The organism is Planktosalinus lacus (genome assembly GCF_014640155.1).
GTDB lineage: Bacteria > Bacteroidota > Bacteroidia > Flavobacteriales > Flavobacteriaceae > Planktosalinus > Planktosalinus lacus.
On record NZ_BMGK01000002.1, the window covers coordinates 57,672 to 115,342 of the forward strand.

The 57,671-nt window shown below is 36.8% G+C and carries 52 protein-coding genes; 29 read left to right on the plus strand and 23 right to left on the minus strand.

Translation table 11 applies throughout. From position 1 onward, the window contains the following. Positions 1–20: 20 nt before the first annotated feature. A complete protein-coding gene (locus tag IEV69_RS02430; RefSeq protein ID WP_188439126.1) occupies positions 21–1,199 on the plus strand; it encodes a hypothetical protein in 1,179 nt (392 codons plus the stop codon). A gap of 106 nt (positions 1,200–1,305) precedes the next feature. Here the strand turns inward: IEV69_RS02430 and ytxJ are convergent, their stop codons facing one another. Further along, positions 1,306–1,689, minus strand: coding sequence for a bacillithiol system redox-active protein YtxJ (gene ytxJ, locus IEV69_RS02435; protein ID WP_188439128.1), 384 nt, complete (start codon positions 1,687–1,689; stop codon positions 1,306–1,308). A 550-nt stretch (positions 1,690–2,239) separates the two neighbouring features. Here ytxJ and clpB point away from each other — a divergent pair. The 3 genes from clpB to deoD all read left to right on the plus strand — a co-directional run bounded on the left by clpB (position 2,240) and on the right by deoD (position 6,314). After that, complete coding sequence (gene clpB, locus IEV69_RS02440) at positions 2,240–4,843, plus strand: ATP-dependent chaperone ClpB (protein WP_188439130.1); 2,604 nt, start codon at positions 2,240–2,242, stop codon at positions 4,841–4,843. A gap of 117 nt (positions 4,844–4,960) precedes the next feature. Beyond that, positions 4,961–5,632, plus strand: a complete 672-nt coding sequence (gene deoC / locus IEV69_RS02445) for a deoxyribose-phosphate aldolase (RefSeq protein WP_188439132.1) — start codon at positions 4,961–4,963, stop codon at positions 5,630–5,632. Beyond that, positions 5,616–6,314: a purine-nucleoside phosphorylase gene (deoD, locus tag IEV69_RS02450; RefSeq protein ID WP_188439135.1), complete on the plus strand. Its 699-nt coding sequence runs from the start codon at positions 5,616–5,618 to the stop codon at positions 6,312–6,314. Before deoC ends, deoD begins: the two co-directional genes overlap by 17 nt. 59 nt (positions 6,315–6,373) lie before the next feature. On the opposite strand, the gene IEV69_RS02455 is transcribed toward deoD, so the two are convergent. Further along, positions 6,374–6,559, minus strand: a complete 186-nt coding sequence (locus IEV69_RS02455) for a CsbD family protein (protein ID WP_188439137.1) — start codon at positions 6,557–6,559, stop codon at positions 6,374–6,376. A 292-nt stretch (positions 6,560–6,851) separates the two neighbouring features. Here IEV69_RS02455 and IEV69_RS02460 point away from each other — a divergent pair, with 292 nt between their 5' ends. Then, complete coding sequence (locus IEV69_RS02460) at positions 6,852–7,379, plus strand: SixA phosphatase family protein (RefSeq protein ID WP_188439139.1); 528 nt, start codon at positions 6,852–6,854, stop codon at positions 7,377–7,379. Here IEV69_RS02460 and IEV69_RS02465 read toward each other — a convergent pair. Further along, positions 7,360–8,109 (minus strand): DUF6503 family protein, encoded by a 750-nt coding sequence (locus IEV69_RS02465; RefSeq protein ID WP_188439141.1) that lies wholly within the window; start codon positions 8,107–8,109, stop codon positions 7,360–7,362. The genes IEV69_RS02460 and IEV69_RS02465 overlap by 20 nt on opposite strands. 216 nt (positions 8,110–8,325) lie before the next feature. Here IEV69_RS02465 and smpB point away from each other — a divergent pair, with 216 nt between their 5' ends. Then, positions 8,326–8,793 (plus strand): SsrA-binding protein SmpB, encoded by a 468-nt coding sequence (gene smpB, locus IEV69_RS02470; protein WP_188439147.1) that lies wholly within the window; start codon positions 8,326–8,328, stop codon positions 8,791–8,793. After that, positions 8,793–11,270, plus strand: a complete 2,478-nt coding sequence (locus tag IEV69_RS02475) for a DUF5686 and carboxypeptidase regulatory-like domain-containing protein (protein ID WP_188439149.1) — start codon at positions 8,793–8,795, stop codon at positions 11,268–11,270. The genes smpB and IEV69_RS02475 overlap by 1 nt, the downstream gene beginning before the upstream one ends. Positions 11,271–11,321: 51 nt before the next feature. On the opposite strand, the gene IEV69_RS02480 is transcribed toward IEV69_RS02475, so the two are convergent. Then, on the minus strand, positions 11,322–11,963 hold the full coding sequence (locus IEV69_RS02480; protein ID WP_188439151.1) for a protein-L-isoaspartate(D-aspartate) O-methyltransferase: 642 nt from the start codon (positions 11,961–11,963) through the stop codon (positions 11,322–11,324). Between the two features lie 188 nt (positions 11,964–12,151). Between IEV69_RS02480 and IEV69_RS02485 the strand changes: the two genes are divergently transcribed. From IEV69_RS02485 to IEV69_RS02510, 6 genes are all read left to right on the plus strand, one after another. After that, on the plus strand, positions 12,152–13,120 hold the full coding sequence (locus IEV69_RS02485) for a Gfo/Idh/MocA family protein (protein ID WP_188439153.1): 969 nt from the start codon (positions 12,152–12,154) through the stop codon (positions 13,118–13,120). A 48-nt stretch (positions 13,121–13,168) separates the two neighbouring features. Beyond that, on the plus strand, positions 13,169–14,056 hold the full coding sequence (locus IEV69_RS02490; protein ID WP_188439155.1) for a 3-hydroxybutyryl-CoA dehydrogenase: 888 nt from the start codon (positions 13,169–13,171) through the stop codon (positions 14,054–14,056). Between the two features lie 118 nt (positions 14,057–14,174). Further along, entirely contained in the window at positions 14,175–15,563 is a 1,389-nt protein-coding gene (gene fumC, locus IEV69_RS02495; RefSeq protein WP_188439156.1) for a class II fumarate hydratase, read from the plus strand. 247 nt (positions 15,564–15,810) lie between these two features. Beyond that, entirely contained in the window at positions 15,811–17,178 is a 1,368-nt protein-coding gene (locus IEV69_RS02500; RefSeq protein ID WP_188439158.1) for a 7TM diverse intracellular signaling domain-containing protein, read from the plus strand. 309 nt (positions 17,179–17,487) lie between these two features. Next, the gene (locus tag IEV69_RS02505; protein WP_188439160.1) at positions 17,488–18,882 is read left to right on the plus strand and encodes a sulfatase-like hydrolase/transferase; all 1,395 of its coding nucleotides are present in this window, start codon (positions 17,488–17,490) and stop codon (positions 18,880–18,882) included. A 13-nt stretch (positions 18,883–18,895) separates the two neighbouring features. Next, complete coding sequence (locus IEV69_RS02510; RefSeq protein ID WP_188439162.1) at positions 18,896–19,627, plus strand: FAM151A/B family protein; 732 nt, start codon at positions 18,896–18,898, stop codon at positions 19,625–19,627. Here the strand turns inward: IEV69_RS02510 and IEV69_RS02515 are convergent, their stop codons facing one another. Continuing rightward, on the minus strand, positions 19,628–22,792 hold the full coding sequence (locus IEV69_RS02515; protein ID WP_188439169.1) for a cytochrome c biogenesis protein CcsA: 3,165 nt from the start codon (positions 22,790–22,792) through the stop codon (positions 19,628–19,630). Positions 22,793–23,012: 220 nt separating this feature from the next. Between IEV69_RS02515 and IEV69_RS02520 the strand changes: the two genes are divergently transcribed. The 4 genes from IEV69_RS02520 to IEV69_RS02535 all read left to right on the plus strand — a co-directional run bounded on the left by IEV69_RS02520 (position 23,013) and on the right by IEV69_RS02535 (position 27,865). Next, positions 23,013–23,783: a Rossmann-like and DUF2520 domain-containing protein gene (locus tag IEV69_RS02520; protein ID WP_188439171.1), complete on the plus strand. Its 771-nt coding sequence runs from the start codon at positions 23,013–23,015 to the stop codon at positions 23,781–23,783. Then, entirely contained in the window at positions 23,764–24,294 is a 531-nt protein-coding gene (locus tag IEV69_RS02525) for a KdsC family phosphatase (RefSeq protein ID WP_188439172.1), read from the plus strand. Before IEV69_RS02520 ends, IEV69_RS02525 begins: the two co-directional genes overlap by 20 nt. A gap of 31 nt (positions 24,295–24,325) precedes the next feature. Beyond that, positions 24,326–25,243, plus strand: coding sequence for a geranylgeranylglycerol-phosphate geranylgeranyltransferase (locus tag IEV69_RS02530; protein WP_229741280.1), 918 nt, complete (start codon positions 24,326–24,328; stop codon positions 25,241–25,243). A 150-nt stretch (positions 25,244–25,393) separates the two neighbouring features. Next, a complete protein-coding gene (locus IEV69_RS02535; protein ID WP_188439174.1) occupies positions 25,394–27,865 on the plus strand; it encodes a TonB-dependent receptor in 2,472 nt (823 codons plus the stop codon). Between the two features lie 83 nt (positions 27,866–27,948). Here IEV69_RS02535 and IEV69_RS02540 read toward each other — a convergent pair whose 3' ends face one another. From IEV69_RS02540 to IEV69_RS02550, 3 genes are all read right to left on the minus strand, one after another. After that, on the minus strand, positions 27,949–28,113 hold the full coding sequence (locus tag IEV69_RS02540; protein WP_188439176.1) for a hypothetical protein: 165 nt from the start codon (positions 28,111–28,113) through the stop codon (positions 27,949–27,951). A 120-nt stretch (positions 28,114–28,233) separates the two neighbouring features. Beyond that, positions 28,234–28,731: a 6,7-dimethyl-8-ribityllumazine synthase gene (gene ribH / locus IEV69_RS02545; protein WP_188439178.1), complete on the minus strand. Its 498-nt coding sequence runs from the start codon at positions 28,729–28,731 to the stop codon at positions 28,234–28,236. Between the two features lie 41 nt (positions 28,732–28,772). Further along, positions 28,773–29,537 (minus strand): tetratricopeptide repeat protein, encoded by a 765-nt coding sequence (locus tag IEV69_RS02550; RefSeq protein WP_188439180.1) that lies wholly within the window; start codon positions 29,535–29,537, stop codon positions 28,773–28,775. A gap of 146 nt (positions 29,538–29,683) precedes the next feature. Here IEV69_RS02550 and recF point away from each other — a divergent pair, with 146 nt between their 5' ends. Genes recF through IEV69_RS02565 form a run of 3 tightly spaced genes read left to right on the plus strand, consistent with a single transcriptional unit; the run spans position 29,684 to position 31,534 of the window. Further along, entirely contained in the window at positions 29,684–30,763 is a 1,080-nt protein-coding gene (gene recF / locus IEV69_RS02555) for a DNA replication/repair protein RecF (RefSeq protein WP_188439182.1), read from the plus strand. 58 nt (positions 30,764–30,821) lie between these two features. Beyond that, complete coding sequence (locus IEV69_RS02560) at positions 30,822–31,241, plus strand: hypothetical protein (RefSeq protein ID WP_188439184.1); 420 nt, start codon at positions 30,822–30,824, stop codon at positions 31,239–31,241. Continuing rightward, positions 31,238–31,534, plus strand: coding sequence for a DciA family protein (locus IEV69_RS02565; RefSeq protein WP_188439185.1), 297 nt, complete (start codon positions 31,238–31,240; stop codon positions 31,532–31,534). Before IEV69_RS02560 ends, IEV69_RS02565 begins: the two co-directional genes overlap by 4 nt. 51 nt (positions 31,535–31,585) lie before the next feature. Here the strand turns inward: IEV69_RS02565 and IEV69_RS02570 are convergent, their stop codons facing one another. From IEV69_RS02570 to IEV69_RS02610, 9 genes are all read right to left on the minus strand, one after another. Further along, positions 31,586–32,005, minus strand: coding sequence for a nucleoside-diphosphate kinase (locus tag IEV69_RS02570; RefSeq protein WP_188439187.1), 420 nt, complete (start codon positions 32,003–32,005; stop codon positions 31,586–31,588). 109 nt (positions 32,006–32,114) lie between these two features. Next, a complete protein-coding gene (locus tag IEV69_RS02575) occupies positions 32,115–33,803 on the minus strand; it encodes a DUF2207 domain-containing protein (protein WP_188439189.1) in 1,689 nt (562 codons plus the stop codon). A gap of 9 nt (positions 33,804–33,812) precedes the next feature. Continuing rightward, positions 33,813–34,361 (minus strand): LemA family protein, encoded by a 549-nt coding sequence (locus IEV69_RS02580; protein WP_188439190.1) that lies wholly within the window; start codon positions 34,359–34,361, stop codon positions 33,813–33,815. 260 nt (positions 34,362–34,621) lie between these two features. Then, positions 34,622–36,889, minus strand: coding sequence for an aconitate hydratase (locus IEV69_RS02585; RefSeq protein ID WP_188439192.1), 2,268 nt, complete (start codon positions 36,887–36,889; stop codon positions 34,622–34,624). A gap of 212 nt (positions 36,890–37,101) precedes the next feature. After that, a complete protein-coding gene (locus IEV69_RS02590) occupies positions 37,102–38,244 on the minus strand; it encodes an acyltransferase family protein (RefSeq protein WP_188439194.1) in 1,143 nt (380 codons plus the stop codon). A 74-nt stretch (positions 38,245–38,318) separates the two neighbouring features. Beyond that, positions 38,319–39,272: an AAA family ATPase gene (locus IEV69_RS02595; RefSeq protein ID WP_188439196.1), complete on the minus strand. Its 954-nt coding sequence runs from the start codon at positions 39,270–39,272 to the stop codon at positions 38,319–38,321. 65 nt (positions 39,273–39,337) lie between these two features. Continuing rightward, positions 39,338–40,777, minus strand: coding sequence for a peptidylprolyl isomerase (locus IEV69_RS02600; protein WP_308420124.1), 1,440 nt, complete (start codon positions 40,775–40,777; stop codon positions 39,338–39,340). Continuing rightward, positions 40,761–41,606, minus strand: a complete 846-nt coding sequence (locus tag IEV69_RS02605) for a peptidyl-prolyl cis-trans isomerase (RefSeq protein ID WP_188439200.1) — start codon at positions 41,604–41,606, stop codon at positions 40,761–40,763. Before IEV69_RS02605 ends, IEV69_RS02600 begins: the two co-directional genes overlap by 17 nt. Continuing rightward, the gene (locus IEV69_RS02610) at positions 41,599–43,569 is read right to left on the minus strand and encodes a peptidylprolyl isomerase (RefSeq protein ID WP_188439202.1); all 1,971 of its coding nucleotides are present in this window, start codon (positions 43,567–43,569) and stop codon (positions 41,599–41,601) included. Before IEV69_RS02610 ends, IEV69_RS02605 begins: the two co-directional genes overlap by 8 nt. A 130-nt stretch (positions 43,570–43,699) precedes the next feature. On the opposite strand from IEV69_RS02610, the gene IEV69_RS02615 reads away from it, so the two are divergent. Genes IEV69_RS02615 through IEV69_RS02625 form a run of 3 tightly spaced genes read left to right on the plus strand, consistent with a single transcriptional unit; the run spans position 43,700 to position 44,971 of the window. After that, positions 43,700–44,158, plus strand: coding sequence for an SRPBCC family protein (locus tag IEV69_RS02615; protein ID WP_188439204.1), 459 nt, complete (start codon positions 43,700–43,702; stop codon positions 44,156–44,158). 45 nt (positions 44,159–44,203) lie between these two features. Next, positions 44,204–44,716: an OmpH/Skp family outer membrane protein gene (locus tag IEV69_RS02620; RefSeq protein ID WP_188439206.1), complete on the plus strand. Its 513-nt coding sequence runs from the start codon at positions 44,204–44,206 to the stop codon at positions 44,714–44,716. 6 nt (positions 44,717–44,722) lie between these two features. Beyond that, positions 44,723–44,971 (plus strand): hypothetical protein, encoded by a 249-nt coding sequence (locus tag IEV69_RS02625; protein ID WP_188439207.1) that lies wholly within the window; start codon positions 44,723–44,725, stop codon positions 44,969–44,971. Here IEV69_RS02625 and IEV69_RS02630 read toward each other — a convergent pair whose 3' ends face one another. Next, complete coding sequence (locus IEV69_RS02630) at positions 44,972–46,039, minus strand: putative type IX sorting system protein PorV2 (RefSeq protein WP_373283645.1); 1,068 nt, start codon at positions 46,037–46,039, stop codon at positions 44,972–44,974. A gap of 129 nt (positions 46,040–46,168) precedes the next feature. Here IEV69_RS02630 and IEV69_RS02635 point away from each other — a divergent pair, with 129 nt between their 5' ends. Continuing rightward, positions 46,169–46,912 (plus strand): CDP-alcohol phosphatidyltransferase family protein, encoded by a 744-nt coding sequence (locus tag IEV69_RS02635; RefSeq protein ID WP_188439209.1) that lies wholly within the window; start codon positions 46,169–46,171, stop codon positions 46,910–46,912. Here the strand turns inward: IEV69_RS02635 and lptB are convergent. Genes lptB through IEV69_RS02655 form a run of 4 tightly spaced genes read right to left on the minus strand, consistent with a single transcriptional unit; the run spans position 46,909 to position 49,837 of the window. Next, the gene (lptB, locus tag IEV69_RS02640) at positions 46,909–47,652 is read right to left on the minus strand and encodes an LPS export ABC transporter ATP-binding protein (protein WP_188439211.1); all 744 of its coding nucleotides are present in this window, start codon (positions 47,650–47,652) and stop codon (positions 46,909–46,911) included. The two genes, IEV69_RS02635 and lptB, sit on opposite strands and share 4 nt — an antisense overlap. 40 nt (positions 47,653–47,692) lie before the next feature. Then, positions 47,693–48,049 carry a carboxymuconolactone decarboxylase family protein gene (locus IEV69_RS02645; RefSeq protein WP_188439213.1) on the minus strand — a complete coding sequence of 119 codons (357 nt, stop codon included), beginning with the start codon at positions 48,047–48,049 and terminating at the stop codon, positions 47,693–47,695. Further along, a complete protein-coding gene (tatC, locus tag IEV69_RS02650; RefSeq protein ID WP_229741282.1) occupies positions 48,036–48,872 on the minus strand; it encodes a twin-arginine translocase subunit TatC in 837 nt (278 codons plus the stop codon). Before tatC ends, IEV69_RS02645 begins: the two co-directional genes overlap by 14 nt. Then, complete coding sequence (locus IEV69_RS02655; RefSeq protein WP_188439214.1) at positions 48,872–49,837, minus strand: KpsF/GutQ family sugar-phosphate isomerase; 966 nt, start codon at positions 49,835–49,837, stop codon at positions 48,872–48,874. Before IEV69_RS02655 ends, tatC begins: the two co-directional genes overlap by 1 nt. Before the next feature lie 82 nt (positions 49,838–49,919). Between IEV69_RS02655 and IEV69_RS02660 the strand changes: the two genes are divergently transcribed. The 4 genes from IEV69_RS02660 to IEV69_RS02675 all read left to right on the plus strand — a co-directional run bounded on the left by IEV69_RS02660 (position 49,920) and on the right by IEV69_RS02675 (position 55,356). Continuing rightward, positions 49,920–52,112, plus strand: a complete 2,193-nt coding sequence (locus IEV69_RS02660; protein ID WP_188439216.1) for a RecQ family ATP-dependent DNA helicase — start codon at positions 49,920–49,922, stop codon at positions 52,110–52,112. A 47-nt stretch (positions 52,113–52,159) separates the two neighbouring features. Next, entirely contained in the window at positions 52,160–53,758 is a 1,599-nt protein-coding gene (lnt, locus tag IEV69_RS02665; RefSeq protein ID WP_188439218.1) for an apolipoprotein N-acyltransferase, read from the plus strand. A 95-nt stretch (positions 53,759–53,853) separates the two neighbouring features. Further along, a complete protein-coding gene (locus IEV69_RS02670) occupies positions 53,854–54,621 on the plus strand; it encodes an O-methyltransferase (protein ID WP_188439220.1) in 768 nt (255 codons plus the stop codon). Positions 54,622–54,672: 51 nt separating this feature from the next. Continuing rightward, positions 54,673–55,356 (plus strand): ABC transporter ATP-binding protein, encoded by a 684-nt coding sequence (locus tag IEV69_RS02675; RefSeq protein ID WP_188439222.1) that lies wholly within the window; start codon positions 54,673–54,675, stop codon positions 55,354–55,356. A gap of 23 nt (positions 55,357–55,379) precedes the next feature. Here IEV69_RS02675 and IEV69_RS02680 read toward each other — a convergent pair whose 3' ends face one another. Further along, complete coding sequence (locus IEV69_RS02680; protein WP_188439224.1) at positions 55,380–55,922, minus strand: transposase; 543 nt, start codon at positions 55,920–55,922, stop codon at positions 55,380–55,382. 169 nt (positions 55,923–56,091) lie between these two features. Here IEV69_RS02680 and lpdA point away from each other — a divergent pair, with 169 nt between their 5' ends. After that, positions 56,092–57,468, plus strand: a complete 1,377-nt coding sequence (gene lpdA, locus IEV69_RS02685; RefSeq protein WP_188439226.1) for a dihydrolipoyl dehydrogenase — start codon at positions 56,092–56,094, stop codon at positions 57,466–57,468. The last annotated feature ends 203 nt before the right edge of the window (positions 57,469–57,671 follow it).

Genomic DNA, 57,671 nt, shown 5'->3' on the forward strand with positions numbered 1-57,671 from the left:
ATAACCAACATCCAAAAGTCATGAAAAAGGGACTCATTTTATTGATAGTAGCTACTGTATTAGTAGCTTGCAGTAGTGTAAAAAGAAGTGAAAAAGCACTTAACAAAGGTGCTTACAATCAAGCGATTGACATTGTTGTCAAAAAACTTCAAAAAGATAAAACATCTAAAAAAAGTCAGGAGTTAATTCCAATCCTTGAAGATGCCTATGCCAAATATACTGACCAGGCGCTGAGTAAAATTAAATTTCTGGAAAAAGAAGGCAATCCGGATTCAAAAAAAGAAATCCTGACTCATTACACGCGTTTAGACCAAGTACAAAATAAAATCAGACCCTTACTTCCCTTAAAAATAAACGGACAAGAAGCAACTTTTCAAATGAATGATTATAGTAGCCAACTCATTCAAGCGAAAGACGATTATGCCGCAGTGCTCTATAACGAAGCAAAAAAAGCAATGTCTAAAGACACAAAACTCGATTACAGAAATGCTCACAAATCGTTGAATGAACTTCAAAAAATAGACCCCTATTACAAGGATGCTGATCAATTGATTAGAGAAGCCCATTACTTGGGTACTGACTATGTTTTTGTAGAACTTAAAAACGCCACAAACATACTCATTCCCCAACGATTGGAACGTGATCTGTTGGATTTCAATACCTACAGATTGGATGATTTCTGGACAGAATATCACAGTATTAATCGTAGGGATATCGACTATGATTTTGAAGTAAATCTAGAATTCAGAAATATCCTTATTTCACCCGAGCGTGTTCATGAACGTGAAATACCAGTTGAGAGAGAAGTTCTCGATGGTGTTACCTATGAAATTGACCGTAACGGCAACTATGAGCTCGATAGTCTCGGCAATCGCAAAAAGATTGAACGATATGTTGTGGTAAAAGGTATACTCTATGAAACCACCCAATCCAAAGCGATTACAGTAAATGGCATGGTGGAGTATTATGATGTTGAAAAAAGGCAACTGATCAATAGCCACCCACTGGAAAGCGAGTTTATTTTTGAACATGTATTTGCCACCTTCAAAGGTGACGAACGTGTATTGAACAAAGAAGAACACAAGATATTAAGAAACCGTCCAATGCCGTTTCCAAGCAACGAACAAATGCTTTTTGACGCTTCAAGCGAAATTAAAAACCGCCTGAGTGCCATTTTAAAACGAAATAAATTCAGGTAATCGCTTTCGTGAAAGCCATATTTTAAGAAATCTTTCTGCGTAAATCTGCTTCATCTGTAGGAAAAATATATGCCTGCTGATTTAGTAAATATGCGTAGGTTTTATTTTATGCTATTTCCATTTCCAAAATATCATAATGTGAGCCATGCGCAACACATGTCCCGTTTTTAATCACCAACACCTGCGGCGACTGGTGCATCACCTGAAAACGTGAAGCAATCTCGTTTGATACCTCTCTAAAATTTAATAAATCCAGGCTATAAAACATCACATCAGGAGTTTCTTTATCAATACCTGACTCAAAACGGTTTAAAACCATCCTGCTGATACCACAGCGGGTGGAATGTTTAAAAATCAAAAGGGTTTGAGTTTTAGACAATTCCACAATCTCATCCAGTTGAGAGACAGTCGTTAACTGCTTCCAGGGTAATGGGTTTGGGTTTTCTTTTTCGGCCTTGTCTGAATTAAATAGGTTTTTGAAAAGGGACATGGAGGTATCTATTTTTTACAAAGGTAATTTAATAAAACACAAGTCTTAAAAACTATAAGGTTTTAATGAATTGAAACAAGTCAACTGAAATAAAAATTATATTTGTAGAGCTATTATAGGATTTATTTATTAATCTGTATAGCTATTTCAGGACGGGTCATACTCCCACTAAAAAGTAGGCTCATTTATAGATACTGTATAGATACTCCATAGCAAAGGCTGGGATAAAGCAACCCTTGGCTTTTTTAGATAGGTTCTAAATAAAACATAGTAACTCCTTTTGTATAGCCGTAATTTGAAGATGTCCAGTCAAAATGTCGGCCGCAAACCCCTGTTATCAAGACATTTTGTCGTAAATTATAAATGGTGCGGGATTTGTTTGGTAACAATATAAAATTGCAGGATATAAAACCTAAGACTTCTTTAGTTAGTGTTTTAATAAAATGTTTTCGTCAAAACAAACATCGTAAGTCCTAAGTCCTGCAGTCCTAAGTCAAATTAATAACCTTTAAATAACAAAATACCCGCCTACACGGGTACAAAAGAAAATATGAATTTCAACAAATTTACCATCAAATCACAGGAAGCGGTGCAACAGGCACAGCAATTGGCACAAAGCCTTGAGCACCAGCAAATAGAACCGGAACATCTGCTCAAAGCAATGCTTGAGGTAGATGAAAATGTCATTCCCTTTTTACTTAAAAAACTGAATGTAAACATTCAAACTTTAAAACAGATACTGGACGCCTCCATAAAAGGGTTTCCTAAAGTGAGTGGCGGGCAGTTGATGCTTTCGCGCACAACACAGTCTGCACTTAATGATGCAAGCATCCTCGCCGAAAAACGCAAAGATGAGTTTGTGTCGATTGAGCATTTACTTCTCGGCTTGTTTAAATCGGGTGGAAAAGTGGCCCAGCTTTTAAAAGACCAAGGAATGACCCAAAAGGGATTGGATGCCGCTATCGATGAACTTCATAAAGGCGATCGTGTGACTTCCCAAAGTGCTGAGGAAACGTATAACGCCCTAAACAAATATGCCAAAAATCTTAACCAGTTAGCAAGAGATAACAAACTTGACCCAGTTATTGGCAGAGATGAGGAAATACGTCGTATTCTGCAAATCCTAACCCGTCGTACTAAAAACAACCCGATGTTAGTTGGTGAACCCGGAACAGGTAAAACCGCTATAGCCGAAGGTCTCGCCCACCGCATCGTAGACGGAGACATACCCGAAAATCTAAAAACCAAAGAAATTTACTCCCTTGATATGGGAGCACTTATTGCAGGGGCCAAATACAAAGGAGAATTTGAAGAACGCCTTAAAGCAGTTATCAAAGAAGTCACATCTAGTGATGGCAACATCGTACTCTTCATTGATGAAATCCACACCTTGGTTGGTGCCGGTGGTGGTGAAGGAGCCATGGATGCCGCCAATATTCTAAAACCCGCATTGGCGCGCGGTGAACTGCGGGCCATTGGGGCAACGACTTTGGATGAGTACCAAAAATATTTCGAAAAAGACAAAGCGCTGGAACGCCGTTTCCAAAAAGTAACCGTAGACGAACCCGATACCGAAAGTGCTATATCCATCCTACGTGGTATCAAGGAAAAGTATGAAACACACCACAAAGTGCGTATCAAAGACGATGCAATTATTGCTGCCGTGGAGCTTTCACAACGTTACATTACTAACCGCTTTTTACCCGATAAGGCGATTGACTTGATGGATGAAGCGGCTTCAAAACTGCGTATGGAAATCAATTCCAAACCCGAAGAACTGGATGTACTGGATCGTAAAATCATGCAACTGGAAATTGAAATTGAGGCCATCAAACGGGAAAAGGATGAAAGTAAACTAAAATCACTCCGCTCTGAACTTGGTAACCTGAAAGAAGAACGCAACGAACTCAACGCCAAGTGGAAAAGCGAAAAAGAAGTGGTGGAAAGCATCCAGAGCATCAAAACCAATATTGAAGAATACAAACTTGAAGCCGAACGCGCTGAGCGTGATGGAGATTACGGTAAAGTAGCCGAATTGCGTTATGGAAAAATCAAGGAAGCCCAGGAAAAACTGGAAGAACAACAAAAACTTGTAGCAGATAAACAAGAAAACTCTTTAATAAAAGAGGAAGTCACCCACGAAGACATCGCCGAAGTAGTGGCCAAATGGACAGGAATTCCCGTAACTAAAATGCTGCAAAGCGATCGGGAAAAACTACTCAAACTGGAAGACCACCTGCACAAGCGTGTGGTGGGTCAGGATGAAGCGATTGCCGCCGTGAGTGATGCCATTCGCCGCAGCCGTGCCGGATTGCAAGACCCCAAAAAGCCACTGGGCTCCTTCCTGTTTCTGGGAACTACCGGTGTGGGTAAAACCGAATTGGCCAAAGCCCTGGCAGAATACCTCTTTGACGATGAAAACGCGATGACGCGCATTGATATGAGCGAGTATCAGGAACGCCACAGCGTGAGCCGACTGGTAGGAGCACCCCCCGGCTATGTGGGTTATGATGAAGGTGGACAATTGACCGAAGCCGTGAGACGCAGACCCTACTCTGTTGTACTCTTAGACGAAATTGAAAAGGCACACCCTGATACCTTTAACATACTGCTTCAGGTATTGGATGAAGGGCGCTTAACAGATAATAAAGGCCGGGTAGCCGATTTTAAAAACACCATCATCGTGATGACTTCCAATATGGGAAGCCACATCATTCAGGAAAAGTTTGATACGGTCAAGGATATCGATGCCGCAATGGAAGGTGCCAAAGTGGAAGTACTGGCCCTGCTAAAACAAAGCGTGCGCCCTGAGTTCCTGAACCGTATTGACGACATCGTGATGTTTACACCACTTGATAAAGCCAATATCAAAGAGATTGTAGGCTTACAGTTAAAAGGTCTTAGTAAAATGTTGCTGAAACAAAACATCACCCTCGATGCCACTCAAGAAGCCATCAGCTATCTGTCTGAACGCGGTTATGACCCACAATATGGTGCACGACCGGTTAAGCGAGTAATCCAAAGGGAGGTTTTAAACCAGCTTTCCAAGGAAATCCTCGCCGGAAAAATTACCACAGAAAGTATCATTTTACTGGACGCTTTTGATGACAAACTGGTGTTTAGAAATCAGGCAGATGAACAGCCTGTAGCCTAAAATAAAATTAAATATTTTAAACTCCTGTCTACTAGTCAGGAGTTTTTTATGTTAAGAGTTCAATTCTATGAGAAATCTCAGTTTTAAATAAACCATTTTCTTTTACCTTTGTTTTCTATGCAAAATCTAAATAAATACATCGATCATACTCTTTTAAAGGCAACTGCTACTGAAGAAGATATCAAAAAGTTATGTAAAGAAGCAATTGAATATGATTTTTTCTCTATTTGTGTAAACAGCTCCTATATTGCTTTCGCGAAAGCGCAATTGTCAAAAAGCAATGTAAAGGTCTGTAGTGTTGTTGGATTTCCTTTAGGAGCAATGAGTGCTAACGCCAAAGCTTACGAAGCAAAAAAAGCTATAGAGGATGGCGCAGATGAAATCGATATGGTGCTAAACATAGGATTTCTAAAAAGTGAAAATTTTGATGCTGTTTGGAAAGAAATAGAAGACGTCAAAAAAACGATTGGAAACAAAGTTTTAAAGGTAATTTTAGAAACCTGCTATCTAGAAAAAACTGAAATTATCAAGGCCAGCGAACTCGCTATGCTTTCAGGTGCTGACTTTATAAAAACCTCTACAGGCTTTGGAACCGGCGGTGCTACTATAGAAGATGTACAATTGATGAAATCTGTTGTAAAAAATCAGGTGAAAATTAAAGCTTCCGGAGGAATAAAAGATAAATTCACAGCTTTGGAATACATTGCATTGGGTGTGGACCGAATTGGCACTTCTTCGGGCATCGCTATCGTAACAAATAAAAATTCAGAAAATGAGCATACATATTAACGCCAAAAAAGGCGACGTTGCAGAAACCATTTTACTACCCGGTGATCCACTTAGAGCCAAATGGATCGCTGAAACTTATTTTGAAAACCCCGTTTGCTTCAATGAAGTGAGAGGAATGCTGGGTTTTACAGGAACTTATAATGGTAAGAAAATTTCTGCGATGGGAACCGGAATGGGCGTGCCTTCCATCTCCATTTATGCACATGAATTAATTACTGAATTTGGCGTTAAAAACTTAATCAGAGTGGGGAGTGCCGGTTCATACCAAGCCAATGTAAAATTAAGAGACATCGTTTTGGCAATGGCTGCTTCATCAACATCAGGTGTAAACGAATTGCGATTTGGTGGTGCAGATTTTGCTCCAACAGCCAATTTTGAACTATTTCAAAAAGCAGTAGATGTTGCGAAGTCTAAGAACATTTCAATCAAAGCGGGTAATGTAATGACCAGTGATGAATTTTATGCCGATGAATTTGAAAGCTATAAAAAATGGTCTCAATTTGGTGTGCTTTGTGTCGAAATGGAAACCGCAGGTTTGTATACCGTAGCTGCCAAACACAAAGTCAATGCATTATCAATACTAACCATTTCAGATTCATTGGTTACGGGTGAAAAAACAAGTTCTAAAGAACGTGAAACCACCTTTGACGAAATGATAAAAATTGCACTTGAACTGGCATAATAAGAAATAAAAAAAGCCTTATTTTCATAAGGCCATTTTTTTAAAATTTATTAATAAAGTTAATAGTGTTCAATTTCTTTTTTCAACTCTTCCTTGGTCTTACCGGTTTTCTCCTGTAGACGTCCAAGAAGTTCATCAGACTTTCCTTCAACATATTGAAGGTCATCATCTGTAAGTTTAGCATATTTCTGCTTCATTTTTCCTTTGACTTGATTCCATTTTCCTTTAAATTGATCCTCGTTCATAATTGTTAGTTTTAAAATTAATAATACCCTAATTTACTGTGAAATAGCGGAAATCGTTACCAAAGAAGTATTAAAAATATTTAATGTTTTGTTAAACAAAAAATCACCCGTTTTGCCAGGTTGGCTCAGGGCGACTCTCCTTATCATAGCAGTGTTTGGGAAAAGCAATTGTAGTTTAGTGAATTTAAATAATAAACGAAAAAAATTGCTTTTTGGTTTTAAAAAAACTGAATGTTATATATTTGATTCAACTAAATAAACTGTATTTATGAACTGACAAATAAATCCAACTATGAAAATTACAGCAAGTATCATCCTTTTATTTTTAATAAGTTCCTGTGACAATACCACTACCGAAAAACCTGTTAAAAAAGAAATGGACTTTACAACCACAACCTATTACCTCATTCGCCACGCTGAAAAAGACCGCACAAATCCTGACGATGAAGATCCTAATTTAAATGAAGAAGGACTTTTAAGAGCTGAACATTGGGCCGCTGTTTTTTCTGAAATTAAACTGGATGCTGTTTATTCATCTAATTATAAACGAACACAACAAACGGCTCAACCCGTCGCACGAAAACAAAATCTAAAAATTGAAAATTATGATCCTCATAAAGTATATGAAACTGATTTTTTTGAAAAAACAAAAGGCAAACAAATTTTAGTTGTGGGTCATAGCAACACAGTGCCTGTTTTTGTGAATCACGTGTTGGGACAAGAACGCTATGAAAACATCCCAGACAGTATTGACGGTAGACTATATGTAGTCACCAAAACAGCCGATCAGGCAACCAGTTTTATTTTGAATCTGGAGTGAGTGGTTTAACATTAATCTGTTTGTTTTCAATAAGAGATAGTTCTTTGAGTTCTCCTTTTTCAAACAATTTATCAATGTTGTAAAAATCGATAGAGGAATCTTTAGGGCTGTAATTCCTATAATCTACAAATCGGATTCCTTCAATAACCCGGGGATTATAGCTTTCGCGAAAGCGAATCCCACCCTGATTCGTGAAAAATTTATATGCCAGATAATCTACCGTAAAATCATCTTTTGAAATCCAATATAGAAAAACATCCTGAAAATCTACACCCCCACCGTTTTCATCAAAGCTCACTTCAATTTTATAATAGTTTTTGTCTTTGATAGTAACTTCTCCCAATAGCTTTTTGTTAACCGCTTCATCGTTGAGGCCAAAAGGCAACTGCACAAAATAATGTACAGAATTGACACTTTCGGCATATTTTACAGCGGTAGTATCGTGAAGGTTAACTTTTTCTTCATTTTGGATTCTTAAAAATCCTTCGTTTGTAATGAGGTCAATCGTATTTAATGTATCAGGAAGCATACGTTGAAACGAAAAGTGACCGTTTTGTCGTATACTTTTATACTTTATATTTCGGAAGGAAAAATCAATTTCAGCATTATTGTACCGGTCTCCTCCGGCATTTTCAATGGTCTTATCGATAATTTGCTGTGCAGAAAGTTCTTGTTTTTCAGATTTGCAGGAAACAATTGCAATGAACAAAAAGAGTAAAATGAAACGCATCTTTTTTTTTGTAAAAATAGAGAAATTTACCACAGACTCAATACTAAATCTCAAATTCTAAATATTACCATTACTCAAGGATGCTTCAATCAATCATAAAATTTTCTAACAAACCCACTTTTCATATTTTAAGCCTTGAAATCATAGGGGCTTTTACTTTTAAAATCTTATTTTTGTGATTATTAAAAAATTTTATCAAATCAAACTTTCAAAAACTTGAAGCAACAAAACACCATTCAGATAAAAAATAAGAAGGCCAAATTCAATTATGAATTTATTGACAAATTCACAGCCGGCATTGTTTTAAAAGGAACTGAAATAAAATCTATAAGAGAAGGGAAAGCCTCCATTGCTGAAAGTTTTTGTGAATTTCAGGACGGCGAATTGTTTGTCATCAATATGAATGTAGAAGAATACTCTCATGCTTCACATTTCAACCACGCGCCTAAAAGTGAACGAAAATTACTGCTCAACAAACGTGAATTGAACAAACTTGAAAAAGAAGTGCGCACTTCAGGCTTAACCATTGTTCCCCTCAAGTTATTTATAAATGACAACGGCTTGGCTAAACTCATCATTGCCTTAGCAAAAGGTAAAAAAGAATACGACAAGCGTGAGACTATCAAAGAACGCGATACTAAAAGAAATTTAAGCCGAATTAAAAAAGCTTTTAATCAACGATAATGAAACACTTACTTGTTTTTTTAATTTTTCTATTCTCGGCTTCAGTTTTTTCACAAATCATTGGAAAAGTAACCGATGAGAAAGGTGCTCCACTACCGTTTGTAAATGTATTTATCGAAAACTCTTATCTGGGAACCACTACCAATGATGACGGAAACTATAAACTGGATTTTAAAGAACATAAAAGTGCTGTTGTGGTTTTTCAGTATTTAGGTTACCAAACCCTGAAAAAGGAAGTGGACCTAAACTCAAATGTCATTCATCTCAATGTTACGCTAAAAGCTGAAACCTATAGTTTGGATCAGGTTGTAATTTCAAATGATGAAAATCCTGCTGATCGAATCATTAAAAATGCAATTGCAGTAAGAAAACAAAATCTTGAAAAACTAAATGCCTATACGGCTGACTTTTATTCCCGCGGACTTTGGAAAGTTGAAGATGTTCCGGAACGAATTATGGGACAGGAAGTAGGCGATCTTGAAGGCGCATTAGATTCAACGCGTTCCGGAATTATATATTTAAGTGAAACCATTTCAAAAATTGCCTATCAGAAACCCGATAATTTCAAAGAAAGAATCATCGCCTCAAAAGTGAGCGGGAATGACAATGGCTTTAGTTTTAACAGTGCACGTGATGCCAATTTTAGTTTTTATGAAAACACGATAAATATTAACGCTGCACTGGTTTCTCCAATTGCAAACAATGCCTTTGGATATTACAATTACAAACTCGAAGGTGTTTTTTATGAAGAAAATCAATTGATTAATAAAATAAAAGTAACCCCAAAACGTGCAAACGACCGTATCTTTTCAGGGGTGATTTATATTGTTGAAGATAGCTGGCAATTGTATGGCGTTGAACTTAACACTAATGGAAATGCCATTCAAGTTCCATTTGTCGAAGAGTTGGTGTTCAAACAAAACTTCAGTTACGATGAAACCGAAGGTTATTGGGTAAAACGCTCTCAAATCATCGATTTTAGTTTTGGGTTTTTAGGCTTTAGTGGTGACGGTCGCTTCACGGCAGTGTATAGTAACTATGATTTCAAACCGGAATTTAATCAAAATACATTCACAAATGAAGTCTTGTTTTTTGAGTCTGAAGCCAACCAAAAAGACACGTTGTTTTGGACTGGAATAAGACCTGTGCCCTTATCAGATGAAGAAATTGAAGATTATATTAAAAAGGATAGCATTCAAACACTTAGAAAGTCAAAAACATATCTCGACTCCATCGATCAAAAAAATAATAAACTCAGGCTTTTAAGTCCCATAACTGGTTACTCCTATGCAAATACCTACAACAAATGGAGAGTGAGTTATGATGGAGTTTTAAGCAATACCAGTTTTAACACACTTCAAGGTTGGAGTATCTCTTCCGGAATTAATTTTAATAAATGGTATGACGAAAATCGCACACGAACACTTTCAGCCAATTTGACTGCAAACTATGGATTCTCTGATGATCAATTACGTTTTCAGGGGAATATTTCCAAAAGATTTAACCGCTTTCAGCGAAATACATTAACACTTTCAGGAGGAAAAAAAGTACAACAATTCAACAGGTCTGAACCCATTTCAAACTTAATTAACTCAATAAGCACCCTCTTTTTTGAACGCAATTATATGAAAGCCTATGACCTTACGTATGTGAGAGCGAGTTATTTTCAGGAACTGTTTAATGGTTTACGAATGTCTGCTACGTTGGGATATGAAGACCGCAAGCCTCTTTTCAATCAAACTGACCAGGTATATATCAGAAATAAAGGAGTTAGTTATACTTCCAACAACCCTTTGAGTCCGGAGGATTTTGAAAATGCAGCCATCGATTCACATACAATGATGAAACTGCAAATTAATGGGCGCATCACTTTTGGTCAAAAGTATTTTACATATCCTGACGGGAAATTTAACATCGAAAATGATAAGTATCCGGTGTTGATGCTAACTTATGAAAAAGGATTTGCTGCTTCAAATAGTAGTTATGATTTTGACAAAGTTCAAGCCCGACTTACACAAGGTTTCAATTTAGGAAACAAGGGTCGTTTAAATTACAATATTACCGGTGGAACCTTCTTAAACGCTGATGACATCTCATTTGCAGATTTTCAACATTTCAATGGCAATCAAACCCGTGTTGGTACATCTTTCACTTACACCAATGTATTTAATTTATTGCCCTATTACAGCCTAAGTACTAATAAAAGTTTTTTTGAAGGTCACTTAGAGCACGATTTCAAAGGATTTCTTCTTGGTAAAATACCTTTATTAAATAAATTGAATTTCAATCTTGTTGCAGGCGCTCATTATTTAAGTACAGAAAATAACAAGCCTTATTCTGAACTTTCTTTAGGTATTGACAATTTGGGAATAGGAAAATTTCGTTTCCTGAGACTGGATTATGTGCACTCATTTTATAACGGTGAAGACAAAGGAGCATTTATTTTTGGTTTGAAAGTACTCGATATTATCCAATAGGACTATAAGAAATTGGCTGCCATTGAAATAAATCCAAGAGATTAGCTTGAATTAATTTTTATCCTCAAGCAGTGGCACAAACCGAAACTCTCCAAATTCATTTTTTATAAATTCCTTTTCAGACTTTCTGGTGAAAACCGTCATTATTTGTAACTCTTTCCCCACGGGAATTACTAAATTCCCTCCCACTTTTAGTTGTTCCATAAGCGGTTTTGGAACAAAAGGTGCTCCGGCAGTAACAATAATACCATCAAAAGGTGCAAACTCAGGAAGGCCTTTATAACCATCCCCAAAGACTATTTTTTTAGTTCTGTAACCAATTCTGGGTAAAAAAAGATTCGTCTTTTTAAACAATTCTTTTTGACGTTCAATTGTATAAACCTGAGCTCCCATTTCTAACAGAACAGCTGCTTGATAGCCACTTCCGGTTCCAATCTCCAGTATTTTATCACCGGGTTTAACATCAAGCAATTCCGTTTGTCGCGCTACTGTATAAGGTTGAGAGATGGTCTGATCGGCAGCAATGGGAAATGGTTTGTCTTCATAAGCATGATCTTCAAAACCGGAATCCATAAACAAATGCCTTGGTACCCTGCCAATTGCTTCAAGAACCTTTTCATTTTGAATACCCTTTGCTTGAATAACTTTTACTAACTGCTTGCGTTTTCCCTGGTGTCTATGTGTGTCTTTCAAACTAAAAAATGGTTGTTGGTTATTGGACTGTAGCAAAAATCGGAAAGATAAACAGGGATTGCAAGTTTTTATGAATTGAAAAATGGAATTTATTTACTGAAAAGTTGATCAATTGAGAAATAGATTTGAAGCCTTTCACATTCTGCATTCTGACAAAAAAACCTTATTTTTGTGGAAAATAAAAAAATATGCTCAATGCCGGAGTTATAGGTGCCGGACACCTTGGAAAAATTCATTTAAGACTTCTACAACAGTCCGATCATTACAACCTAGTAGGCTTTTATGATACCAATGCTGCTCAGCGTCAAAAAATCGAAGAAGAATTTGGTTATAAAGCTTTTGATTCTGCTGAGTCGCTAATTCAAGCCTGTGATATGGTTGATGTTGTCACACCAACGGTTTATCATTTTGAAACGGCCAAAAAAATTATAGCATCCGGCAAACATTTATTTATTGAAAAACCCATAACACAAAGCATCGAAGAAGCAGAAGAGCTCATAGAACTGGCTGATAAACACGGTGTAAAAGGACAGGTTGGCCACGTAGAGCGATTTAACCCAGCATTTATGGCTGTAAATCATATGATTGACAACCCCATGTTTATTGAAACTCACAGGTTGGCTGAGTTCAATCCAAGAGGTACAGATGTATCAGTCGTATTAGATTTAATGATTCACGACATTGATGCCATTTTGAGTGTGGTGCGTTCAAAAGTGAAAAGCATTCACGCCAGTGGTGTTTCTGTGCTTAGCGAAACTCCCGATATTGCCAACGCCCGAATTGAATTTATAAATGGGTGTGTTGCTAACCTTACTGCAAGTCGTATTTCTTTAAAGAATATGCGTAAATCAAGATTTTTTCAACGTGATGCCTACATTTCAGTAGATTTTCTAGAAAAGAAATGCGAAGTTGTAAAAATGAAAGATGCTCCTGAAAATCCGGGTGATTTTGATATGATCTTACAAAATGCTGAAGGGATTAAAAAGCAAATTTATTTTGACAACCCAAAAGTATCACCAAACAATGCCATACTTGACGAATTGAATAGTTTTGCTGAAGCTATAAAAAATGATACAACTCCCATCGTTCCTCTGGAACAGGGTGCTGATGCCTTAAGAGTAGCTTTAATGGTTTTAGAAAATTTTAAAAAAATATAACTGAAGTTTAATTTTTAATAAGCACACCCGCCTTTGCGGGTAATGAATATGAAGAATATAGCAGTAATAGGTGCCGGAACAATGGGTAACGGCATTGCACACACATTTGCACAAAGTGGTTATAAAGTACAACTGATTGACATTTCAGAAAGTTCCCTTAAAAAGGGAATTGCAACCATTACCAAAAATTTAGACAGAATGGTTGCTAAAGAAAAAATTTCAGAAGCTCAAAAAAATGAGACGCTTGCCAATATCACCACCTTTACAAGTATGGAGGAAGGGGTAGAATATGCCAGCCTGGTAGTAGAGGCAGCTACTGAAAATGTAGATTTAAAACTTAAAATTTTTAAAGACTTAGATTCATTTTGCCCAGATGATACCATCCTTGCAACAAATACTTCTTCAATTTCAATCACTAAAATTGCATCGGTTACCTCTCGTCCACAACAAGTGATTGGGATGCATTTTATGAATCCTGTTCCTATTATGAAACTGGTAGAAATAATTAAAGGCTATAATACCTCACCGGAAATTTATGATACTGTTGCCGAAATTTCTAAAAAACTTGGTAAAGTACCTGTTGAAGTTAATGACTACCCGGGGTTTGTTGCCAATAGAATTTTAATGCCAATGATAAACGAAGCTATAGAAACGCTTTACAACGGTGTTGCCGGTGTTGAAGAAATTGATACAGTTATGAAATTGGGAATGGCACACCCAATGGGACCATTACAATTAGCTGATTTTATTGGATTGGATGTTTGTCTTTCCATTTTGGAGGTAATGTATGACGGATTTAAAAACCCTAAATATGCACCTTGTCCTCTATTAGTAAATATGGTAATGGCAGGAAAATTAGGGGTGAAAAGTAAAGAAGGCTTCTATGATTATGCTGAAACACACAAAGCAGAAAAAGTGTCAAAAATGTTTTCCTAATCAATAATTTGAACTCATTAAAAAGACAACTCAAAAGGTTGTCTTTTTTTAATTCATTTTAACCTTTAAAAAGCGAGTCATTTAGTAAATTTGCTAAGCATAATTTTACACTAATATCATGGAATATAGAATAGAAAAAGACACAATGGGTGAAGTAAAAGTGCCTGCCGATAAACTTTGGGGTGCACAAACAGAACGTTCAAGAGGTAATTTTAAAATAGGTCCACAGGCATCGATGCCACTCGAAATCATTGAGGGGTTTGCCTACCTTAAAAAAGCGGCAGCATTCACTAATAGGGAGCTTAGCGATTTACCTTCTGAAAAAAGAGATTTGATTGCTAAGGTGTGTGATGAAATACTTAAAGGAATGCACGATGACCAATTTCCATTGGTAATTTGGCAAACCGGCAGTGGTACCCAAAGCAATATGAATGTCAATGAGGTTATAGCAAACCGAGCACATCAATTGGCCGGAAACGTAATTGGTGAAGGTGAAAAAACATTACAACCCAATGATGATGTAAACAAATCGCAATCATCTAATGACACTTTTCCAACTGCGATGCATATTGCAGCCTTCAAAAAAATTGTTGAAGTCACCATTCCGGGTGTTACTAAACTTAGAAATACACTAAAAGCGAAAAGTGATGAATTTAAAAACGTGGTTAAAATTGGTCGCACTCACTTGATGGATGCCACACCTTTAACCTTAGGTCAGGAATTTAGTGGGTATGTTTCACAATTAGATCACGGCCTGAAAGCTTTAAACAACACCTTAGAACATTTATCAGAAATTGCTTTAGGTGGAACTGCAGTCGGTACAGGAATCAATACTCCAAAAGGCTATTCAAAACGCGTTGCTGAATACATTTCAAAATTCACCGGCCTTCCATTTAAAACTGCTGACAATAAATTTGAAGCTCTTGCAGCTCACGATGCAATTGTTGAGAGTCATAGTGCATTAAAACAATTGGCGGTTTCTTTAAATAAAATTGCACACGACATTAGAATGCTCGCAAGTGGCCCTCGCAGTGGAATTGGAGAACTCATTCTTCCGGCCAATGAACCTGGCTCCTCAATTATGCCCGGAAAAGTAAATCCAACACAATGTGAAGCTTTAACGATGGTATGTGCTCAAGTGATTGGAAACGATATGGCAATTGCCGTTGGTGGAATGCAAGGGCATTTTGAATTGAATGTTTTCAAGCCTGTAATGGCAGCCAATATATTGCAGTCTGCTCAACTACTGGGAGATGCTTGTACTTCTTTTGAAGAACATTGTGCCAAAGGTATTGAACCCAACAATGACGTGATTCAAAAACAACTTAACAACTCTTTAATGTTAGTCACAGCTTTAAATCCAAAAATTGGTTATTACAAAGCTGCTGAAATTGCTAATACAGCTCATAAAAATGGAACTACTTTAAAAGTAGAAGCTGTAAATTTAGGCTACCTCACTGAAGATGAGTTTGATGAATGGGTAAAACCTGAAGATATGGTTAAGTAAAATGTTAAAGTTTTTAAATTAATTTAGTTAACTATCAATTTATTATTATTATTTAATTTAACCTCTATAGTGTTGTTTTTCAAAGATATAGAGGGTTTTTAGTTTAAAATATTTTGAATTTTCCTAACTTTTCTTTAATTCAATAAAAATATTTTTTTAAACATTTATTCGATTAAATGCATTTTTTATAGGTTAAAATGTTTTTTTATTTATATTGGTAGTCCCAAATCGTATAAAACATTAACCTATGAAAGCTATTTACCTAAGTGTTTTGCTCTTATTTTGTGCATCGCTTTTTGCTCAAAATTCGATTCAATATGTAAAAGACACACATCTTAATTTTAAGATTGAAGAGACTAAAGGTGTTGATTTTAAACCATTTACAAATTCTAATTTTGGATTAGAAAATGGAGTTTACTGGTTTAAAATCAACAGTCAAACAAACAACGAAGGAGTCATTCACATTCCATCTGCACACGTAAATGACATCAAGCTGTTTTCAGCATCAAAAAAACAAATTGAAGAAATTTCCTACACGAGATATCCTTCTTTTCGTTTGGATGAGTTTGAAGAATTTCCAATTTACTTGTATGTAAATTTTGAAAAGGAAGCATATTTTCCTTTGCAAATTACATCTGAAGAAAATTTTGCTAAAGCCAATCAACAATCCTTATTTAAAATAGGAGCATATTATGGGTTTGCAATAATGGTAATCATTATAAACCTAATGTGTTTTTTCCTATTTGATGAAAAAGTATTTCTCTATTACAGTGCAGTCCTAACAACCATTACATTATCATTCTTTTACAGTGACGGTCTGTTCAGATTGATGGGGTATGATAACACATTCACAAACATGTACCTTGAACCGCTGTTGCATTTATCGGTGGCTCTATTTGCAGCTCATTTTGCAACTAAGTTTTTAAAACTTGATGATTTGATGCCTAAATTAAAATGGCTGACTGCCGCTTTAATTAGTACCTCAGTAATTTCTTTTTCAAGTTATTGGGTAACTGAAAACTGGTTGTTTGCCGCAATTGGAAACACCTTTATATGGGTTGTTTTAGTAAATTATCTTATAGCCGGTGCAACTCTTTTCAGACAGAAAGTATATGCACGTTTTTATGTAGTGGCATACAGTTTACTGTTGATTTTGATATTTGATTATTATGTACTTACCGGTTTTGGAATTACATTCCTGGGAGTTTCTGCTTTCCATCTAAAAACTGCCGGTATACTTGAAATGCTTGTACTAACGTATGCAATTATGTACAGAATGCGTACATTAAAAGAAGAAAATGAACTGATGCAGATTGAAATGCGTTTATATTTAAAACGAATCGAACTATTGAGAAGTCCGGATAATATTCAAATGGTAGATGATTTGTACTTGGAGAACCTTGTCAATTTACATGATTTAAGCAACCTGGAAACAAAGATACTTCAGTTTATATCTAAAGGAAAAGACAATGCAAAAATTGCATTGAAATTAAATATTAGTGAAAAAGAGGTTGAAAAAATCACCAAAGCCCTTTATAAAAAACTGGACATAAGTGAACATATTCAAGAAGATCAACGAATGATTGATGAACAACCCGATTACGTCTACAACTAAAAAAACTCCATAGAATCTGTTTAAAAGGGTTTCTGTTTTGTATATATTTACAATTCGGAAACCCTTTCTACTATGATTCTTTTGAACAAGTCTGTAATCAAATTTTTGATATATGCATTTACACCTGTTTTACTGTTTTCTGTAGTTGGTGTTTTTTACACATCTCAATTAAAATATTTAATTAAAGAGATTGTAGAATTTTCTTTATTCAGCTCAATAATTTATGCTCTAGGCTTTTTGATTTTAAGAGGAAAATCAAGATATATTTGGTTTCTTATTTTTTTAAGTATCTTGTTTATAATAAGCTATTTGAAAACCTCATTTTATTATCAATACCAATCAAAAGTTACAATTTCTGCCTTTTATGTGCTTTTTGAAACCACAGGAACTGAATCTGCTAATTACCTTTCCACCTACTTTGATTTTGGACTAATTGCCATAACATTTGTTTTTATTGCCTTCTTATTTATAACTTTAAAACAGCTCTACACTATCTATAAAAACAATCAATCATTTTTCTATTTCCCTGAGTTTAGTCTAAAAAGTATCCCCCTATTTTTAGTCTTAATACTATTCATTGCAAGCTCAATTTATCTGATTAATCTAAAACTTAAACACAATAATTTTATATATCTGGCCCATGATGCCTATGTTTCATATTCTGAAGCACAGCAGTTATTTCAAACCGAGCTTGTAAAGCCGATCAATAATAAATTGACAAATGTCTCTTCAACCGATAACCAGCAAACGTATGTTGTAATTATTGGGGAATCTACCTCTGCCCGAAATATGGGGCTCTATGGTTATTACAGAAATACCAACCCATTACTTTCAGAGATAAAAGATGAGCTTCTGGTTTTTAAGGATGTCATATCCCCACACACCCACACAATACCCTCTCTTAATAAAATGCTTTCTCTTTCAAATCGTGAAAATCCAGATGTCATTCATTGTGGCAGTGTTGTTCAGTTGGCGAATGCAGCCGGTTTTTCAACTTATTGGGTTTCAAATCAACAACCCATTGGTATTCATGAAACACTAGTTACTGCTGTTAGTAAAGCAACCAAAGAGCAATTTTATACGAATGCGCTCACTAACAGGCAGGTTGAGTATGACGAAATGCTGCTCCCATTTGTAGATGAAGTATTAAACAAAGACGATCATAAAAAAATAGTGTTCGTTCATTTATACGGAACTCATATTTCGTATAAATTTTCCTATCCTCCTGAATTTAATAAGTTCACTGATCAACCTGAAACCAAGTTTCCTTCTGCCAGAAGTTTTGAGCAAATCAACCATTATGACAACGCTATTTTATACAACGATTTTATAGTAAGATCAATTATCGATAAAGTCAAAGCAAAAAATGAAAATGCTTATGTAGTTTATTTTTCTGATCACGGTGATGAAGTTTTTCAGGACATGGATTTTGTGGGCCATAATGAATATCACGCTACCAATCCTATGTATGAAATTCCCTTTATTGTGTGGACTTCTGAAAAATTCAAGCAAAACTATCCGCACTATGACACACTTGAAAATTACCTTGACAGAAAATATATGCTGGACGATTTTATGCACAGTTTTGCCGATTTTTCTCAAATTCAATTTGACCAACTGCAACCCGAACGGAGTATCTTTAACAAGAATTTTGTTTATAGAAACAGAATGATACGACAAGCACTCAATTATGACGACAGGTAGTTTAACAAAAATAATGGCCATTCTAGTAATTATAATAGCAACACTGTATGTCTATCACCGCATACCTTTTAAATTTGACTATATGGGTTATACAGAAAAAATATGGGCCCACAGAGTAAACAGTTTAGAAAAATTGAACTACACCCAAAAACACTATGCAGGTATTGAATTGGATGTTGTATACGATTTAAAAACCAACACATTTGATGTAAACCACCCACCTGCAAAGTCTATAGGGCTTACACTTGATACCTATTTTTCAAGTTTGAATGAGAAAAACAACATCGGGATTTGGTTGGATTTTAAAAATTTAAATGAAGAAAATGAGCAGGAGTCTTTAATTAAACTAAAAGAACTAATTAAAAAACACGAGCTCATTCCTCAATACATGATTGTTGAATCACAATCACCTGAGTATCTTTTTGGCTTTAAACAAGAAGGTTTTAAAACGAGTTTTTATCTTCCCTCCTCTTTAAATCGCCTTTCAAATGAAGAACTTATAGCTAAAGTATTGGAAATTAAAACTAAAATTAAGAACTATCCTACGAATGCCATTTCAACTAATAGTGTAGATTATTCTATTATAGCCAAACATTTTCCTAATGAGAAAAAATACCTTTGGAACATTGATGGTCTTTATAACACTCGAATATTCAAAAATTTCTTCCTGAATAGAAAAGTACTGAAAGACCCAAAAGTTGAAGTTCTTCTAGTAAGAGTCACTCGGGGTATTGGCAATCGTTAACTATTTTTTACTATAGTATTTTTTATACTTAAAATAGGCCAATGCCGAAAGGATAAACACAAACGCCAGAGAATAATAAACAAATCCAGGAGTAATTGGTTTATCACCACTAGCATATGAATGCAAGCCAACCAAATAGAAATTCACGCCAAAATAGGTCATCATAATTGATGCAAATGCTAGTACTGACATTACATTGTACAACCACCGGCTTCTCATTCCCGGTATCAAACGTAGATGAATTACAAAAGCATAAATCATAATACTAATCAATGCCCAGGTTTCCTTAGGATCCCAACCCCAATATCGTCCCCAGCTTTCATTAGCCCACATACCACCTAAGAAATTACCAATAGTCAACAAACCAATTCCAAGTATTAAAGCAAGTTCATTAATAATTGTAAGCTCCTTGATATTAAGGTCCATTTTGTGTTTGTTCTTTTGATTGGTTAGTATCATTAACAGTAATGCTACAAGACCTAAAATCATAGCCAGCGTGAACGGTCCATAACTTCCCACAATTACAGAAACGTGAATCATCAACCAATAAGAATCTAAAACCGGAACTAAATTTGCAATTGCAGGATCCATCCAGTTTTGATGGGCAACCCACAATACTATAGATGCTACAAATGCAGTAGAAGCAACCGTTAAATTTGATTTTCGGCCAAAAGCCAAACCAAAAAACACCGTGGCCCAGGCAACATAAATAACAGACTCATAGGCATCACTCCAGGGAGCATGACCACTAATATACCACCTGAGGATTAACCCGAGCGTCATTAAAATAAAAAACAACCATATGATATATTTACTGACGTTTACTAATAAAGAAAGCGTTCTGTTTTTCTCTTTAAAAATTTGAATAATCAAAAAGGTAAACATCAAAACCCCTATCAATAAAAAATATTTATACAACCTGTTGAATATATCTACCTTGTTGTAGAATATCTCTGCTTTCACCCTGTTTTCACTGGGCATAATGTTGCTTCCATACTTTTTTTGATAGTTGGTGATACTTTCTATATATCCATTTGCCTTAGTATAATCACCGGTTTTCCTTGCCTCTTTTAATTCTGAAAAATACATCGGCAAAATATTCCTGGTATAAAGAGAATCTTCACCGGAAATACCTGCAGCACTGAGTTCCGGAAATGAAACCCAGGTATTGTTGTCATCATGGGGCACCGGGAATATTCTTAAAACGGTTCCACTTAAGCCTTGATTGAGTAAATAAAGGCTCTCATAAGTTTTTAACAGATCTTTTTCATACTGATTGGGAGTTGCTTTTTTTGAAGCTTCTTCAAGATAAGGACCAATTTTACTGTTGCCTTGTTGATCAAACATTTCAATGAGCGAAACTTTTTCAGTTTCTACCGGAACTTCAATAAGCTTCCTGATGCTATCATTGCCCCTTTTTAGATTAATCATTGGAATTTCTACCCAAAGTCGTGGAAATTCACTCATTGATAATAGCGCCTGATTGGCATCCAATCCTTTGTAATGGTCACTTTTGCTTACTTTTCTAAGAAGTTCTGAAGCAAAAGTATTTACCGGTTTCATACGTCCACCCTCATCCTGAATGATAAGCTGACCAAATTTAGCAGCATGCTCTTTATCAACTTCATTGGCAAAAATGATAGAATCCAGTTGATCGACATCTACTTCTCTGTGCTGATGTGATTCCTGAGCATAAACAGAACTTCCCAAAACAAAAAGCACCAAGGTAGCCAGCTTTGCTTTTTTAGTTTTAATTTTATCTAACATCCGTTTCAAAGCTGTAAATCGTGAATTAGGGTCAAACCATATTGCCATCAAACCAATATAAAGCAATACGTAGCCGATATAGGTTACCCAGGTTCCCCAAAAATCATGATTTACAGATAAAACTGTCCCTTGTTCATCAGGATCAAAACTCGCCTGAAAAAAACGATAACCTTCATGGTCCAGGACATGGTTCATATAAATATCATAATCAAAAGAAGTATCGTCAGGATTATTGACAGTCACTTTACTCATAAAAGAAGAATAAGCACTTTCTGTTCCCGGATATTTTTCAGCTATAAAATCGTTTAATGTGATACTAAAAGGCAATTCTATTTCCTTAGAACCATAACTGAAGTGAAACTCTAAACCGCCTAATTCAACGCTAGTTGGTTTAGGTGCAAAGCCCTGTCCACCCAACAGTCTGACAATTTTTGCTTCATTATTGGAAGTTGCTTTTATGACCAATGCATCCATATTTGAAGGTTGGTCTTCAGGTGCTTTAATAAGATCAAATGTACCTCTGTTAATTCCTTGTGGAATTACAAAAGACATTCCGGCCATTTGATAGAGGGATCTCAATTGAAGGGGCTGTAAACTATCGCTAACAACATCACCCTGAAGTTGGTCCGCCATTCGCATGTAATCACCTGAAAAAGGAGTGTAAATCTGATAGCCATCCTCTTCATCAAGTGTAATATTTATCGCTCCTTCAGTAAACTTATTTAGCGCGAAAAGCACCCCGTGTATACTTGAAACCTGACCGTTTTTTAACCAGTGTGAATGTCTCTCACCTCCTTCGGCTTCAACAAGTTCTAAATACTCTTCTCCATCTTCATCTTCTACAAGGGATTCAATCGCTCCACTTATAAAATCAACATATTCGATGGTAACCGGCTGTCCTTTATAATCGGTATGAATTGTAAAATCGTTATTTAAGCGTTCAGACAGCAAAAGGGCCTTTTGATGATTCCTTCTTTGTGGCACTCCATCCACTTCATAATCACCATCAATAAGGGTGGTTAAGTAAACTTTTTCAGAAAGCATCACATTTTCTGTGGCTCCTTCCCTGATGGGCATCACGCCCTCAAAACCAATGTAACGGGTTATAAATGCACCAAAAAGAATTAAAATAAACGATAAGTGAATTAGCAGTGTTGCCCATTTTTCTTTTCGCAATAAGCGGTACCTGAATATATTTCCAACAAAATTGATGGCAAAAAGAACCATGATTGCCTCAAACCACCATGCGTTGTAAACCATCACTCTGGAATAAGGCGTGGGAGATGTGGTTTGCTGGGCATCTAAAAATGTCCCCACTCCCATAGCAATTGCAAAAACTATAAATAAAATTCCGGTAAGTCTGGTTGAAAATAAAATGGAAGCAATCTTTTTTTGCATATCAACAATTTGAAGTGAAATAAATTGGCGCAAATTTACTGAATTTTGAACACTTTAAAGGAATTATACTACTTCTAAAAAGTTAAAATTAATAGAATAATTCATTTATATTAAAAACAGTAAAGTTTCTAAAATCAAACTATTTATTAAATTCTGTAACAAGTAGTATTATAATATGAAATTACATTAAGAAATCATAATTCTTCCTTATTTTAGCTTTATGATTCGCATTGTTATTTTAGGAACCGGAAATGTAGCCACTCACCTGCTTAAAGCCTTTGTTGCATCACCAAAAACTGAAGTGATTCAACTGTATAATCGAAATCAAAAAGGGCTTGATGAAACTGATTTTAAGGGTCATAAAACTACCGCTACGGAGGAGTTATTAGAAGCCGATTGTTATTTAATTGCCATTCCTGATGATGCAATAGCTGAATTGTCAAGTTTACTGCCATTTAAAAACCGATTGGTGCTTCACACTTCAGGAAGTGTTGCTATTACTGATATGGATAGTAAAAATCGAAGAGGTGTTTTTTACCCCCTGCAAACGTTTTCTAAAAACAGAAATCTTGATTTTAGTGAGATTCCTATTTGTGTTGAAACTGAAAACGCACAGGATCTAACATTAGTTAAAAAATTAGGTAATGCTATTTCAAATCAACAGTTTGAAATCAATTCAGATAAAAGAAAACAATTACACTTGGCTGCCGTTTTTGTTTGTAATTTTGTGAATCACCTTTATCAGGTAGGCTTTGAAATCACATCTAAAAATGAGCTTCCTTTTTCAATATTAATCCCGTTAATTCAAGAAACAGCTCAAAAAATTAAAGAAGCTTCTCCAGCAGAAATGCAAACAGGGCCGGCAAAAAGAAATGACCAAAAAACGATGGAAAAGCACTTACTTTTACTGAATGAAGAACCTTTACAAAAACAACTTTACAAATTAATTTCAGAAGCAATTCAACAAACTTATGGAAGAAAAGAGTTATAAAGAATATTTACAACACATCAACAGTTTTGTATTTGATGTTGACGGTGTTTTAACAGACGGAACCATAACAATCACCACCGAAGGTGACTTGCTTCGCAATATGAGTATTAAAGACGGCTATGCCATAAAAACTGCTATTGAACAAGGGTATCACGTTTGCATCATATCAGGCGGAAGCAATGAGGGGGTTAAAAAGCGTTTGAGAGCACTTGGTGTTACAAACATTCACCTGGGAGTGCAACACAAAACAGAAGTCCTTGATGAATATTTTGACATTTACAACATCAAACCCGAAAACACCCTTTATATGGGCGATGATATTCCTGATTTATACGCGATGAAATTAGTTGGACTTCCCACCTGTCCACAAGATGCTGCTACCGAAATAAAAGCAATTTCAAAATACATCTCTCACCGAAAAGGCGGTAAAGGTTGTGTGCGAGATGTGATCGAACAAGTACTCAAAGTGCAAGGCAAATGGCTTCTCAATCAAAACGCAAAAACTGATTAATACAACACTATATTCCTTTCAATTTTTGCTTATGATAGCTTTTTTGAATCTCATCCGTGTTAAAAATCTATTGTTCATTGTCCTGGTTCAGGTTTTGATAAAAATCACTCTTTTTGATCAACTTGAATACAGCACAGCGCTTTCTTATTTTGATTTTGCAATTCTAACATTTGCTACGGTGTGTATTGCAGCAGGAGGTTATATTATCAATGATATTTATGACGTTGCTATTGACTGCGTCAATAAACCCCTAAAAGTGATTGTTGGAAATAAGATTTCACAAAACACTGCACATTATATCTATCTTGTAGTTACTTCTGTGGGTGTATTGGCGGGGTTTTATTTGTCCAACCTGATTGAAAGACAATTTCTAGCCGGATTGTTCATCATACTTGCAGCTTTGCTGTATTTATACGCTTCTTTTATAAAAAAAATTCTTTTAGCGGGAAATCTGTTGGTTGCGCTCCTTGTAGCTATGAGCATTATTATCCTAGGCTTGTTTGATTTATTTCCTGTTATTAATACAGAAAATCGTGAGGTTTTCACAAACGCTTTCACACTAATATTAGCGTATGCTCTTTTTGCTTTTTTACTTACCTTATTAAGGGAAATCGTTAAAGATTTGGAAGATATCAATGGTGATAAAAATGGTGAACGTAAAACAATCCCGATAGTTTTAGGCAGAAAACGCACCGGTATCCTATTGTTTTTTATGTGTGTAATTATCGTTTTTAGTGTGCTTTTTTATATGTACCAGGAACTCTATAGATTTCCATATGCAATGCTTTATTTTCTTTTTTTAATCATTGGTCCACTTCTCTACTTTTGCATAAAAATTCTCTCTACCAACACAAAAACCGGCTATGCTAAATTAGCTTCCATTCCTAAATTAGTAATGCTTTTTGGAATCCTTTCATTACTACTTTATCATTTTGGAATTATTCAATAAATAAAGCCGTTTTCAGCATCTTCTTATTACCATTTCATTATATAATTTTTAACATGAATTTAAGCAAAACGCCTTAAACCAAGGTGTATTTTCGCAGTCTCAATAGTAATTGCTATTTGAAAACCACCTTTATTTTATCAAATCAACTCTATGAAAAAGATATTACTTCTAATAACTATTCTATTATCAACTTCATTTATTTATTCACAATCCGGAAATTATATTGTATCAGGCAAAGTAATCGACAAAACCTCAGGACAACCCCTTGAGTTTGCTACAGTGTCCTTGGTTGAATCAGATACAGAAAAACTTGTTAATGGAGGAATTACAGATCTCGATGGTAATTTCAGTCTGGATGTTCCAAGAGGAACATATGATATAAAGTTTGAGTTTATTTCTTATGAAACCATTACCCTTCGAGATAGAAATATAACCGGTGATACAGAATTAAATTCAGTGAGTTTAGATCTGGATTCAGAAAGCTTGGATGAAGTAGTCGTAAGAGCTGAAACAACTGAAGTGCAGGTAAGACTGGACAAAAAAATATACAATATCGGTAAAGATTTAACCACGCGTGGTGCTACTGTTGGAGACGCTTTAAGTAATGTACCATCAGTGGCTGTTGATGTTGAAGGCGCCATCAGCCTAAGGGGAAATGAAAACGTTAGGATTTTAATCAACGGTAAACCATCGGCAATAGCTGGTTTTGGAGATACTGATGCATTGACACAATTACCTGCAGACGCCATAGAACGCGTTGAAGTAATCACAAGTCCTTCTGCAAGATATGACGCTGAAGGAACGGCCGGTATTCTGAATATCATTCTCAGAAAAGAAAAAACTTTGGGTTTTAATGGTTCAGTAACGCTTAACGGAGGTATTCCGTCAAACAATGGAATCAACACAAATATTAATTTAAGAACTGACAAGTTCAATATATTCAACACTTCAGGTTACAGCTATCGCAAATTTCCCGGAAATGCCAACTTTGAAAATACCTTTGAAAATGGTGACTTTACCAGAACATTGGAAGACAGGGAATTCGACCGAAAGCGAACCGGGTTTAACACCAATCTGGGTATAGAATATTTCTTAACAGAAAGCTCTTCCATTACAGCAACAGGGTTTTTAAGAATAAGTGATGGCGATGATGAAACCCGCACAGATACAAGAAAATTCATTGGAAGTGACCTTGCTGAACAATCGTTAAGAAAAGAACGCGAAACCGAAGAAGATACCCGCTATCAATTTTCATTAAACTACATCAATAAGTTTAACGATGAAGGTCATCAATTAACCGCAGACCTTCAGTATGAAAACAGCTCAGAAACTGAAAATTCTTTTATTACAGAACAAAATATTTTTCCAGATAATGTAGCATTTCCATCTGAAGATATCATCACAAAAGAAGATCAAAATGAATACCTTGCTCAAGTTGATTATGTGTTGCCTATAGGCGAAAATGCACAGTTTGAAGCAGGTTATCGAGGTGATTTTGAAAATGAAGTTACAGACTATTCGCTTTTTGAAGAAGACCTCGATACCGGTAACTTTGAATTAAATGAACTATTGACCAATATTTTTGATTATTCTGAAAATGTAAATGCGCTCTATACTCAATATGGAAATAAATTTGGACAGTTTTCTTTTCTATTAGGGCTTCGTCTTGAAAACACACAACTGAAAGGAAAGCTTTCTTCTGAGCTTTCTGAAGAAGAATTATCACAGGTATTTGGTGTTAACATTGATACTGATTTTGATAAAAATTATTTAGGGCTCTTCCCAACAGTGAATCTAATATATGAGCTTGCTGAAAATGAAAACATCACATTAGGCTATAACCGCAGAATTAACCGCCCTAGAGGTTGGTACATTAATCCGTTCCCCTCACGTTCAAGTGTGACAAATGTATTTCAAGGAAATCCTGATCTGGACCCTGCCTATGCCAGTGCTTTTGATTTAGGGTACCTGAAACGCTTCGATAAATTCACCTTAACAAGTTCTGTTTATTATCAGCACGAAACGGATGCTTTTGAAAGAGTTCAGCTCAGAACAGGAGAAACAGTCAACGGCATTGAAGTGGTGAGAACCATTCCTATTAACCTTTCAACAAATCAACGTATTGGTGCAGAAGCCGGTTTCCTATACAACCCACTTAAATGGTTGAGAATGAACGGAAGTTTTAATTTCTTTCAATTTGAAACTGATGGTGAATTTGAAGGCATTGACTACAGTGCAACAAATACAAGCTGGTTTGCCAGATTTAGTTCTAAGGTTAGCTTACCGGCAAAAATTGACTGGCAAACAAATATGTTTTACAGAGGACCTTCTGAAAATTCACAAACTAAAACAGATGGTATTTTTTCTTTAAACCTGGCCTTTAGCAAAGAACTTTTTAACGACAATGCGACCATTTCATTAAACGTAAGTGATCTACTCAATACAAGAAAAAGAAATTCATTTACACAAGGAGTTGGATTTACATCTGACAGTGAGTTTCAATGGAGAGAAAGACAAATCACAGCTTCATTCACTTACCGATTTAATCAGCAAAAAAATCAGAGAGACCGCAGAGAGCGAAACGGCAACGGAGATGATGACTTTGAAGGTGGTGAATTTTAATGTTATTTTTAATTACAACCAATAAAAAAAGGGGGCTCTTAGAGCTCCCTTTTTTATTTTATGATAATAAGTATTTCTTAGTATTATTCCTCTTTATTTTTAGCTGCGCGTTTTTCCTTTAGCATTTCCATAACAGCACCACCCAACCAGTAAGGCACAAAAAGCATTAAAAAAATCATCAACCAAAATCCAATGGTAACGATGGTCATAAAAGCTAAAAATCCGAGGTATTGATCAAATTCAAACATAATTTCAGGTGTAATTTATAACTGTTTACAAAGATACAAGTAAAATTTTAATTTTTACAAGCAAATGAATTGCTTTTGCTCAAAAAGTTAATCACAACTAATCAACAATTCACAGCCATTTTAAAGAGCCGATTCTTTCTTTAGTTGAGCCATTTTGATTGCGGCAATAGCTGCTTCAACTCCTTTATTGCCGTGTTTGCCACCACTTCTGTCAATTGATTGTTGCAAGGTATTATCGGTTAGCACACAAAAAATAACAGGAATTTCTCCCAGCAAGTTCAAGTCTTTAATTCCTTGTGCGACTCCTTCACAAACAAAATCAAAATGCTTTGTTTCTCCTTGAATAACTACTCCAATCGCAATGATGGCATCCAGCATATCATAACACTTACCCATACGTTTGCTCCCATAAATAAGCTCAAAACTTCCTGGCACATTCCAGCGAACAATATTGTCGTTGATTGCCCCGTGTTCTTTTAAGGTGTCGAATGCACCCTGAAAAAGATTCTCAGTAATGCTTTCATTCCATTCTGAAACAACAATCCCAAATCGAAAGTTTTTCGCATTTGGGATTGATTTCTTATCGTAAGTCGATAAATTTTTATTTACAGTTGCCATTAAATTAAATATTAAATGACAAAATCAAGCCTGAACAATATTTAGTCCATGGCTTCAGCCTGACCAAGGTAAACATCCACCTGGTTGGCTTCAGCAGATTCCGGGAAATCTGATTTGATTTTGTTTAAATGTTTCAATGCTTCAGAAGCATTGTTTAATTCCAAAGCCAAAACAGCAGCTTTTAATAAGTATTTTGGTGAAGTGAACTCATTTTCATTCATTGATGCAGCTTCATTATAATACTTCAAAGCATCTTCTTTTTGGCCTAATTCTGCAAAAGCATCACCAATATTTCCTTTGGCAATGGGTCCCAGCATTTCATCCTTCCCTTTGAATTTATCAAGGTGAACGATGGCTTCTTTATAGTTTTTGGTTTGCAAATAAGCAATTCCGGCATAATATCTGGAAATATTGGCTGCATCAGTACCACTGTAATTGTCAATGATATCTAAAAATCCATATTTACCCTGACCTCCGTTTAAGGAAAGATTAAACAAAGAATCTTGTTGTTGACCTTCTAAAGCTTGTTCAAAATAAACCTGAGCTTGATACATTTCGTTTGAAGCTTCCAACTCTTTTGGTTTTAAGACATACTGGGTATAAGCCAAATAGCCTAAAACACCAACTGCCACGACGGCAATAATGATATAAATGTATTTTTGATTTTTAGCAACCCACTGCTCAGTTTTTGAAGCTTTTTCATCAAGGGTGTTAAACACCTCAGCAGTTGTGCTTTGTTCTTCAATAGCCGCTTGTCTTTCTTCCTTGCTCTGAGGCTTATGCCCTCTCTTTTTATATGTAGCCATAATAGTTCTTTAGTGAAGGGCAAAAATAAAATTTTTATTATAATTTAAAAGGGAAATTATTTGTTATTTTTCAATAATTTGCAGATTCTAGTTTAAGCCTAAAAGTTTCTTTCTGCAATTTATAAAATACACGTTTTTAAATACTTATGCATTTAACAACCCTTTCATTACTAAATTATAAAAATTTTGAAGCAATAAATTTTGACCTTGACCACAAAATAAACTGTTTTGTAGGCAACAATGGGGTAGGAAAAACAAATGTGCTGGATGCAATCTACCACTTATCCTTTGGAAAAAGCTATTTCAATCCCATAACTACCCAAAATATTAATCACGCCTCCGATTTTTTCGTAATTGATGGCACCTACCTTAAGGCAGAAAAAACCGAACGAATCATCGTAAGTGCCAAACGCGGACAAAAAAAAGTTATTAAACGCAACGGTAAAGAATACAACAAACTGGCCGACCATGTAGGTTTTATACCTTTGGTGATTATTTCTCCGGCTGATAGGGATTTGATAACAGAAGGCAGCGATACCAGAAGAAAATTTATGGACGGTGTGATTTCACAAGGAGATCAGCAGTATCTAAATACATTAATGACATACAACAAAGTAGTAGCGCAACGCAATGCTTTGTTAAAATTTTTTGTAGCAAACAATACTACTAACCCAGATACCTTAGAAATTTACAACCAACAAATGGTGGAACTAGGCTCGGTTATCTTTAAAAAAAGAACCGAGTTTATCAACCAGTTTATTCCCATTTTTAACAAAAGACATCAATCAATTTCTAAAGGCAATGAAACGGTAAACCTGATTTATAAAAGCCAACTTGAAGATGAGCCCTTACTCAAGCTACTTCAAGACAATTACGCAAAAGATAAAGCGTTACAATACACCTCTGTGGGGGTGCATAAAGATGATTTGCAATTTGAAATTGACGGGCATCCCATCAAAAAATTTGGCTCTCAGGGTCAGCAAAAAACCTACTTGATCGCTTTGAAGTTAGCACAGTTTGATTTCCTGAAAAAACTGAGCAACATCAACCCTATTTTATTGCTCGATGACATTTTTGATAAACTCGATGAAAGCCGTGTAGAACAAATTATCACACTGGTGGAACGCGAAAACTTCGGTCAATTGTTCATCAGTGATACCCACCCTGAACGCACAGAAAATATCGTAAAAAAAGTGCATCAAACCTATAAAATGTTCCGGTTGTAAAAGGCTTTCCGGGTTTCATTATGTATCTTTGAATAAATGTATTTTAAATTAATAGTGTATGAGACCAAGCATTTCCTTTCTCCTGCTGCTGATACTTACCTCCTGCGCTCAAGGAGTTGATAAAAACGACTTGAAAAACATCAATGGATACTGGGAAATAGAAGAAGTAACCTTGCCTTCCGGCGAAAAAAAATCATACACTGTAAATACCCTCATCGATTATTTCGAACTTGAAGGCACCAAAGGATTTCGAAAAAAAGTAGCTCCACAACTCGATGGAACTTTTAAAACAACCGAAGATGAAGAAGCTATTGAAGTGCTCTTTGAAGGCTCTGAAGCAATACTTCTGTATTCAACCCCTTTTCACAAGTGGAAAGAAACAATATTAAAAGCAGACGAAAACCAATTGGTATTGAAAAACGAAAATGAAGTAGTCTACACTTACAAACAATATGAACCCATAAACCTTCCCCAATGAAAAAAAGACACGGACAAGAAGTCTCAATAAGTGAAGTCCTCAAGGAGTTTGTAAGCAATAACAAACTGGATAAAGGTTTGGAACAAGTGCAGGTAGCTGAGGCCTGGAATAAACTGATGGGCCCAGCTATTAAAAAATATACCACCGCCGTCAAACTCAATCGAGGAAAACTATTTGTTCAACTCAATTCCAGTGTTTTACGGGAAGAATTGAGTTATGGAAAACAAAAAATCATCAAATTGATGAATGAAGAGTTAGGTGATGAATTGATTAAAGAAATAATTTTACAATAAAAAAGCTGCAATGATTTTGCAGCTTTTTTTATAAAGTATCTTCTCTTAGGTTTAAAACATCTCTCTTCCTGAAAAATGGAAAGCACCTTCAATTGCGGCGTTTTCATCACTGTCACTTCCGTGAACAGCATTTTCCCCAATGGAAGCAGCATATAGTTTTCTGATGGTTCCTTCAGCAGCATCTGCCGGGTTGGTAGCACCAATCAATGTCCTGAAATCTTCAACAGCATTTTCCTTTTCAAGAATTGCAGCTACAATAGGACCCCGTGTCATATATTCAACCAATTCACCAAAAAACGGACGTTCTTTGTGAACTGCATAAAACGCCTCAGCATCTGCAGTGGTCATTTGAGTCATTTTTATCGACACAATTCTAAAACCTGCCTTGTTAATCATTTGTAATATCGCACCAATGTGTCCTTTTTCAACACTATCAGGCTTAAGCATAGTAAATGTTCTATTTGTTGCCATTGTTCTTTTTTTAAATTTTGGGCAAAAATAGGGATTTAAAACAGAAATTCACAAGCTTTTTAGTTATAAGAAATTTAAAACGAAAATGAAATTGCGACTTCAAAACAGATTACCAGCCACCGCCGCCACCGCCACCGCCGCCACCGCCGGAAAACCCGCCACCCCCACTTCCTGACGAACTTCCCGGAGGGGTGGATGCAGAAGAAATAGCAGAATTAAAACTTCGCCCCATATCACTACTGAACTTGGCAGGTGAAAATGCCATGGCTCCCATGGCTGCTCCACTATACCAGGAGGGATTGTATGAAGAGGCTTCCTGCAAGGAGTCTTTAAGTGCATTTTCAAATTTTTCACCCCATTTGTTTTCAACTCCCAGGGCAATTGCAAATGGTAATAACGCTTCAAAACGTTGAGGAGTCATTTCAGGTTCGTGATTTAAATCCAATTGTTTTTTTTCTGCAACGTCCACATACATTTTAAATCCTTCAATGTCATCCATCACAACCCTGCCTTTTTTGGTGGGTGCTTTTATCAAATAAGTAAATAAAATCACCATCGCCACCAAAAGGAATAATAAAATAAACGGAATCACCGGCGATGGAGCCAAAACAAATGTAAGCACGACCAAAATCACAGAGGCCAGAATTCCTTTCCCTAAATGATTGTAGTTAAAACTAAAATAAGTGGGTTTTAACTGCTTTTTAATTGTGTCAAACAAGCTTTTTCTTGCCTTTGAAAACTCTTTATGATATTTGTTATCCAGGTCGATAATTTTATGGTTTGCAAATAATGCTTTTGAAAGGGCTGCTTCTTCATCAGTCAGTATTGAATAGTCTTCAGCCTGTCTTTTTAAGGTGTATTTTTTCTTGGAATAAACAATTTTCAAATGTCCTTTTACAGCCATATTGACGATAGCTGCTGTAACTGCCCGTTGGGTCATTCGCAACGATTGCAAGATGGCAATCTGTGCCGGACTAAAACCTTTAGGGGGATCAAACTGAGGAAAAATTGTGCCTTTTGGTGGGTCGACACCCACTTTACGCCACGACCTGTAATACACAAAAAAAACTGCAAGCAAACCTAAAAAGGCCACCAACACATAGAGATTGCTTTTTATAAAAAACAGTAACTTCTCCATTGCTGTGGGTTCATAGACCAATCCCTTAGGCCAGGCCACGGCAAAGGTTAGTTGTTCTCGGGGTTGTAACTCCCTATTTGTTTCTATTTTTAACCGGTTCTCTCCTGAAATAATTTCGCAATCACAATCAGTAGCTCCCCCAGTGCCGGAAAAAGCATCAACCTGAAGAATTTCAGCACCTTCGGGCAGTTCTACTAAAACTGTTGCTTTTTCAATTGAGAATGCCCAATCACCACCAATGGCGTTAAAATAAAGTTCATCAAATTCTTCAAAATAACCAATTTGTCTGGTAGTTTCATAAATTAGTGTATAGGTATATTGCCCGGGCTTTAGAAAAGTATTCTTATCCCCTATATAAACAATCACTCCATTGTTTTTGTTTTCAGTAAAAAACCCTTCCGGCTGACCATCTTTAAGTACCTCTTTTACTTGAAAATCAACATTGAAATTAGTGCCCAGCTTGTCTTTATATTTTGTTGGAAACGTTCGAAATATTCCTCGTTTAATATCCTTTCCTTCAGTATTTACAGTAATGTCTTCCCGAACCAATAAATCACCTGATTCTTCCACCTTTATTTGAGTGGTGTAAGAAAGTATGCGTTCTTGTGAATAAGAATTCACCGTAAACAGAAACAGACAAAAAGTGAGTAAGATTCTCATTTGAAGGATTTAAAAGTTAAGGTTTGGAACTGCTTTTTCAGTTTCATTTTTAATATCAAAAAATTCCCTTTGTGAATGATTTGCTGCTTTGGCAATAAACATAGACGGGAATTGTTCAATCATAATATTGTAATTTCTCACACTTCCATTGTAATAACGACGTGCGCGCTGTAAATCATTTTCAACCACTGCAAGTTCTTTCTGCAGCTCTAAAAAGTTCTGATTGGCTTTCAGTTCGGGATAGTTTTCCACTACCACAAAAAGTTTTCCCAAAGCTTTTGAAAGCCCTACCTCTGCTGCTTCTTGCTCTTTTACCTCTGTGGCTTCCATACCTCTGGTGCGCAATTGTGTAATGCTTTCAAATAGATTTTTCTCATGGGCAGCATAGCCTTGTACCACTTTTACAATATTGGGAATTAAATCATGGCGTTTTTGCAGTTGTACATCTATTCCGCTCCAGGCTTCATTAACCATAGTGCGCAACCTGATGAGGCTGTTATAAATATATACACAATAAACAATAACAAGGATGACAAGTGAAATAACGACTAAGGTCATAAGATTGAATTAAAGTTAAAAAACTGTTTAAAGGTATCTATTTTTTGAAAACGGCACTAAAATATAGTAAGCTTAATTAAATAACAACTTTCCTTATACTCATTCACAACTTTTGTGTATAAAAAATCAGAAATCAAGGTTTTGAGGAATATGGTTTTCTGTTTTTAGTCTAAAACAAATTCGTCCATAAACAAAACATCCCATTAAGATTGATTCCTAATGGGATGTATTTTTATTTTGATGTATATAAAACGATCTATCTACTTTGCATTTTCTTTTTTAATCAAATTAAGTGCAGAACCTTCCTTATACCACTCTATTTGAGCATTGTTATAAGTATGGTTTGCTTTGATCGTGTCAGTACTTCCATCCTTGTGAACCAATTCAATGGTTAATTGTTTTTCAGGAGCAAAATCTTTTAAGTCCACAAAGTTGAACGTATCATCTTCCTGAATCAAATCATAATCAGCTTCATTAGCAAAAGTTAATCCCAGCATTCCTTGTTTCTTCAAGTTGGTTTCATGGATTCGTGCAAACGACTTTACCAAAACCACTTTGACTCCCAGGTGACGAGGCTGCATAGCTGCATGTTCTCTTGATGAACCCTCTCCGTAGTTATGGTCACCCACTACGACAGTTGGAATACCGGCTTTTTTATATTCTCGTTGGACATCGGGCACTCCACCATATTCTCCACTTAACTGGCTTTTTACAAAATTTGTTTTTTTGTTGAAAGCATTCACCGCGCCAATCAAAGTATTGTTAGCAATATTGTCAAGGTGACCTCTGTAACGCAACCAAGGACCTGCCATAGAAATGTGGTCTGTGGTACATTTGCCAAATGCTTTAATTAAAAGCTTGGCATTTGTAAGGTTGCCTCCATCCCAAGGTTCAAAAGGGTCTAACAATTGCAAGCGCTCTGAAGTTGGGCTTACTTTTACTTCGACGCTTCTTCCGTTTTCGGTTGGAGCGAGATAACCACTTTCTTTAACTTCAAAACCAAGAGGTGGCAATTCCAATCCTTTAGGTATTTCCAATTTCACTTCTTCTCCATCTTCATTAATTAGAGTATCATTCATAGGGTCAAAATCCAGTCTACCTGAAATAGCAATTGCTGCCACCATTTCTGGCGAACCTACAAAAGCATGAGTGTTTGGATTTCCATCTGCACGTTTTGAAAAGTTTCGGTTAAAGGAATGTACAATAGTGTTTTTCTCGTCACCTTTCACATCACTCCTATCCCATTGACCAATACAAGGTCCACAGGCATTGGTGAAAATTGTAGCGTCAAGGTCCTCAAAAATCTTTAAAATACCATCGCGCTCTGCGGTGTATCTGATTTGTTCAGAACCCGGATTGATACCAAAGTCTGACTTGGGTTTTAATTTTTTATCTACTGCCTGTTTTGCAATTGAAGAGGCACGGGTTAAATCTTCGTAGGAACTATTTGTACATGATCCAATCAAGCCCCAATCAACTTTTATAGGCCAGCCGTTTTCTTTGGCTTTTTGACCCAATTGACCAACAGGTGTTGCCAAATCGGGTGTAAAAGGACCATTGAGATGTGGTCTTAATTCTGAAAGGTTGATTTCAATCACCTGGTCAAAATATTGCTCCGGTTTTGCATAGACTTCAGGGTCACCGGTTAAATGACTTTTAACTTTATTGGCTTCATCTGCAATATCATTTCGGTCTGTTGCTCTCAGGAAGCGCTCCATCGAATCGTCATAACCAAAAGTTGAAGTGGTGGCTCCAATTTCTGCACCCATATTACAAATGGTTCCTTTACCGGTACAGGAAAGATTCTTAGCCCCTTCTCCAAAATATTCAAGAATAGCACCTGTACCTCCTTTAACAGTGAGGATTCCCGCCACCTTAAGTATAACATCTTTAGAAGCTGTCCATCCATTGAGTTCGCCGGTGAGCTTCACTCCAATAAGTTTTGGAAACTTCAACTCCCATGGCATTCCGGCCATAACATCTACAGCATCGGCTCCTCCAACGCCCACAGCAACCATTCCCAAGCCTCCTGCATTTACTGTGTGCGAATCTGTTCCAATCATCATTCCACCCGGAAATGCATAATTTTCCAGCACAACCTGGTGAATAATTCCTGCACCGGGCTTCCAAAACCCAATTCCATATTTATTTGAAACCGATTCCAGAAAGTCAAAAACTTCCTTACTGGTATCATTGGCACGTTTTAAATCTTCTGTAGCGCCCGATTTTGCCTGGATAAGGTGGTCGCAATGCACCGTGGTGGGCACAGCAACGTTGTCTCTTCCGGCTTGCATAAACTGTAGTAAGGCCATTTGTGCAGTTGCATCCTGACAAGCAATTCTGTCTGGGGCAAAGTCAACGTAATCTTTTCCACGGGTAAACGCTTTTGTAGGCGTACCATCCCAGAGGTGAGAATACAATATTTTTTCAGTAAGTGTAAGCGGTTTTCCTACAATTTCACGTGCTTTATTTACACGCTTATCCATAGTAGCATACACTTTTTTAATCATGTCGATATCAAAGGCCATAGTCGTATTGTTAATTGTTAAAAATAAATTTTGAGTGCTTATGAAATTTGGTTTTCAAAACAATGCTTGCAAATTTACAAAAAAGCAATCACTTTTAAAAATCATTAAAGAAAATGATGATTTAATGAATTATTTTTAATATAACTTAATTTTACATAAATATAATTGCAAATAAATTAAGTTTTGGTAGATTATTTTACCAAGTTATTAATCTATACCTTAGGGAGTCGCTTCTTAAAGATGGGTCTATCACGTAAATCCATCATTGGTTTTTCATAAATCCGATAAAGAATTAGTGATAAAAAAATTGTCAACAGCAAATAAACTAGTACAAAAACCAGTTTATCATCAGTATTAAGACTTTCAATGGGTCTGAAATACCTCATAAGTTGAAGTATGATAGAATAATGTAACAGATACATACTATAAGATATCAGGCTTATAACAGTAATCGGTTTTAAAAAGAGCTTTGGTGCCGATTTCCATTGAGATAAAAAAGGCAGTGAACAAGCAATACATAATGAGCAAAACGGTAAATAAACTACATTCCACAAAAAGGGATAATCTTGAATAATCAAGTTTTTATAACCAATGATATAATGAAAAAGTATAAAAGCAAAAAACCCGATGAGCAACAACAATCCTTTATTAGATTTCCATGTTTTTGGTTTCATCAAAGAAATATAGGCTGCAAGCACTCCATAATAAATAGCATCAATGCGAAACAATACGACAGCTTTAAGATTGATATTCCAATAAGTCATATCGCTTAAAGGTGTCAACTGATTGTAAACAAGTTTTGTTCCTGTAAAAAAGCCAATTATAAGGAATGTAATAATCAGAAACACTTTTTCTTTAGACACTTTCCATTTAAATATCATTGCCAAATAGAACAAGAAAGGACAAATAATGTAAGCAAACTCTTCTATCGGTAAACTCCAGGATTCTGTAAAAAAGAGGTCCATTCCTTCCACCGCATTTTGAAGAAAGAAAAAATACTTCCATAATGTTTCAGGGTATTCTCTTCCAAAATATGCAGCAATGGCAATATTGATGAGTAATACCAGATAATAATTAGGTAATGTGCGAAACCAGCGACGAATGAGAAAATAATTGAGGTCTTTGGTAACAAATTCGTCTTTAGTAAAAATCCTAAACAGAATTCTTCCAATCAAAAAGCCACTTAAAACAAAAAAGATTTCAACACCCATCACACCCATCAACCTTAAAAGGTCAACAAAACTCCCTTTTGCTTCCGGAAAAATCCAAAGGGCATGTGAAAAAACGACAAACAAAATTGCTGCCGCCCGCATCACGTCAAGACCAAAAATGCGTTGTTGATATTCTATATTCACTAACTCAGCTTTTGCTTAAAAGCGAATATAGCCAAAAAGTTTAAAGAACTATTTTATTTGAAATGGGAAAAATATTAAAGTAAATTTTGAATAATATCCTCTATACTTAACCCTTCAGCTTCAGCTTTGTAGTTTTTAATCATTCGGTGTCGCAAAATGCCTGTAGCAACTTCCTGAACATCTGAACTATCTGGTGAGTACTTCCCGTTAAGAGCGGCATTCGCTTTTGCTGCAAGTATTAAATTTTGAGAAGCTCTTGGTCCTGCACCCCAATCGATATAATTTTTAACAATATCAGGTGCCTGCTCCGAAGCTGGTCGTGTTTTTCCAACCAGTTGAACTGCATATTCTATTACATTGTCTGCCACAGGAATTCTTCTTATCAAATGCTGAAAATCTATGATTTCCTGAGCAATAAAAAGGGGATTTACAGTATGAACTTCATCTGATGTGGTTGCCTTCACGATATCTACCTCTTCAGTAAATGAAGGATAGTCGAGGTTGATTGCAAACATAAAGCGGTCAAGTTGGGCTTCCGGTAATGGATAGGTTCCTTCCTGTTCAATTGGGTTTTGTGTAGCCAAAACAAAATAGGGTAAACTCATTTTGTAATGCTGCCCAGCGATGGTTACAGCACGCTCTTGCATAGCCTCCAATAAAGCTGCCTGAGTTTTAGGAGGGGTTCTGTTTATTTCATCTGCAAGGATTATGTTAGCGAAAATGGGGCCTTTTATAAATTTAAATTGCCTGTTTTCGTTTAGAATTTCAGAACCTAAAATATCACTTGGCATTAAATCGGGCGTGAATTGAATTCTCTTAAAATCTAATCCCAAAGCCTGGGCTAATGTATTGACCAATAGTGTTTTTGCTAATCCGGGTACACCAATCAAAAGTGCATGACCCCCAGAAAAAATTGATAACAATACTTGTTTTACCACCTCATCTTGCCCAATGATTATTTTAGAAATCTCGTTCTTTAAATCTTTATGTTTTTTTACAAGTTGTTCTACTGCTGCTACATCAGACATAATAATATTTTTGTTTTTTATTGAGTGAATCAAGTTAAAATGTGGCTAAACGATACTCAAGTTATTTATTTTTGTAACCAGTTGCTGGCAAAATTACAATGTGAGTAATCCTCACTGATATTAACGTACGTCTCATTTATTTTTGCCTCTTGCCAATCTTCTATTGCTTTGATTCGCTTTTCATTCAAAGCCAGTTCTTTTATCTTTTCATAATCTTTTGAAAAATCTGCTTGGTGCTCTTCAAACCTATTAGTTACGGTGAGAATTTTAAATCGTTTTCTTCCGGTTCGGTCTTCATCTACATAGACTGGAGAAACTTCTCCGTCTTTAAGGTTATATACCTGTGCACTTAGTGAAGGCTCCATTTTTGTAAGTTCAAATCTGGTATCACTGGTAACAGGATTCACTAACTGACCACCATTGTTTCTGGTTTCTTTTTCGTCAGATTCAGATCGGGCTGCTTCAGCGAAAGAAAGCTCACCATTGACTATCTTTTCTCTTAAATTATCGATTTTTTCCCGTGCTTTTTGAATGGTAGCCTCATTCACACGTGGAATTTTTAAAACATGTCTAACATCGCGTTCCTGACCTCTAACTTTTTCGACATAAACGATGTGAAAACCAAACTCAGTTTCAAATGGCTCACTTACTTCTCCCTCTCTTAAAGCAAAAGCAACATCTTTAAATTCTTTAACAAAGGGACTGTTTCTGTTTAAACTTATAAGTCCTCCTCTGGATGCAGCACCGGGTTCATCTGAATAAAGAACCACTTTTGTAGTAAAGCTACTTCCGTTTTCTACCACATCTCTACGGTGCTCATTGAGTTCATCAATAACCCGTTGCTTGGCTTCTGCAGTCAATTCTGGTTCAATTACAATTTGAGCTACTTCAAGTTCTGTTCCAAAAACGGGCAGGTCCTCCTTAGGGATATTATGGAAAAAAGTGCGTACTTCTTCAGGGGTTACTTCAACATTTTCATAGACTTTTTCCTGCATCATGGCCGCAAGTTGATTGGCTTTATTTATTTCAAACAGCTCTCTTCTCAACTCTGCCATTGAGTTTTTTCTATAGTATTGAAACACTTTTTCTTCAGAACCCAATTGACTGATCATATAATCAATTTGCTGATCTAATCTACTGTTGATCTCTGCTTCAGAAACCACAATACTGTCCTGAATGGCGTGGTGTGCATACAACTTGTCTTCAAGAAGTTTTCCCAATAGCTCACAACGTGATATTTCATCAATGGAAATGCTTTGTTGCTGAAGCTCGAGATATGTTTTATCGATGTCACTTTCTAAAACAATATAATCACCCACTACTCCAATCACTCCATCCACTTTAAATCTTTTTTGAGTTTGAACTGTGTCAATTTTTACAGAATCAACCTGGGCATCTATATTGCTTGTCTCATCTATTATTAATGTGTCTTGAGCTGAAATTGATATACTCAAAAAGAACAATATCAACAAAGCAATGGCAGGCTTGTTATTTATAAATTTCAAATTTTTTAGTTTTAATTGCATCTTGTAAAATCTCTTTTTCTAAATTTCTTATTATTTCAAGTTTTCTCCTGTTGAGAATTATTTGTTCAATTGTAGGACTCACATAAGTTAAGGGTGCATTTTCGTTCCTAAGTAACACATCCTTAATATAAATCAAATATACTCCTAATGAGTCTTGCAATTCCAATGTATTTGATTTTTTTAACAATTCGCTGTAGTTGCTATCATTCACTACAGGAATTTTGTCCTTTACTGTGTTTGCTTGTACCCAAACTGAATCGTTTAAAGAAAAGGTTTTAAACTGAATTTCACGTGCCATCAACTCCTTTTTATCCTCGTCATTAAACCTAAATAATTGCTGTTTAAGTGTTGATGTACTTCTATTTTCATTACCCACATGAATGTATCTCAATTGAATAAGATCTTCATTGAGCTTAAAGTTTTCACTGTTTTGATTGTAAAAACTTTCAAGTTGATTTTGGTCTATTTCTTCATCGAGTTGCTGAGTGGCAATGATATCTAAATATCCTTTTGTGTACAAGTCTGTCTTATAATTGGCAACCAACTCGTCATACTGATTTAATTTTTCCTGCGATAAATTGAGTTTTGCCTGGTCCATCAATAACTTTTGAGTGGCCCATTTATCAATAAATGTATTCACAACAAGCGAACTGTCTGTTTGTGATGATCCGGGGCCAACTAAATCCAGAATGTCATTTTTATATAAAAAGTGCTCTCCTACTCTTGCAATAACCTGATCATCAGGTTGTTTTTCAAACAACTGACAAGAGCCCAGTAAAAACAAAAATAGAAAGGTGAGTTTAGTCATTTAATTTTTTTACAGCTTTTTTGTTGATCTTTACATTGTATTTTTCCCGAAGCTCCTGCATCCATTGTTCTTCAAGATGATTTTGATAATCGCTCATTACCTTGCCCCTAATTTCGTCAAGTTTTTTATGAGTTTCGGGAAAAACCTCATCTACTTTAAAAACGATGAATTGTGAGGAATTGGTATGATCATCACTACCTATATCATAAACCTTTGAAACACCTTCTTTAAACTCAAAATTTTCTGGTAAAACAGAGTTTCCAAGTTCAAATAAATCATATTTAAAAATCACATTGGTTTGCTCGCCTGAATTTAAAGCTTCTTTAATTTCTTCTTCCGTTTTGTTGTTTTCCAATAGGGATTGTATTTGTGCAGCATAATCAGCATTTGCAGTGGAAGCCATCAAAGCCTTGACACGTTTGTTCCATTTGTAATTAGTTTTATTGCTTTGATAAAACTTTTCCAAACCTAAACTGTCTTCTTTTGAAGGTTCCCAAATATTTTTCTGCATTAGTTCAAAAATCAATAAACCATCGCGATATTCAGTGATTAGATTGGCATACTCCGGGTTTTCTTGTTCCAGATGAATTTTATAAAATTCATTGAGTTTTTCTTCTTCAAACTCATCATAATAAGAAGCGAGCTGAAGCTCTTTTTGTTTAAAAATACGTGATGACTTTTGACGTTTTTCGATATAAGATGCAAAATCTGAAAAGGTATAGGCGACATCACCAATTTCAAAAATTGTTTCTTTAAGTTTTGGATGATCTTCTGTAAACTCCCATTTACGCTTCAAAACACTGTCTGTCACAAAAGTGTTGAAAAATGCAAGTGGAGTTTCAGACTTTTTAAAGTTATATTTTTGCTTGATACGATCATTCACTGCTTTTACTACTATTTTAGAACGATCTGTATTTTTGATTCTTCTTAAAAGTTCTTCTCTTTGCTCCTCGAGTGATTCGATTGGGTGACGTTCAATTAGCTTTATAATGTGCCAGCCAAAATTGGTTTTGACAGGTTGAGAAATATCACCGGGGTTTTCAAGTGCAAAAGCGACTGTTTCAAACTCAGAAGAATTGAGCTTTCCAGACCCAAAGCGGGTTAATTTTCCACCATTATTCTTGCTTCCGGGATCTTCAGAAAATTGTTTTGCAAGGTCACCAAAGTCTTCCCCTTGGTTGATACGGTTTAATATTTCATCGAGTCTCTTTTTAGCTTCTTCATCTGTAACATCGTTTCTTGTCGAAATCATAATGTGTGCCACTGTAATTTCATTGGGCACTGGTCGTCTGTCATTTACTTTCAAAATGTGATAACCATATTGAGTTCTTAAGATGTCTGAAACTTCTCCAACTTTGGTGTTATAGGCTACATTTTCAAAAGGGTACACCATTCCAAAACCCTTAAAATATCCTAATGCACCGGCTCTCTCTTCGGCTTTGGGTTCCTCTGAATAAGTTCTTGCAAGTGTTTCAAAATCTTCTCCCGCTCGCGCTTTTTGTAAAATTTCAGTAATTTTTTCGTAAGCTATCAATGTGTCTTTTGGAGTGGCATCAGGCGTTACTCTAATGAGTATATGGTTTGCATTAACCTCTTCTGTTAACCTGTCATATGCCTCTTGAATAAGCTCTTCAGTTATTTCTTGTTGAAACAAATAATTCTGAGAAAGTTGGTTTTTATATGTGTTTAATTCTTTTTGAAACTCAGGGTTTTTATCAAGCTCCTGGTCAAAGGCTTCCTTGGTTTTTAATTTATAGTTCACAAACAAATCGAGATAGGCCTCTTTTCCTTTTTGATCCTCATCTTGAACCATTTCAATATTCTTGTGATATACTCTTAAAAATTCATCTACTAAAACCGGCTCATCATCTAAAGTGAGAAGTACATTTTTATCTAATTGTTGAGAATAGGAAAATGTGGATATTACCAATAAAAGAAATAAGAAATACCTGTTTATTTTCATAGCGATTTAATTTTTAGAATGTTTGCAAAAATAGCAAAATTCGATTGTTAACCAAGATGTATTTCATAACATATTACTAAAAAGACCTCAATTTTGATATATTTGTAAACCAACCAAAACATTAAGTAAAATGAAGTACCGCATTAGTATCACATTAAATCTGCCAAGGCAAAAAGTGATCGAACTCTTTGACAATCCTGACAACATGAAACATTGGCAAAAAGGCTTTATTAGTTTTGAACATGTTTCAGGCACACCGGGTCAAGAAGGAGCTGTTTCAAATTTAAAATACAAAATGGGAAAACGTTCTATGGAACTTGTTGAAACCATATTGAAACGTGATTTACCTGAGGAATTTCACGGAACTTACGACACAAAAGGAGTTCACAACATTCAGGAAAACTACTTTAAAGAAATTGATGAACATACAACCGAATGGATTTCTGTTACAGAGTTCCAATTTTCAGGGTTAATGATGAAAGCCATGGGGTTTTTTATGCCTGGTGCTTTCAAAAAACAATCTTTTAAATTTATGGAAGCTTTTAAAAACTTTGCAGAAAACGGCATTTCAGTTGCTGAAAAATCATAATTGCAAAACATGAATATTTCTGTTACTTTAGCCAAAAAATTTACAATGAAGAACGTATTATTTATCCTCAGCATTTTATTAGTAACATCCATTATGAGTGCCCAGTCAAAAGTGGGAACCATTGATATTGATCATATTCTTTCGCAAATGCCACAGTTTACATCAGTGCAGAGCGAACTGAAAACATATGGTGAATCACTTGACAATCAACTAAAAGAGAAAATGGCAGGTTACCAGTCAAAACTAGAAGAATACAACGCCAGTGTTGATTCATTTTCTGAAACCCAAGTTGAAGAAAAACAATCAGAAATTTTTAATCTGGAAGAAGAAATAACAAAATTCAGACAAAACGGAATCCAATTGATGCGCATCAAAGAAGACGAGCTTAAAAGACCGCTTTACCAAAAAATAGCAGAAGCGATGGATGTAATCGCTAAAGAACAACAATTCACGCAGATATTCAATACCGGCCAGGACGGGAATTTGGTGTATTTAGATCCTGCTTTTGATATCACAGATGCAGTTATGGAACAATTAGGCATAGAAGTTAAAGAATAATTTGTTATGACTTCTGAACGCCTCAAACTCATTTGGGATTTTCATGGGCCCGACGCTAAAAAAACAGCTTCTCACCATAAGGTTCATCTTACTGAATATGCAGCCATTCAAAACCTGGAATTACCGGTTTCAGGTGTAGAAAGGATCTCAGAACTACATTATATCGCCTATTTAGTGGTAAATCGAATGAGTATGCCCGCTGTAAGAGATGCCTTAAAACCACATCGGGGACAAATCTATACCATTGGAAACTAATTACCTGAAGACATTCCAGTCTATTTTCACAGAAAAAACATTGGAATAAAGCGCAGCACTTTGGTCTCCAATATCAGTCAATGCATAATCTATGTGAATCCCTTTATACTTGAATCCAACACCTATATTTGGCTGGAAGTTTAAACTTTCATTACCATCTAACTGTAATACATTTTGAAAGTTTCCAACACCGGCTCTCAAAAAGACCATATCAATAAAGCCAAAATCAAAGCCCAAAGCTGGATCAATACTAAAGCTACTTGTGGAAATCAAATCGTTGGTTTGAACAAAGCGCATGTTCAGGTTCATAGAAGCTACCAAAGAATAATCTCCCCTAAAATCAAAACGCTTTCCGGCACCGATTTGTAGTTTTGGAATTGTAATCTCAGTGGTTTCGGGCTGCTCCTGGTTTTGACCTTCTACAGCACCTTGAATTGTTGCAAATTGCTCCTCATCGATTGCCCAAATATTGTATGTCGTGGTAATATCCCTGGCCATTACTCCTAAACGCCAATCACCTTTTTCAAACTGAATTCCAACATCAAAGCCAAACCCCCAGGAAGAAGCAAATTTACCAATCACTCGTCTGATGATTTTTGCGTTTACACCATAATTTAACCCATCAAGTGGAAGTTTTCGTGCATATGAAAATACAAATCCATAATCGGCTGTAGAAAATAAACTGATGCGGTTGTAATCAATATTACCTTGTTGATCTATCAACTGGGTGGTGTTTAAAATATCATCTACCCCAAACCTGATAGCTGAAATTCCAACAGCACTGCGGTCGTCCAAGGGCATGGCAAAGGCGGCGTAGTTATAGGAAGCAATATTTGCAAAATAAGAAGCGTGCATAAGCGCCATCTGATTGTCTTCCAGATGGAGTATTCCGGCAGGGTTCCAGTAAACAGAATTAACATCAGAAGTGATTCCCGTAACGGCATTTGCCATACCCAATGCTGCCGCATCAACACCAATATTCATAAACTCATTTGAATATTTTCTGGCTGTTTGCGCCGAAACTACACTCACCGAAAAAAATAACAGAAACAGAAATTTCTTTTTCAAGGGCTTAATTTGTTGCAAATATCTAATTTTTCCTGTTTATTTAACTACAAAAACCGCTAGTTATTGTTTAATTTTAAAGCCTGGACGAAAATAGTTTGCTAAATTTACAAAAACTAAAACCATCCCTTTATGCTTCGATTTATTCCAAATTTCATAACCCTTTTAAACCTTCTTTTTGGTTGCATTGCAGTTGTATTTGCCATTCAGGGAAATCTACCGCTTGCTGCAGGCTTTGTAATCTTAGGAATATTTTTTGACTTTTTTGACGGACTTGCAGCACGAGCTCTGGGAATTCAAAGCGAATTGGGAAAACAATTGGACTCCCTTGCCGATGTGGTTACAAGTGGTTTAGTTCCAGGAATTATAATGATGCAACTCATCCATATGGCTTGCCTGGAATCAACTCCTAGCAACTTATGGGAGGGATCGTCAGTAAATTTAACCACCGATGCTTTTCTGCCTTTATTGGGTTTATTAATCACCTTGGGCTCTGCTTACCGACTTGCTAAATTTAACATTGACGAAAGGCAAACAAACACTTTTATTGGCCTTCCCACACCTGCCAACGCATTATGGGTCATCAGTTTGCCACTCATTCTAATCTACCAACCATCAGATCTGGCTTTTGATATACTCTTGAATCCCGTGGTGCTGATAGCACTCACTTTTTTAAGCACCTTTTTACTGAATGCACCACTCAAACTGTTTTCTTTGAAGTTCAAAACACGAAGCTTTAAAGCAAACTCAGAGCGTTATGTGTTCTTGATCGTGAGCATAGCACTGCTCATTGCTTTTTGGTTTGTAGCAATTCCATTGATAATCCTGCTCTATCTTATACTATCACTGATATCCAATAAACGCGAGCGTGCTTAATTAAAGTTGAGTTTCTTTTTGCGAAGTTCAAAATTTTGACCCAAATACACTTTTCTGACCATTTCATCAGTCGCTAGCTCTTCGGGTTCTCCGTGTTTTAGAATGCTTCCTTCAAACATCAGGTAAGTGCGGTCTGTAATAGCAAGTGTTTCCTGTACGTTGTGATCTGTAATCAGGATTCCAATATTTTTGTTTTTAAGTTGTGCAACAATTCGTTGAATGTCTTCAACTGCCACAGGATCTACACCGGCAAAAGGTTCATCCAGTAAAATAAAACTGGGGTCTGTGGCCAAAGCACGCGCTATCTCTGTGCGACGACGCTCACCACCAGAAAGTAAATCACCCCTGTTTTTTCTGATATGCCCCAAACCAAATTCCTCAATTAAAGATTCCATTTTAGCGTGTTGTTCTTTTTTTGAAAGTTTGGTGAGCTGTAATACACTTAAAATATTTTCTTCAATGCTCAATTTTCTGAAAACAGAGGCCTCTTGTGCCAAATATCCAATTCCGTTTTGAGCCCTTTTGTACATGGGGTATTTGGTGATTTCAGTTTCATTGAGAAAAATCTTTCCCTTGTTAGGTTTGATCAACCCAACAATCATATAAAAAGAAGTTGTTTTTCCGGCGCCATTGGGACCTAAAAGCCCCACGATTTCACCACGGTTTACTTCAACGCTAATGCCTTTTACAACATCACGCCCTTTATAAGTTTTTACAAGATTTTCAGCTCTTAGTTTCATAAAAAAGTAAATTGGTCTATCTACATAAACCCAAAATTGTTTAATTATTGTGTTTTAATTCCAATGCTTCCCAAAATTCATACGCCCTTCTTAAGTGTGGAATAACTATCGTCCCTCCCACAAGTGTAGCTATACTGAGCGTTTCCATAACTTCTTCTTTAGTTGCACCCAGCTCATAAGCTGTTTGTAAATGATATGCAATGCAATCATCACAACGCAACACTGCTGAAGCTACCAAACCGAGCATTTCTTTGGTTTTTACATCCAACGCTCCTTCCATATAGGCATTGGTATCCAGGTTAAAGATTCGCTTTATGATTTTGTTGTTATCAGCTAAAAGCTTTTCATTCATTCGTTCGCGATATGCGTTGAATTCGTCTACTTTATTTTTTTGCATTGGCCTTTCTTTTTTGATTTCTTATGACAACTCTCGAAATAAGAATGCTTATTTCATACAGGATCAATATTGGAATCGCAACTATTATCTGACTAACAATATCCGGCGGAGTGATCACTGCAGACAATATCAGTACGACTACAAGACTTATCTTTCTATATTTTCTTAAGGTTTCAGGCGTCACCAAACCTATCTTGGTTAAAAAGTAAATTATGATGGGCAGTTCAAATATTAAACCGGATGCAATCACTGATGAACGAACCAAACCAATGTAACTACTCAAGTCAAAATCATTAAAAACCTCGCTACTCACCTGATAGCTCCCCAGAAAGTTGATGGACAATGGCGTAATTACATAATACCCAAAAATTACACCCATAAAAAACAACAACGAGGAAATCGCAATAAAACCCCTTGCTGTACTTCGTTCATTTTCCATTAAACCGGGACTGATGAACTTCCAAAATTCATAAATCACATACGGGAAGGCTACCACAAAACCGGCAGTAATTGAAGTCCACACGTGTGCAGAAAACTGTCCTGCCATCGTCCTGCTCTGAATTCTAAACGGTAGTTCATCAAAGCAAAAACTATCTTGCAAGCCTACATATTGCGCAACGTCACAAAGAACTCTGTAAGTAAAAAAGTCAGCTTGTTTGGGTCCAAAGATGATAACATCAAAAATAAAATCCTTCGCTAAAAAGGCTACAAAACCAACAACAATAATACTCAATGTTGCTCTAATGAGGTGCCAACGTAAATCTTCAAGATGATCTAAAAAGGACATCTCTGCGTTGGGGTCTTTCTTTTTTCGGGCAGCCATTAAATAATTCCCTCTTTAATTAGATTATGAATATGGATCACTCCTTTGTAAACGCCTTTTTCTTCAACCAGTAATTGTGAAATACCATGGGTTTCCATCAGCTCCATTGCTTTAACTGCCATCGCTTGTGCTTCAATTCGTTTCGGATTGGTAGTCATAATATCTTTTGCCTGAAGTTTACTGATATCATCTGTTTTTGCAAGCATTCTTCTTAAATCACCATCAGTGATAATTCCAATGATTTTTTCATCCTCCACCACAGCAGTAACACCAAGCATTTTTTCTGTTATCTCAACAATCACTTCTTTGAGGCTCGATTGTAAAGCAACTCTAGGTTTTTCATTGGCATCGGTCAGATCAGCCACGCGCAAATACAACTGCTTTCCTAAAGATCCTCCTGGGTGAAAACGTGCAAAATCCTTACTGGAAAAACCACGTAAATCCAAAAGACACATCGCAAACGCATCACCAATTACAAGTTGTGCTGTTGTGCTGGTTGTAGGCGCCAGATTATTGGGGCAGGCTTCTTTTTCTACAAACGCATTCAGTACAAAATCAGCTTGTTTGCCCAAAAAGGAGTCTTTATTTGAAGTAATGGCAATTAAAGTATTGCCCAATGACTTAATTAACGGAACCAGCACCTTAATTTCAGGAGTATTACCACTTTTTGAAATACAAATCACCACATCTTCGGGCTGTATGGTTCCCAAGTCACCATGAATTGCATCAGCAGCATGCATAAATCCTGCCGGAGTGCCGGTGGAATTCAACGTGGCCACTATTTTGGTAGCTATATTGGCGCTTTTCCCAATGCCTGTAATAATAACCCTGCCACCTGAATTAAACACGTGTGAGACCGCATTTGCAAACTCATCGTCCACCAGGTTAGCCAGATAGGCAATCGCTTTACTCTCTGTCTCGATGGTTTGTCTGGCTATGGAAATGATTTTTTTATGACTTTGCAAAACTTAACAGTTTATTAGGTTTGTGTCTTATCAAGAAATTAGTATATTTAGACTACAAATGTAGATAAAATAATTGTAGTAAGTGAACGAAATTGACATACACGCAGCTCTCAAAAAGCATTTTGGATTTTCCGCTTTCAAAGGGCTGCAGGAAGAGGTTGTCAAAAGTGTTGTAAGCAATAACAATACTTTTGTCATAATGCCAACTGGAGGAGGAAAGTCTCTGTGCTACCAACTCCCGGCATTGATAGCAGAAGGTACCGCTATAGTTGTTTCTCCCCTTATCGCATTGATGAAAAACCAGGTAGACTTCCTTAGAGGTAATTCTTCTGAAGTGGGCATTGCACATGTTCTAAACTCCTCCTTAAACAAAACGGAGGTAAAACAAGTCAAAAAAGACATTGTTGACGGCGTTACCAAACTGCTTTATGTAGCACCTGAATCGCTTACTAAAGAAGAAAATGTAGCTTTTTTACGCAGTGTGAAAATCTCGTTTCTAGCCATTGATGAAGCGCATTGTATCAGTGAATGGGGACATGACTTCAGGCCTGAATACAGAAACTTAAAATCCATAATCGGAAGAATAGGCGACAACATTCCCATCGTTGCCCTTACCGCAACCGCCACACCCAAAGTCCAGGAAGACATTATAAAGAACCTGAACATTCCAGATGTAAAGGTTTTCAAGGCTTCCTTTAACAGACCCAATCTGTTTTATGAAGTGCGGCCCAAAACTAAAAATGTGGATGCAGACATCATCCGCTTTATAAAACAAAATGAAGGCAAAAGTGGCATTGTGTATTGCCTGAGCAGAAAACGTGTTGAAGAACTTGCACAATCACTTCAGGTAAATGGCGTGAATGCTGTACCCTACCATGCAGGCCTGGACCCAAAAACCAGGGTCAAGCACCAGGATATGTTTTTAATGGAAGATGCCGATGTGGTCGTTGCCACCATTGCATTTGGTATGGGCATCGACAAACCCGATGTGCGTTTTGTAGTCCATCATGACATTCCCAAAAGCATTGAGAGTTATTATCAGGAGACCGGTCGCGCCGGAAGAGATGGCGGTGAAGGACACTGCCTGGCATTCTACTCCTATAAAGACATTGAAAAACTTGAAAAGTTTATGAGCGGCAAGCCAGTGGCCGAACAGGAAATTGGGCACGCCCTGTTGCAAGAAGTCGTGGCATTTGCCGAAACATCCATCTCAAGAAGGAAATTTATACTCCACTATTTTGGTGAAGAGTTTGACAATGAAACCGGCGAGGGAGGTGATATGGATGACAATATGCGCAATCCTAAAAAACAACACGAAGCCAAAGACGATGTTGTCAAACTCCTGAATGTCATCAAAGAAAGTAACCAGCAATACAAATCCAAAGCCATTGTGCAATTGCTCATTGGTAAAGTAAGCGCACTCATTAGTTCGCACCGGCTGGATACACAACCCTATTTTGGTTCCGGAAAAGACAAAGAACCTGAATATTGGATGGCGCTGCTAAGACAGGTTTTGGTTGCAGGATTGCTCTCAAAAGATATTGAAACCTATGGGGTCATCAAATTAACCCCTCTGGGTCTCGAATTCTTGAAGAAGCCTGTTTCATTTATGATGACAGAAGACCACTCCTTCAAAGAAGCCAATGACGATGCCATTATTACAGCTCAAAAAGGAGGTGCCGTAGCCGATGAAAGGCTCTTCAAGCTTTTAAAAGAAGAACGCAAAAAACTGGCACATAAACTGGAGCTGCCTCCCTTTGTGATATTTCAAGACCCTTCCTTAGAAGATATGTCTCTCAAATATCCCGGTTCAATGGAGGAACTTTCAAATGTACACGGTGTAGGTGAAGGAAAAGCCAAGAAATACGGCAAACCTTTTATTGACCTCATCAACCGTTATGTGGAGGACAATGAAATAGAACGCCCCGACGATATGATTGTCAAAACCACCGGTTCAAACAGTGCGCTCAAATTGTATATCATTCAAAATGTGGATAGAAAGCTGCCTTTGTTAGACATTGCAAAAGCAAAAGGCCTCTCTATGGATGAGTTTATAAAAGAAATGGAAGCCATAGTTTTTAGTGGCACTAAACTAAATATTAATTACTGGCTGGATGAAATACTCGATGAAGATCAACAAGAAGAAATTCACGACTATTTTCTTGAAGCAGAAACCGACAAAATTGATGAAGCAATGAGTGAATTTGACGGTGATTATGAAGAAGAAGAACTTCGCCTGTACCGAATCAAATTTATTAGCGATGTGGCCAATTAAGAGTCTGTTGAATCTCCTTATATTTACCTCCTAAAATCATTGCTTAAATGAGATACTTTCTGCTTGCGCTTGCTTCGGGTCTATTGTTTTCATTGGGCTGGCCCACTTGGGGCTTTCCGTTATTTTTGTTTATTGGGTTTGTGCCGTTGCTCATCGCTGAACGCGAAATAAGAACTTCCGCTAAAAAACGCAAAGGCTGGCAGGTATTGCTGTTTGCTTACATTACTTTCCTCACCTGGAACATCATCAAAACCAACTGGCTCTGGTATTCCAGTGAGTTTGGAGCCGTGTTTGCCATCACGGTCAACTCCCTGTTAATGTCACTGGTGTTTTTGTTGTATCATCATTTTGCCAAAAGAACCACCTTTTTTATCTCCACAGTGTTTTTAACAAGTCTTTGGATTTGTTTCGAAAAATTACATCTCAACTGGGACTTCTCCTGGCCCTGGCTCAACCTGGGGAATGGGTTTTCTGAATTCATCAGTTGGGTGCAGTGGTATGAATACACCGGCACTTTTGGTGGAACGCTTTGGGTATGGATTGTCAACCTGGCCTTGTTTAAGTCCTATATACTTTACAAAGAGTTTAAACAAAAGAGCATTCTCTTTCGCGGAAGCCTAAAAGCCTCTGTTTACATACTGCTTCCGTTGATTATTTCTTTATGGATGTACAATTCTTATGAAGAAGGCGGCGAAACTGTCAACGTGGTTGTGCTGCAACCAAACATCGACCCTTATTCTGAAAAATACAATGTTCCAAACGACGAAATTGCCACCCTCCTGTTTGATTTAACTGAAAGGGAAGTTACAGCCGAAACCGATTTTGTCATTGCACCCGAAACGGTGTTTGCAGATAATGAACGCATTGAAGTATTTGAAGAAAGCGCTATCACCAATCGAATCAGAAGTTTTATCAACGAATATCCCCATCTAAATTTTTTATCGGGGGTTTCATTGTTTAAGGTGTTTGATGACCGGGAACAGGTTACCAATCAAACCAATCAATTTCCAAACGGATTGTATTACAACACTTACAATTCCGCCTTTATGATCAGCGACAAGCCGGACATGGACTTGTATCACAAATCCAAACTGGTGGTGGGTGTGGAGAGCACACCCTATGTGGGCATCATCAAACCCCTGTTAGGTGACATCATGCTCGATTTGGGTGGCACGGTGGCTATGAAAACCACACAAGAGGACCGCGAAGTCTTTAAATCTAAAAATGGAGCCTTTGCTACCGGACCCATTATTTGTTACGAATCGGTTTATGGGGAGTTTGTTACAGGATATATACGTAACGAAGCAAATTTCCTGTCCATCATCACCAACGATGCCTGGTGGGGCGAAACCCAGGGACACAAGCAACATCTCAGCCTGGCAAAACTAAGAGCCGTTGAAACCCGCCGCAGCATTGCCCGTAGTGCCAACACAGGCATTTCCGGCTTTATCAATCAACGCGGCGATGTGGAAGAAACACTGGCCTACAACACCCAGGGAGCGCTGGCAGGAACCCTTTATCTGAATGATGAAATCACGTTTTATGTAGCCTATGGCGACTTTTTGTATCGCATAGCCCTGTTTATATTAATAGGTGTCATACTCATCGCCTTTACAAGAAGACGTGGTGAAGTGGGAATCGAATAGCGTTGAGACCATAGGTTTGAGAGGAAATCAGTCTCTTTTCTCTTCTCTATTTTATTTAGTCTAAAGTAAACGCTCACATCAACAAACAAAACTGAATGTACCTCATACTATCCTATATCAAATTCTACCTTCGTTCGATAAAGCTTCACGGAGTTCACTCGCCTTTTGTTTTTGAGTTAGTTACTAAATGTTTTAACGACACAAAAAACTACCCTGAATACACACTTTTAGAGCACTACAACAAAGAATTGGCACAAAGTAAAGAGATTCTTACCGTAAAAGACTTTGGTTCGGGTTCAAGGGTCTTTCGTTCAAATAAAAGAAAGGTCTCGGCAATTGCCAAACACGCCGGTATTTCCAAAAAAAGACAGCAACTGCTCTTTAGGCTCACCCGTTACTTTAATTTTAAAAACACCCTTGAACTGGGCACTTCGTTGGGCAAGGCTACCTGTGCTTTCGCTTTAAGCGAAAACAATCAAGTGGTGAGTTTGGAAGGCTGCCCGGCAACCGCTTCCTTTGCTGAAAAAAACTTGAAACAGGCAGGACATTCAAATGTAGAAGTCATCCATGAAACCTTTGAAAACTTTTTAAACAAACCACTTGAAATGACGCCGGATTGCATCTATATTGACGGCAATCATACGTACAAAGACACGATAGATTATTTTCAAAAACTGTTGCCTGTGGTTCACAACAACAGCCTGCTTATCTTTGACGACATCTACTGGTCTGCTGATATGCAACTCGCCTGGAAAGAAATTGCTGCACACCCAAAAGTCACTGTGGCGATTGACACGTTTCAGTGGGGCATCGTGTGTTTCAGGGAAGAACAAAAGAAAGAAAGTTTTACCATACGTTTGTAACGTTTATGAATTAAAAAAGACCTATCAACTGTATAAAACCAATTAAAAGCAATGAGTTCAGTAATTAAAATAAGACAAATAACCCGCGATTTTAAAATGGGAGGTGAAGTGTTACGCGTGTTGAAAGGCCTCGATCTTGACATAGAAAAAGGCGAATATGTAGCATTGATGGGACCCTCAGGTTCAGGAAAATCAACTTTAATGAACATACTGGGATGTCTGGACACTGCTACCTCAGGCACCTATGAACTCAGCGGTGTGAACGTGAGCACCATGACCGATGATGAACTCGCCGAAATCAGAAACAAAGAAATTGGTTTTATATTTCAAACCTTCAACCTCTTACCGAGAACCACGGCACTTGAAAACGTAGCGCTTCCCATGATTTATGCAGGCGCTACAAAAGCAGAACGCACAAAACGAGCGCAAAAAGTACTGGAAGATGTGGGCCTGGGTGACAGAATGGACCACCGTCCTAACGAACTTTCAGGGGGTCAACGACAACGGGTTGCTGTGGGCCGTGCGCTGGTCAACAACCCTTCTATCATCCTCGCAGATGAACCTACAGGAAACCTGGACACCAAAACGTCTGAAGAAATCATGAATCTTATTGATGCCATTCACCAGTCCGGCAATACGGTTATTCTGGTCACTCATGAGGAAGACATCGCTCAACGTGCCAAGCGCGTCATTCGTCTTAGAGACGGTATGATTGAGAGTGATACAAGACAGTAGATTAGAAAATCTCCTCAAAAAACTCACTGATTCTTACTATCACTTTCCCAACGCAAAGGATTGGTTTCTATATATTTGGAAATGTTTTGATATGCCTTTTTACTTCGAATAATATGGTCATGGAATGAACGGTGCCATTTAAATTCTTTATACCCTGAAAGATGGATTAATTTTGATGAAGTGGTTTTAAAAGCACCCATCAATTCTGACAATGATTTGATTTTCATGCAACCTTCCTCTACTTTACTTGAATCAATTTCAAGGATGCCATGAATATGATTGGGCATAACTATAAACGAGTGCAAAATTACATAAGGATATTGATTACCTAACCAAAACCATTGCTGCTCGGCAATCTCCCCTTTTCTGTTTAAAATCATTTTTTTATGATTTTGATTTCTGCTTGTCATGCTCAGCTCACGAGCTGGCCCTTCGGGTGGTGGTTCGTCGAGGGGTTTAATATCTCCAAATTCACATTTCATATCCTTAACACAAATCGTGACAAAATATAAATTATCCCTTGAATAATTATATCCATACATTCTATTTCGCTTTCTTTTCCTCATTCTCATTCAATTGATTATCCAAATTTAATATTATAATTTTAAAAAACACGGTCAGCTCGCGAGCTGACCCTTCGGATGAATATTTTCTAAATTCCAATATCTTACCTTGCCACATTCTCAAAATTCCGTAATTTCGTAGCTTGTAACAAATTGATTAAAACACAGCATAATGAGCAAATATGATATTATCGTTTTAGGAAGTGGTCCCGGGGGGTATGTAACCGCCATCCGTGCGTCACAATTAGGGTTTAAAACCGCAGTCGTTGAAAAGGAAAGCCTTGGAGGCGTTTGTCTCAACTGGGGCTGTATCCCTACCAAAGCACTTTTAAAAAGTGCACAGGTGTTTGACTACTTGAAACATGCTGAAGACTACGGACTCACACTAAAAGATGCTGACAAAGACTTCTCCAAAGTCATTCAACGAAGCCGTGGAGTTGCAGACGGAATGAGCAAAGGAGTTCAGTTTTTAATGAAAAAGAATAAAATAGACGTCATTGAAGGGTTTGGAAAAATAAAACCCGGTAAAAAGATAGACGTTGACGGAAAAGAATACAGCGCAGACCATATCATTATTGCTACAGGAGCCCGTTCACGTGAGTTGCCCAGCCTCAAGCAGGATGGCAAAAAAGTAATCGGTTACCGGGAGGCCATGTCGCTTGACAAACAACCCAAATCGATGATTGTGGTGGGCAGTGGCGCCATTGGTGTAGAGTTTGCTCATTTTTACAACGCGATGGGCACCGAGGTCACCATCGTTGAGTTCTTACCAAACCTGGTTCCCCTGGAAGATGAAGATGTTTCCAAACAATTTGAACGCTCCTTTAAAAAAGCTGGTATCAAAGTGATGACCAGTTCTTCAGTAGAATCGTTAGATACTTCCGGAAAAGGAGTGAAAGCCAAGGTAAAAACCAAAAAAGGAGAAGAAACCCTTGAAGCAGACATCGTTTTATCAGCAGTCGGCATCAAGTCCAATCTGGAAAACATAGGTCTGGAAGATGTGGGCATCGTGGTGGATAAAGACAAGATCATGGTGAACGACTGGTATCAAACCAACATTCCCGGCTATTATGCCATAGGTGATGTGGTTCCCGGCCCGGCACTGGCACACGTTGCTTCTGCAGAAGGCATTACTTGCGTCGAAAAAATCAAAGGATTGCATGTGGAAGCCATTGACTATGGCAACATCCCCGGATGTACCTATGCCTCTCCCGAAATCGCCAGCGTAGGGATGACCGAAAAGCAAGCCAAAGAAGCCGGCTATGAATTAAAAGTGGGGAAATTCCCGTTCACTGCCTCAGGAAAAGCCAAAGCCGCCGGAACCCCCGATGGTTTTGTGAAAGTGATTTTTGATGCCAAATACGGTGAATGGTTGGGCTGCCATATGATTGGTGCCGGAGTAACCGATATGATTGCAGAAGCGGTATTGGGAAGAAAACTGGAAACCACCGGTCATGAAGTCCTGAAGGCCATTCACCCCCACCCCACCATGAGTGAAGCGGTGATGGAAGCAGTGGCCGATGCCTATGGCGAGGTAATTCACCTATAAGAAATTTTATTGTTCCCATAAATGGAAAACGGTAGTTTGAAATTATTCAGCTACCGTTTTTTTATTTGATTTTTTCTATGATAATTAGGTGCTTTTTATTCTTTGTTACAGCAATTAGTTTTGGTATTGGGCTTTTTAAGTGAGTAGAGAAAATTGTCTTATTGTATTTTTAAGAGTTAAACTTATTGTTTGCGTTCATATTT

Coding starts and splice junctions, on each gene's coding strand:
- IEV69_RS02550 (WP_188439180.1), bottom strand. CDS start 29,537: ATGGCTACATATAAAAAGAGAGGGCATAAGCCTCAGAGCAAGGAAGAA.
- deoC (WP_188439132.1), top strand. CDS start 4,961: ATGCAAAATCTAAATAAATACATCGATCATACTCTTTTAAAGGCAACT.
- IEV69_RS02595 (WP_188439196.1), bottom strand. CDS start 39,272: ATGTCTGATGTAGCAGCAGTAGAACAACTTGTAAAAAAACATAAAGAT.
- IEV69_RS02605 (WP_188439200.1), bottom strand. CDS start 41,606: ATGACTAAACTCACCTTTCTATTTTTGTTTTTACTGGGCTCTTGTCAG.
- ribH (WP_188439178.1), bottom strand. CDS start 28,731: ATGGCAACTGTAAATAAAAATTTATCGACTTACGATAAGAAATCAATC.
- IEV69_RS02570 (WP_188439187.1), bottom strand. CDS start 32,005: ATGGCAACAAATAGAACATTTACTATGCTTAAGCCTGATAGTGTTGAA.
- IEV69_RS02510 (WP_188439162.1), top strand. CDS start 18,896: ATGGCCATTCTAGTAATTATAATAGCAACACTGTATGTCTATCACCGC.
- IEV69_RS02540 (WP_188439176.1), bottom strand. CDS start 28,113: ATGTTTGAATTTGATCAATACCTCGGATTTTTAGCTTTTATGACCATC.
- IEV69_RS02645 (WP_188439213.1), bottom strand. CDS start 48,049: ATGCAAAAAAATAAAGTAGACGAATTCAACGCATATCGCGAACGAATG.
- IEV69_RS02515 (WP_188439169.1), bottom strand. CDS start 22,792: ATGCAAAAAAAGATTGCTTCCATTTTATTTTCAACCAGACTTACCGGA.
- IEV69_RS02635 (WP_188439209.1), top strand. CDS start 46,169: ATGCTTCGATTTATTCCAAATTTCATAACCCTTTTAAACCTTCTTTTT.
- IEV69_RS02520 (WP_188439171.1), top strand. CDS start 23,013: ATGATTCGCATTGTTATTTTAGGAACCGGAAATGTAGCCACTCACCTG.
- IEV69_RS02625 (WP_188439207.1), top strand. CDS start 44,723: ATGACTTCTGAACGCCTCAAACTCATTTGGGATTTTCATGGGCCCGAC.
- lnt (WP_188439218.1), top strand. CDS start 52,160: ATGAGATACTTTCTGCTTGCGCTTGCTTCGGGTCTATTGTTTTCATTG.
- IEV69_RS02620 (WP_188439206.1), top strand. CDS start 44,204: ATGAAGAACGTATTATTTATCCTCAGCATTTTATTAGTAACATCCATT.
- tatC (WP_229741282.1), bottom strand. CDS start 48,872: ATGGCTGCCCGAAAAAAGAAAGACCCCAACGCAGAGATGTCCTTTTTA.
- ytxJ (WP_188439128.1), bottom strand. CDS start 1,689: ATGTCCCTTTTCAAAAACCTATTTAATTCAGACAAGGCCGAAAAAGAA.
- IEV69_RS02565 (WP_188439185.1), top strand. CDS start 31,238: ATGAAAAAAAGACACGGACAAGAAGTCTCAATAAGTGAAGTCCTCAAG.
- IEV69_RS02580 (WP_188439190.1), bottom strand. CDS start 34,361: ATGACCTTAGTCGTTATTTCACTTGTCATCCTTGTTATTGTTTATTGT.
- IEV69_RS02575 (WP_188439189.1), bottom strand. CDS start 33,803: ATGAGAATCTTACTCACTTTTTGTCTGTTTCTGTTTACGGTGAATTCT.
- lpdA (WP_188439226.1), top strand. CDS start 56,092: ATGAGCAAATATGATATTATCGTTTTAGGAAGTGGTCCCGGGGGGTAT.
- IEV69_RS02460 (WP_188439139.1), top strand. CDS start 6,852: ATGAAAATTACAGCAAGTATCATCCTTTTATTTTTAATAAGTTCCTGT.
- deoD (WP_188439135.1), top strand. CDS start 5,616: ATGAGCATACATATTAACGCCAAAAAAGGCGACGTTGCAGAAACCATT.
- IEV69_RS02455 (WP_188439137.1), bottom strand. CDS start 6,559: ATGAACGAGGATCAATTTAAAGGAAAATGGAATCAAGTCAAAGGAAAA.
- clpB (WP_188439130.1), top strand. CDS start 2,240: ATGAATTTCAACAAATTTACCATCAAATCACAGGAAGCGGTGCAACAG.
- IEV69_RS02560 (WP_188439184.1), top strand. CDS start 30,822: ATGAGACCAAGCATTTCCTTTCTCCTGCTGCTGATACTTACCTCCTGC.
- IEV69_RS02490 (WP_188439155.1), top strand. CDS start 13,169: ATGAAGAATATAGCAGTAATAGGTGCCGGAACAATGGGTAACGGCATT.
- recF (WP_188439182.1), top strand. CDS start 29,684: ATGCATTTAACAACCCTTTCATTACTAAATTATAAAAATTTTGAAGCA.
- IEV69_RS02610 (WP_188439202.1), bottom strand. CDS start 43,569: ATGAAAATAAACAGGTATTTCTTATTTCTTTTATTGGTAATATCCACA.
- IEV69_RS02585 (WP_188439192.1), bottom strand. CDS start 36,889: ATGGCCTTTGATATCGACATGATTAAAAAAGTGTATGCTACTATGGAT.
- IEV69_RS02535 (WP_188439174.1), top strand. CDS start 25,394: ATGAAAAAGATATTACTTCTAATAACTATTCTATTATCAACTTCATTT.
- IEV69_RS02680 (WP_188439224.1), bottom strand. CDS start 55,922: ATGAGGAAAAGAAAGCGAAATAGAATGTATGGATATAATTATTCAAGG.
- IEV69_RS02525 (WP_188439172.1), top strand. CDS start 23,764: ATGGAAGAAAAGAGTTATAAAGAATATTTACAACACATCAACAGTTTT.
- IEV69_RS02615 (WP_188439204.1), top strand. CDS start 43,700: ATGAAGTACCGCATTAGTATCACATTAAATCTGCCAAGGCAAAAAGTG.
- IEV69_RS02675 (WP_188439222.1), top strand. CDS start 54,673: ATGAGTTCAGTAATTAAAATAAGACAAATAACCCGCGATTTTAAAATG.
- IEV69_RS02485 (WP_188439153.1), top strand. CDS start 12,152: ATGCTCAATGCCGGAGTTATAGGTGCCGGACACCTTGGAAAAATTCAT.
- IEV69_RS02430 (WP_188439126.1), top strand. CDS start 21: ATGAAAAAGGGACTCATTTTATTGATAGTAGCTACTGTATTAGTAGCT.
- fumC (WP_188439156.1), top strand. CDS start 14,175: ATGGAATATAGAATAGAAAAAGACACAATGGGTGAAGTAAAAGTGCCT.
- IEV69_RS02500 (WP_188439158.1), top strand. CDS start 15,811: ATGAAAGCTATTTACCTAAGTGTTTTGCTCTTATTTTGTGCATCGCTT.
- IEV69_RS02530 (WP_229741280.1), top strand. CDS start 24,326: ATGATAGCTTTTTTGAATCTCATCCGTGTTAAAAATCTATTGTTCATT.
- lptB (WP_188439211.1), bottom strand. CDS start 47,652: ATGAAACTAAGAGCTGAAAATCTTGTAAAAACTTATAAAGGGCGTGAT.
- IEV69_RS02475 (WP_188439149.1), top strand. CDS start 8,793: ATGAAACACTTACTTGTTTTTTTAATTTTTCTATTCTCGGCTTCAGTT.
- IEV69_RS02465 (WP_188439141.1), bottom strand. CDS start 8,109: ATGCGTTTCATTTTACTCTTTTTGTTCATTGCAATTGTTTCCTGCAAA.
- IEV69_RS02670 (WP_188439220.1), top strand. CDS start 53,854: ATGTACCTCATACTATCCTATATCAAATTCTACCTTCGTTCGATAAAG.